The sequence below is a fragment of the Nocardioides sp. CF8 genome, from assembly GCF_000389985.1.
Lineage (GTDB): Bacteria > Actinomycetota > Actinomycetes > Propionibacteriales > Nocardioidaceae > Nocardioides > Nocardioides allogilvus.
Window position 1 is genome coordinate 59,620 of record NZ_CM001852.1, and the last position, 47,970, is coordinate 107,589.

Here is a 47,970-nt window from a genome sequence, read left to right on the forward strand (position 1 = left end):
CCGCCCCCCGCGACGCCGGCGCCCAGCCGCTGGCCCGGGCGCTCGTCGGCCTGGCCGGCGCACCGTCGCCCTCGGCCGGGCTCGCCGCGACCGGCTCGGCCTCCGAGCTGGCCGACCGGATCGACCTGCTGGGGGCCTCGCCCCGGCCGGTGCAGGCCGTGCTCGTCTCGCTCGTCGCGGTGGGTCTGGTCGTGCTGCCCACGGCGTTCGTCGTCGTCCCCTGGCTCGCGGGGCTCACCTGAGGGCGGGCTCGACCACCTTGGCCTGCGGGCCCAGGGTGCGGACGTCGATGACGCGGTCGGAGCGGGACTTGACGAAGTCGCTGTGGGTGGCGACGACGACGGCCGATCCCTGCTCGGCGAAGCTGCGGAGCGCCTGCATGACCATCGCGGCGTTGTCGTCGTCGAGGGCGCCCGTGGGCTCGTCGGCGAGGATGATCGCCGGCTGCTTGACCAGCAGCCGGGCCAGCGCGACGCGCTGCTGCTCGCCACCGCTGAGCGTGAAGACCTTGGTGGCGCTCCGGCCGGCCATGCCGACGGCCTCGAGGGCCCGCTCCTGCCGCTCGCGCACGGCGGCCCGCCTGAACCGGTCGCCGACACCGATCACGACGTCGAGGTTCTGGCGGACCGAGGCGCTCTCGATCAGCGCGTAGTTCTGGAAGAGGTAGCCGAGCGTGTCGCGGCGGAAGCGCCGCGCCCTGCCCGGGGACAGCCGGGTGATGTCCTTGCCGCCGACCATGATCCGGCCGCCGTCGAGCGGCTCCAGGAGTCCGAGGCAGTTGAGCAGGGTCGACTTGCCCGACCCGCTGGGCCCGACGAGGGCGACCATCTCGCCGCTCTCGATGGTGAGGTTGACGTCGGACCAGAGGTGACGGTCCCCGAAGGACTTGCTGGCGGCGGCGACTTCGATCATGGCGATCTCCTGGGTTCGTGGGTAGGGGGATGGCGGGGTGCGTCAGTCGGCGGCGCGGCGGCGGATCAGGTGCAGGCCGAGGACCGCGAGGGCGACCCACAGCAGGAGCGCCGACGTGCCGATCGCGGGCCAGGGGATCCAGGCCGAGGGCTCGGGGGCGACCTCGGGCTGCATCGGGTCGTAGCCCGCGCTGCGCGTCTGGGCGACCCAGCGCAGGGCCACGGCCGTCAACAGCACCGAGTCGATCGCGAGCAGCCGCCAGTGGCGACGGAGGAAGGACCAGCCGTGGATGTGCTGGGCGAAGATGGCGGAGGCGTGGCGGCGGGTGTGCACCACCGTGAAGCCGATCGCGGTGGCGACGAGCGCGGCGAGCACGGCCAGCAGGTTGAGCCGGTAGATGTTCGCCCGCAGGCCGATCTCGCGGGCCTGCAGCGCGTTGGTGACCTCGATCTCGCTGACGTCGGCGACGTAGGGCAGCAGCTCGTCGCGCTCGAGGGCGGCCTCGGTGCGGGCCTTGTCCTTGAAGATCACCTTGCCGGTGCTGAGGTAGGCGGACCACTGGGTCGGCGCGAAGACCGGCGCCGAGGCCGGCAGCACGACGACCAGCGGGTCGGTGACGAACGGGTCCTGGTCGTCGGAGACCTGGTTGAGGTAGGTGAACAGGCGCTGGCCGGGCTCGGTGCGCACCAGGCGCACGGTCGGCACCTCGGCGGTCTCGCCGTTGCTGAGCTCGCGCAGGTAGAGCTCCGACTCGACCTGGCGCCGGGCGAGGTCGACCAGGGTGTCCGTGTCGCCGGCCAGGCCTGCCGGCACCAGGAGCAGGACCTCGTTGCCGCGGGACGTCACGGCTCGCCCGGAGGCGTCGAGGACGGGACGCTCGAGGAGATAGGTGCTGTTGACGGTCAGCGCCTCGCGGGTGGGGTCGACCCCGGCGCTGCCCTCGGGGTCGAACGCCTGGATCGGCAGCCGGTCGACGAAGACGACCTCGCCCGCGCGCTCCTGCTGCTCCACCCAGCCGCCCAGGGCGGTCTCGGCGGCACGTTGCTTGCCCTCGGTGGGGTGGCTGGCGAGACCGAGCTGCACGTTGCCGCGGGTGCTGGCCCAGACGCTCTGGTCGCTGACCTTGGCCGCGACGAGTCCCTCCTCGTGCACCACCAGGGCGATGGCGCCGATCGCGATCGGGATGGCGGCCAGGCGGGCGCCGTACATCAAGAGGTGGACGAAGCGGGAGCGCATCTCGCCCTTGATCCGGCTGAGGATGTCCATCCGCCGGACCACCGCGACGGCCGCGGCGTGGAAGAAGGCGAAGCAGGCGAGGAACACCGCGGCGAACCCCAGCTGGACCAGCAGGAACGTCCCGAACCAGTGGAGCTGGTTGTACCACCCGAGGAAGCCCGCGACGGCGAGCAGGTAGACGGCGCCCAGGACGACGAGGGAGCGGCCGGCGGCGGCGAAGTCGGAGAGGATGCTCTCGCCGAAGGACCGGCCGTGCAGCTCGCGTACGGCGCTGGGCCGGGCGGCGAGGAGTGCGCCGGCGAGCGTCAGCGCGATGATCAGGAAGAACGCGAGCCGCAGCAGGCTGTCGGTGGGCGCGTCCGCTGTCGTCTCCAGCACCTTGCGCCACATCTCGACCGGCAGCGCGTCGCCCTCCATGCCGAGGTCGTCGAAGCGGCTGGCGACGTCGTACATCGCGGCGCTGTCGCCGGAGATGAAGTAGTAGCCGCGGCGGTAGTTGTCGCCGATCTCCGCCATGGGCCTGACGTCCATGTCGAGCCCCCGCGCGAAGGCGGGGTAGCTGCCGGTCTCGAGCCAGCGCTCGTGGTGGTCCAGGGCGGTGGTCTGGAAGTAGGTCCCGCCGGCAGTGGGGTTGTCGCGGTCGGGCACGTAGTGGGTCAGGGTCACGCCCTCGTCCGCAGCGATGTCGGCGACCTCGTCGGCGAACTCCTCGTCCGAGAGTGCCGGGAGCGACCCGCTCACGTGCACGACGCCGTCCCAGTCGACCCCGATGGCGAAGTCCTCGAAGCCGCGCAGGCTGATGAAGGAGGCGAGGCCGGAGGTCAGGATGACGATGATCAGGGCGAGTCGTGAGGTCTTGTTCAGCATGTGGTGTCCGCCGTCGGCTGTGAGGGTGATCAGGTGGGACGAGCGGCGCCCCGGGTGTCCGGGGCGCCGCTCGAGGCCGTCAGTCGCAGAAGTTGTAGTAGGTCTCGTCGACCCACATGGTGTCGTCGTGCGAAGCGTACGACCAGTAGCCCGGCGCCTTGCAGCCCGACGAGACGAGGGTGCCGTCGCCCCAGCCGTAGCGCACGGAGCTCTTGTGGTAGCGACCACCGTGGTAGTAGTTCGACTTCACCTTGCCGCCGCCGGTGCCGTGGTACCACGTGCCTCCGCTCACGTAGTCGGTGGTGAAGGCGGCCATGGCGGGCGCTGCGACGCCGACGGACAGCAGGGCGCCGGTGGCGACGGAGACTGCGGCCTTGCGAATGTTCATGAGCTTCTCCTTGTGGGGTGGGATCTCTGCGAGACCTGGGTGTGTCGATCTCGTGGAACGACCTTGGATCGCGCGGTCGGGGCGCGTCCATCGATTCCGGTGGCACCCCTCCGCATGCGCAAAGAGGACATCCGCACGCGACCGGGCGCACCGGTGTCGTAGGTTGAGCGCGCACACCGCCTGACGCCACTCGGAGGGGACGTCGACGTGGACCCATCAGCCGATCCCGCACGACGTCTCGGTGACGCCGGCCGGGACGTGCCCGACGCCGACCTGGCGCTGATCGCCCAGCGGGCGGTCTGGGAGGTCCAGGAGCGGACCGCCGCGCTGGAGCGCTCGGCGCGCGACCTCACCGACCTGCTCGCGGCGATGGCCCAGCCGGAGGACGACGACGCCGAGGTGCAGGTGCCGGCGGAGTCCCTGCAGTCGCGGCACGAGCTGCTCGCCTGGCAGTGCCGCGAGGAGCTGCTGGTCTTCCTCGCGAAGGACTGGCGCCCGATCGTCCTGTCGCCCGAGGCCAACCCCGCCCCCTTCAGCGCGGCGATCGTCCGCGGTGCGCGCGTGCGCGTCGTCGTGTCGCGGCTCGACCTCACGCACGAGGTGGAGCAGGCCGTCCAGGTCCTCGGCCACGGGGTCGAGTGGCGCAGCGTCGACGAGCTGCCGGTCAGCATGATGATCGCGGACCGTCACACCGCCCTGCTCTCGGAGGGCGGTGACGGTGGCGCCGTCCTGCTGCGCCACGACTCCGCCGCGGTCGCCCTGAGCGGGCTCTTCGACGCCGTCTGGCAGCAGGCCGCGACCCTGGACACACCGGGCAAGCCGCTGCGCCTGCACGAGGGGGACAGCCTGCTCGAGCACCAGCGGCTGGCCGCCCTGCTCGCCACCGGCGCGACCGACGAGGCGATCGCGCGGGCCATGGGCATCTCGGTCCGCAAGCTGGTGCGCCTGCTCGCGGCGATGCGCGGCGATCTCGGCGCCGAGACCCGATTCCAGCTCGGCGTCCGCGCCGCCCGACAGGGTCTCGTGTGAGCGCGCCGTCCGCCGGGGGCCCCGAGTTCTCGAGGCGCCTCATGGCCCTGATCGAGGACCAGCAGGGTCAGATCTTCGCGCTCGCCACCGCGGCCGAGGAGCGCGAGCTCGAGCTGGCCCGGCTGATGGAGCGCATCGTCACCGGCTCCGCGCAGGCGCCGACGGTGGAGACCCTGCACGGCGTCGAGGAGGTACGGCGCTGGCTGAGCGACCAGCAGGAGCGCACGACGACGGAGGCGCTCGCGATGTCACCCGGTGGTGGCCAGAGCGAGGCGGCCATGCGGGCCGGGCTGCCGCTCGACGAGGCAGCGCTGGCCCGCGGCGTACGCCTGCGCAACCTTTACCTCACCAGCGCGACGCGCTCGGCCGCGACGCGGCGACACGTCCGGCACCTCTCGGACCTCGGCGCGGAATACCGCACGACGCCGAGCCTGCCGTTGCGGATGCTGCTGCTGGACGGCGAGGTGGCACTGCTGCCCATCAAGGCCGACCAGACCTCGCTGGGAGCGCTCGTGGTGCGCACGCCCGCTGTCCTCACCGGGCTGCGGGCACTGTTCGACACCTACTGGCAGGGCGCGCTGCCCTTCGGACGCGTGCAGCAGACCGCCGACCTGACCGACCAGGAGCGGCTCGTCGTCACCATGCTGGCCGACGGTGCCCAGGACCAGGAGGTCGCGACGGCGCTCGGGGTGTCGCTGCGGACCGTACGCCGCATGGTGGCCGCCCTCTCGGATCGGCTGGACTCCCAGAGTCGGTTCCAGACCGGGGTCAACGCGGTCCGGAAGGGCTGGCTCGACTAGCGGCGCAGCCCTCCCGGGCGTCGCGGGTCACTCCCAGTCGAAGGCGTCCGAGCCATCGGCGCTGCCGGCGACCTGGACGAGGCCGTCCCGGGTCGCGTCGTCCGGGGCGTCGAGGGCGAGCGCCCCGGCCCCGGCGCCGACGAGCATGGCGGTGGCGAGAAGTGCGGCGAACGAGCGTGCGGAGCGAGTCATGGCTGGGTCCTCCCCCATCGGCGGGGCCGCCCGGTGGCGGCCCACACCGCAACCCTGTCGGCGCGGACCGCGAGCGAACAGGGTTTCGATCTGGCCCCATCGCGCTGGCGCAAAGGTGCCACTGCGTGGTCGCGGTCCGACGAACGACGAGGGTGTCCGTGGCGGCTGGTAGACAGGGCCCCATGACCGCGACTGCAGCAGCCACGACCTCCCGCGACGAGGTGCGCCTCGAGGCGGAGGCCCACCTGCGAGCGCTGGTCGGGCGCGACGACGCCGTGCTCCGCGACGACCAGTGGTCGGCGATCGAGGCGCTGGCCGTCGACGCCCGCCGCTCCCTCGTCGTCCAGCGCACCGGCTGGGGCAAGTCGGCGGTCTACTTCGTGGCGACCCTCCTGCTGCGCTCGCGCGGTGCCGGGCCGACCGTGATCGTCTCCCCGCTGCTCGCGCTGATGCGCAACCAGATCGCCGCCGCCGAGCGCGCCGGCATCCGGGCGGTGACGATCAACTCCACCAACATCGAGCAGTGGCAGCCGATCAACGACGCGATCAACGCCGGCGAGGTCGACGTGCTCCTCGTGTCTCCCGAGCGCCTCAACAACCCCGGCTTCCGCGACGAGGTGATGCCGCGGCTGGCGGCGACCTGCGGCCTGCTCGTCGTCGACGAGGCCCACTGCATCTCCGACTGGGGCCACGACTTCCGCCCCGACTACCGCCGGATCCGCACCCTCCTCGACACCCTGCCCGAGGGCATCCCGGTGCTGGCGACGACCGCGACCGCCAACGAGCGGGTGACCGCCGACGTCGCCGAGCAGCTCGGCCGCGACGTCCTCGTGCTCCGCGGCTCGCTCGACCGTGAGTCCCTGCGGCTCGGCGTGGTCCGGCTCAAGACCGCCGAGCAGCGGCTGGCCTGGCTGGCCGACCACCTCTCCGAGCAGCCCGGCTCCGGGATCATCTACTGCCTCACCGTCGCCGCCACCCAGGAGGTCGCGGCCTACCTGCGCGACCGGGGTCACGAGGTGGCCGCCTACTCCGGCCAGACCGACACCACCGAGCGGCAGGCGCTCGAGACCGCGCTGGTCGAGGGCCGGGTCAAGGCGCTCGTCGCGACCTCCGCGCTCGGCATGGGCTTCGACGCCGCCCTGGGGTTCGTCATCAACCTCGGTGCCCCGCAGTCGCCGGTTGCGTACTACCAGCAGGTCGGCCGCGCCGGCCGCGGCACCGACGACGCGACGGTCGTGCTGCTGCCCCAGATCGAGGACCGCGACATCTGGGCCTACTTCGCCTCGCTGGCCTTCCCGCCCGAGCAGCTCGTGCGCCAGACGCTGTCCGTGCTGGCCGATGCCCCGGGTGCCATGAGCACGGTCGCGCTGGAGACGTACGTCGAGCTCAGCCGCAACAGGCTCGAGACGCTGCTCAAGGTGCTCGACGTGGACGGCGCCGTACGCCGCGTCCAGGGCGGGTGGATCGCCACCGGCCAGGAGTGGTCCTACGACGCCGAGCGCTACGCCCGCGTCGCCGAGGCTCGGCAGCGTGAGCAGGACGCGATGCTGACCTACCTCGACACGACCGAGTGCCGGATGCGGTTCCTGCGCTCGCAGCTCGACGACCCGGAGGCCGCCGACTGCGGTCGCTGTGACAACTGCGGCGGGCTCACCCTGTCCAGCGTGGTGTCCGACGCGGCCGTCGCGGAGGCGGGCGAGGCTCTCTCGCGCCCCGGCGTCGCGATCGAGCCGCGCAAGCTGTGGCCGACGGCGCTGGCCAACCTCGGGCTCGAGCTCAAGGGCAAGATCGCCGACGGTCCCGCGGAGGGGCGGGCCATCGCCCGGCTCACCGACCTCGGCCACGGCCAGGCCCTGCGTGCGCTCTTCCGGGCGGGCGCCGAGGACGGCCCGGTGCCGCCGTCGCTCGCCGCGGCGCTGCTGACCGTGATGAAGGACTGGTCCGCCGGCTGGGCCGAGCGACCGGTGGCCATCGTCGGCATCGAGTCCGCGACCCGGCCCCAGCTCGTCGGCGACCTCGCGACCGGGTTGTCGCGGGTCATGCAGATCCCGATCGTCGGCCGGTTCGCGATCGTCGACGAGACCGTCGTCCCCGGCCAGGGTGCCGCCAACTCGGCCCAGCGGGTCGCGGCCGTGAAGCGCCGCTACGACCTGCTCGCCGACGTGCCCGCCGGTCCGGTGCTGCTCGTCGACGACCTCGTCGTCAGCGGCTGGACGTTGACGGTCGCGGGCGCCGCCCTGCGAGCAGCCGGCGCGACCGCCGTACTGCCCCTCACGCTCGGCACCCAGACCTGACCCACCGCCGCCCGGTCAGTGACCGATCATCGCGGCCGGGTCGACGGGCGCGACCTTCTTGCGGGGCAGGAACGCCGCCGGCACCAGGCAGCAGGCGACGAGGAAGGTCGCGACGATGAAGACCGTTGCGAACGACGACGCCATGTCCTCGGTGGCCCGGGCGAACAGCGCCTGCAGCGAGGCGGGGTCGATGCCGAGCGACTGCGCGGCCTGGGCGATGACGTTGGGATCGTCGCTGCCCTCGGCGGCGGCGTTGACCGCACCCGCCTGCGCGACGGCGTCGCTCTTGACCAGCTCGTTGGTGAGGATCACCGAGAAGAGCGCGGTGCCGATCGACGCGGCGACCTGCTGGGTGATGTTGAGCAGGGTCGAGCCGCGGGCCACGTTGTGCGCGGTGAGCGTCGCGAGGGCGGCGGTCATGATCGGCATCATCGTGCCGCCCATGCCCAGGCCCATGATGAACAGCGCGGCGAGCATGTAGGGGTAGGACGTGTCCGCGCCGATCTGCGTGAACATCGCCATCCCGACCGTGATGACGGTGATGCCGACGAGCACGATCTTGCCGGGGCCGATCTTGTCGGCCAGGATCCCGGCGATCGGCATGGTGATCATCGCGCCGATGCCCTGCGGGGCCAGGAGCAGGCCGGCGCCGAGGGCGTCCTCGCCACGGACCTGGATGAAGTAGAGCGGGAAGAGCAGCGAGGCGCCGAAGAATGCGATCGCGAACAGCATCATCGCGAGCACGGCCACGGTCATGTCCTTGTTCTTGAACAGGCGCAGCTCGACGAGCGGGTGCAGGTTGCGCCTGGCCAGGGCCCACGGCACGAAGGCGACGATCAGCACGATGCCGAGCACCATCGGGACCATGACCTCGCGGGCCATCGCGGTGCCGTGCTCGGGGATCGAGCTGACGCCGTACAAGAACGCGGCCAGACCCGGGGAGAGCAGCAGCATGCCGAGCCAGTCGAAGGTCTCCGACGGCTCGACGTCGTCCTTCGGCAGCACGATCCAGGCATAGACCATCGCGCCGATGCCGATCGGCAGGTTGATCAGGAAGATCCAGTGCCACGACACGGAGTCGATCAGGGCGCCGCCCATGATCGGGCCGAAGATCGGGCCGAGCAGCATCGGGATGCCGAGCACGGCCATGACGCGACCGATGCGCTCCGGGCCGGCGGCGCGGGTCAGGATCGTCATGCCGAGCGGCATCAGCATGCCGCCACCGAGGCCCTGGAGGACGCGGTAGAGCACCAGCATCTCCAGCGACGTCGCGGTTGCGCAGAGCACCGAGCCGGCGGTGAAGAGGAGGACGGCGAGGAGGTAGAGCCGCTTGGTGCCGAAGCGGTCGGCAGCCCAGCCCGTGAGCGGGATGACGCTCGCGAGGGCCAGGGTGTAGCCCGTCATCGTCCACGCGACCGCGGCCGCGGTGGCGTCGAACTCCTCCTGGAAGGTGTTCAGCGCGACGGAGACGACGGTGATGTCGAGGATGGACATGATGGCGCCGAGGACGACGACGCCCGCAACCATCAGGACGCTCTTGTCGAGCTTGTCACTGTTCTCAGCGGGGCCGGTCTGGCCGGGCTGGCTCTGGATGTCGGTAGTCACCCGGCAAGGTTATTGATTGACGTTGGCAACTATCCAATCATTATCGCGGTGCGCTTGGTCACGCCCGCGGCGCCGGCCTGATCAGCCGAGCAGCGACTCGATCCCGCCGGTGACCAGCGCGTCGTCGGGCTCGACGCCGGGGTTGAAGCGCGCCACCACGACACCGTCGGCGTCGACCAGGAACTTCTCGAAATTCCACTGCACGTCGCCGCTCTCGCCCTTCTCGTTGGGCGTCTCGACGAGCTGCGAGTAGATCTCGTGGCGGCCCTCGCCGTTGACCTCGACCTTCTCCGACATCGGGAAGCTCACGCCGTAGGTCGACGAGCAGAACTCCGCGATCTCCTCGCTGCTGCCCGGCTCCTGACCGCCGAACTGGTTGCACGGCAGGCCGACGACGGTGAAGCCGCGATCGGCGTACGTCGCCTGCAGCTGCTCGAGGGTGGAGTACTGCGGCGTCAGGCCGCACTTGCTGGCGACGTTGACCAGCAGCGCCGGCTGGCCGCCGGTGAGGTCGCGGAGGGTGCCGGGGGTGCCGTCGAGGCGGGCGAGGGGGGCGTCGAGGATGCTCATGGAGGCGAGGCTAGCCGGACGGAGGGCGCACCTGAAGTTCCACTCGAGGGAACTCGTTGTCGGTCTCGCCCGTTAGCCTCCTTCGTGCCCGCGCAAGCCCGGCGGGCGCGGTCGGTGAGGGGTGGAGGTAGTGCATGAGCTTCGTGCCCGTGACCGGACCCGCCACCTTCCGTGCGGCCGAACCGCCCCGGGACGGGCTGGTGGAGTTCTCCGACGAGCGGCGCACCGTGGCGTTGCCGATCCGGGGCGCGCTGCCGGTGCTCACCAAGGCCCACAACCGTGACGACCTGCACCCGAGCGTCGCGCTGCTGAGCGGCGCGGCCCTGCTCGGCATGCGGCTGGTCGCCGCCGGCAAGTTCGGCCCCGACCCGAGCGGGCTCTCGTGGCAGGTCGCGGCGCTCGAGCGCGCCGACGAGGACCGGATCACCCAGCTCGCGGCGGCGCGGTCCCATGACGGGCTCGACGCGGCGACGGCCGAGGGGATCGTGCGCGCGGTGCTCGACGCCGTGGCGGACGCGATGCCACGCGCGGCTCCGATCGCGACCCGCCGCCCGCCGGTCGCCGGGGGACAGGCGGGTCCGCGCGCCCCTCGGGTCGACCCCGACTTCACCCGCCGGCTGCAGGAGCGCGTCGCGCGCGCCCGCGCCCGCTCGAGCGACGACCGTCCCCAGCTCGTCTCCATCGCCCTGCGGATCGAGGCCGACGAGGACGAGCTCGTCGCCGGCTCCGTCCGCATCGTCCTCCAGGTCCACGCCTCCGACAACGCGGCCCACGTGTGCGACGCCGCCGTGCTGTGGACCGAGTCGGGTCTCGACGCGAGCCACGGCTTCGGCGACCGGGCCCGCACCCACGCCAGCATCGCGCTGCGCGCCGCCGCCGACGCGTGGCCGGTGCTGGAGCGCTTCCTCGAGCTGCGGGTGCCCGACGAGCTGACCCTCGACACCGACGAGCTCGTCAGCCTGCTCGACTCCGGCGTCACCGCCCTCAAGGAGGCCGGGGTCGACGTGCTCTGGCCGCGCCACCTCGACCGCGACGTCACCGCGAAGGTCGAGCTCACCGAGGCCCGGAAGGGGCCGCAGCGCGAGGAGGCGCTGCAGACCGGGTTGTTCGGGCCGGAGGCGCTCTTCGGCTTCCAGTGGCAGCTCGCGCTGCACGGTGACGCGCTGAGCGAGGAGGAGATGGACCAGCTCGCGGGCGCCGCGACGCCGATCATCAAGATCCGCGACAACTGGACCGTCGTCGACCCCGCGATGCTCAAGCGGGCCAAGCGCCGGATGATCCGCACCGTCCAGCCCGCCGCCGCGCTGGCCGCGACGCTGACCAACGTCGTCTCGGTCGAGGAGGTCGAGCACGAGGCGATCGTGGGCGCCTCCCTGCTCAAGGTCCGCGACCGGTTGCAGGCCGCTGGCAAGGGCGAGCCCGTCGCCGTACCCCCCGGACTCGCCGCCACCCTGCGCGACTACCAGCGCCAGGGGCTCACGTGGATGGCCGAGCTCACCGACCTCGGCCTCGGTGCCTGCCTGGCCGACGACATGGGGCTCGGGAAGACGGTCCAGGTGATCGCGCTGCACCTGCACCGCGGCAATGGGCCGACGCTCGTGGTCTGTCCCGCCTCACTCCTCGGCAACTGGGAGGCGGAGATCCGCAAGTTCGCGCCGGGCGTGCCGGTGCGCCGCTTCCACGGTTCCGCGCGATCGTTGGAAGGCCTTGGTTCCGACTCGCTCGCTTCGCTCGCTGCTCAACCAGCGGAACGCGGTTTCGTGCTCACGACGTACGGCACCATGCGCCGTGATGCCGAGGCGCTGGCCGGAGTCGGGTGGGACCTCGTGGTTGCCGACGAGGCGCAGCACGTCAAGAACGCCCAGTCCTCGACGTCGCGAGCGCTGCGCACGATCCCGAGCGCGGCCCGGGTCGCGCTGACCGGCACCCCGGTCGAGAACAACCTCACCGAGCTCTGGGCGATCCTCGACTGGGCGATCCCCGGCCTGCTCGGCAGCCGCAACGCGTTCCGCAAGGTGTGGGCCGCGCCGATCGAGGCGGGCGTCGACCCGGCGGTGACCAGGCGGTTCGCGGACCTGATCGGGCCCTTCCTGCTGCGCCGGCGCAAGTCCGACCCCGGCATCGCCCCGGAGCTGCCGCCGAAGACCGAGACCGACCACCTGCTCGGCCTGACCCGCGAACAGGTCGTGCTCTACGAGACCTACGTCCGCGACTGCATGCGCCGCATCGAGGAGGCCGACGAGGAGACCCGGCGCGGGCTGGTGCTCAAGCTGCTCACCGGCCTCAAGCAGATCTGCAACCACCCGGCCCACTTCCTCAAGCAGACCAACCCCAAGCTCGCGGGCCGCTCGGAGAAGCTCGACCTCCTCGACGAGCTGATCGGCACGGTGCTCGCCGAGGACGGCGCCGTCCTCCTCTTCACGCAGTACGTCGCCATGGCCCGCCTCCTCGAGCAGCACCTCAGCAAGGCCGGGGTCACCCACCAGTTCCTGCACGGCGGCACGCCCGTCGCCGAGCGCGAACGGATGGTCGCGCGCTTCCAGGAGGGCGAGACCCCGGTCTTCCTGCTCTCGCTCAAGGCCGGCGGCACCGGGCTCAACCTGACCCGCGCCGACCACGTCATCCACGTCGACCGGTGGTGGAACCCCGCGGTCGAGGACCAGGCCACCGACCGGGCCTACCGGATCGGCCAGACCAAGCCCGTGCAGGTGCACCGCTTCATCACCGAGGGCACCATCGAGGAGAAGATCGCCGAGCTGCTCGCCCGCAAGAGGTCGCTGGCCGACTCGGTGCTTGCGCGCGGTGAGACCGCGCTGACCGAGCTGAGCAACGACGACCTGCGCGACCTCGTCACCCTGCGACGCACGCCCGGTGCCGAAGATGACTGAGCTCGTCGGCGGAGTGACCCACCCCCGGTTCCCGCCGCGGCGCGGTGGTGCGCCCAGCACCTGGTGGAGCAAGGCGTTCCTCCGGGCGGTCGAGGAGGCGGCCTTCTCCGCCGCGGAGCTGAAGCGCGGCCGCGCCCACGCGCGGGCCGGCGACGTCGGCGCCATCACCGTCGCCGCGGGCGCGTTCGTCGCCGCGGTCGTCGACGGGGACGACGCCTACACCGTGACCGGCACCGTGCCCGTGCTGGCCGCCGACGATCAGTCGGTGCTGGTGGAGCTGATCGCCGCCGAGGCAGGGCGCATCGCGGCACTGATGGCGGGCGACCTGCCCCACCAGTTCGTGGAGTCGGTGGAGGAGGCCGGGGTCGAGCTGCTGCCGTACGGCGGCGAGCTGGGCTCTGCCTGCTCCTGCGAGACCTGGCTGGACCCCTGTCCGCACGCGCTGGCGGTGCTCACCCAGCTCGCGTGGCTGGTCCAGCGCGACCCGTTCGTGCTCTTCCAGCTGCGAGGCCTCGCCCGCGACGAGGTGCTGGCCCGGCTGCACGCGCTCAGCCAGTCGCGTCCGCGCGCTGACGGCGTCGACGACGAGATCGACGACCTGGCGATCGCGGAGGAGGCGGCCCTGCGCGCAGAGCGGGACCTCGCCCGTCTGCTCGCGGACGAGTGATCGGGTACTGCGCCGGGCTGGGTCAGCCCCGCTTGGCCTCGGTGGTCGAGGCCGGGCGGGCGCCGAGCTCCTCGTCGAGGCGCAGCAGGCCGGGACCGTCGTCGTTGATCATCGTGACGCGACCGACGATCTCCTTGACGGTCGCCTCCTCCTCCACCTGCTCCTCGATGAACCAGTTGAGGAGCGGCCGGGAGTCGAGGTCGCCCTCGGCCTCGGCGGTGCGGTAGAGGTTGCGGATCGACTCCGAGACCTTCTCCTCGTGTGCGAGCGCAGACCTGAACGCGTCGAGCACCGAGGTGACCGTGACCTTGGGAGCGGTGGTGGCGCCGATGACCGGGTGTCCGTCGCGGTCGGCGACGTGGTCGATGAACTTGTTGGCGTGGACGATCTCCTCGTCGGCCTGGTGGCGCAGCCAGGCCGCCATGCCGGGCAGGTCCATGAGCTCGAGCTCGATGGCGAGCTGGCGATAGACCAGGGAAGCCTGGAACTCCAGGGTGATCTGTGCGTTGAACGCCTCTTCGAGCTTCGCGCTGAGCTTCATGCCTCGACTCTATCGGCTCCCCAGGAGGTGCCGGTGCCGGCCGGGCCGGGTGGGCGCAGGGCGCCGAGCGCCATCTCGCGCAGCAGGTCGTGCATCTGCCGATCCGGGATCAGCCCGCTGTGGGGCGTGGAGTTGAGCAGCCCGAAGGCGGCGTGCGCCATCGCTCGGGCCCGGTCGGTGTGCAGGCCGCGGTGCGCGCGCTTGAGCTGGTCGGCCCACACATCGACGTACTCACGCTGCAGGCTGCGCACCCGCTCACGGGCGGCGTCCGGCAGCGACGACCAGTCGCGGTCCTGGACGACGATGAGCGCGCGGTGCTCGAGGGCGAACTCGATGTGCCACTCGACGAGTGCCTCGATGGCCGACACGGCGTCCGACGAGGACTGCACGCGTGCCGTGCCCTCGGCCAGGAGTCGCTCGCTGATCGTGACCAGCATCTCGGCGAGCACGGCGTCCTTGCTGGGGAAGTGCTTGTAGAGCGCCGGGCCGGAGATGCCGCAGGCGGCGCCGAGGTCGGCCACGGAGACGCCGTGGAAGCCGCGGTGGGCGAACAGGTCCGCGGCGATGTCGAGGATCTGCTGGCGCCGGCTGGGGGTGCTCGGCTCGCTCCCCGCCCGGCTCGTCATGCGTTGAGGTTAGCGCTCGCTAACCCCGAGGGATGACATGCGTGTGCGGAAATCCTCGCCCGAGCCCCGCGCACTGGACGCCGCAGGTTAACGATCGCTAACCTGCACACGTGACCGCCGATTCCAGCACACCCTCCATGCGCGACCTCGTCGACGACCTCCGGGAGCGGCTGGCGCTGGTTCGCCAGGGTGGTTCGGAGAGCGCCCGCGCCAAGCACACCGGCCGGGGCAAGCTCCTCGTCCGCGACCGGGTGGACCGGCTGCTCGACTCGGGCAGTCCGTTCCTCGAGCTGAGCCCGCTGGCCGCCACCGGGATGTACGGCGCCGACAACGCCGTCCCCGCCGCCGGCGTCGTCACCGGGATCGGCAGGGTCGAGGGCCGTGAGGTGGTGGTCGTCGCCAACGACGCCACCGTCAAGGGCGGCACCTACTACCCGATGACGGTCAAGAAGCACCTGCGCGCGCAGACGATCGCCAGCGACAACCACCTGCCCTGCATCTATCTCGTCGACTCGGGCGGCGCCTTCCTCCCGATGCAGGACGACGTCTTCCCCGACCGCGAGCACTTCGGCCGGATCTTCTTCAACCAGGCCAACCTCAGCGGCCGCGGCATCCCGCAGATCGCCAGCGTCATGGGTTCCTGCACGGCCGGCGGCGCCTACGTCCCCGCGATGAGCGACGAGTCCGTGATCGTCAAGAACCAGGGCACGATCTTCCTCGGCGGCCCGCCGCTGGTGAAGGCCGCGACCGGCGAGGTCGTCACGGCCGAGGACCTCGGCGGCGGTGACGTCCACGCCCGCAAGAGCGGCGTCGTCGACCACCTGGCCGACGACGACGCACACGCGCTGCGGATCGTGCGCAGCATCGTCGCCACCCTGCCGACGCAGACCGCCGCCGGTCGCGCACCCGGGGAGGTCGAGGAGCCCCACGAGCCGCCGGAGTCGCTCTACGACGTCGTGCCGACGGACACCCGCACGCCGTACGACGTCCGCGAGGTCATCCGCCGCATCGTCGACGGCAGCCGGATGCACGAGTTCAAGAAGCTGTACGGCGAGACGCTGGTGACCTGCTTCGCGAAGATCCACGGCTACGACGTGGGCATCATCGCCAACAACGGCATCCTGTTCAGCGAGTCCGCGCTCAAGGGCGCGCACTTCATCGAGCTGTGCAACCAGCGCGGCATCCCGCTGGTCTTCCTGCAGAACATCTCCGGCTTCATGGTCGGGCGGGAGTACGAGAACCGCGGCATCGCCCGCGACGGCGCGAAGCTCGTCACGGCGGTCGCCTGCAGCGTCGTCCCGAAGTTCACGGTCGTCATCGGCGGCTCGTTCGGCGCCGGCAACTACGGCATGTGCGGGCGGGCCTACGACCCCCGCTTCCTGTGGATGTGGCCGAACGCCCGGATCTCGGTGATGGGCGGCGAGCAGGCCGCGGGCGTGCTCGCCACCGTGCGCACCGACCTGGAGACCGACGAGCAGGTCGAGGCGTTCAAGGCACCGATCCGCGAGCAGTACGAGACGCAGGGCTCTCCTTATTACTCGACCGCGCGACTGTGGGACGACGGCGTCATCGACCCCGCCGACACCCGCCGCGTCCTCGGCATGGGACTGGCGGTCGCCGCGCGCGTCCCGGTCCCGGCTCCCTCCTACGGCATCTTCCGAATGTGAACACCCGCCGGTTGAGCAGCGAGCGCCAGCGAGCGTGTCGAAACCAAGGAGCACTATGAAGACCCTGTTGGTCGCCAACCGCGGCGAGATCGCGCTGCGCATCATGCGCACCGCCAGCGCCCTCGGCATCCGCACCGTCGCTGTCCACACCGCCAACGACCGCGACGGCCTGCACGTCCGCGCGGCCGACGAGGTGGTCGAGGTGCCGAGCTACCTCGACGTCGACGCCATCGTCGCCGCCGCGCGTGAGGTCGGCGCCGACGCGATCCACCCCGGCTACGGCTTCCTCTCCGAGCGGTCCGCCTTCGCGCGCGCCATCGAGGGGGCCGAGGGCCTGGTGCTGGTCGGCCCGAGCGCCGACGTCATGGACAAGATGGGCAAGAAGGACGCCGCCCGCGAGATCGCCATCACCGCGGGCGTCCCCGTCGTCCCGTCCTACTCCACGGACGCCGACCCATCGACGTACTCCTATCCCGTCCTCGTGAAGGCCGCAGCCGGCGGCGGCGGCAAGGGCATGCGCATCGTCCGGAGCCAGGGTGAGTACGCCGCAGCGCTGGCCGCCGCGAAGCGCGAGGCGCTCACGGCGTTCGGCGACGACACGATCCTGATCGAGAAGTACGTCGAGCACGGCCGTCACATCGAGGTGCAGGTCTTCGCCGACGCGCACGGCAACGCGGTCCACCTCTTCGAGCGCGACTGCTCGACGCAGCGCCGGCACCAGAAGGTGCTGGAGGAGGCGCCGGCCCCGACGATCACCGAGGCCCAGCGCGAGGTCATCACGACCAGCGCGGTGAACCTGGCGCGCGAGGTCGGCTACACCAACGCCGGCACCGTCGAGTTCCTCCTCGACTCCGACAGCGGGGAGGTCTACTTCCTCGAGATGAACACCCGCCTCCAGGTCGAGCACCCGGTCACCGAGGAGATCGTGCGGGTCCGCGGCGAGCGCATCGACCTCGTCGAGCTCCAGCTCCGCATCGCCGACGGCGAGGAGCTCGGCTTCGACCAGGCCGACGTCACGCTGGCGGGCCACGCCATCGAGGCGCGGGTCTATGCCGAGGACTCGTTCGGGGGCTTCCTGCCCCAGGCCGGCCGCGCCGACCTGGTCCGCTGGGCGTCCTCGGCGAGGGTCGACCACGCCCTCGAGTCCGGCCAGGTCGTCAGCACCAGCTTCGACCCGATGCTCGGCAAGGTGATCGCCTGGGGCGAGGACCGTGAGGCGGCGCGCGCCAACCTCGTCGCCGCCCTCGACGGCTCGGCCGTCCTCGGCCTGACCACCAACCTCGGCTTCGTCCGGGCCCTCGCCGCGAGCGACGAGTTCCGCGACGCGACGATCGACACCGCCTGGCTGGACACCGCGGAGGTCCCGGCGCCGTCGCCGGAGATCCCGCTCCTGCTGGCGGCCTGGGTCGACGCAGCGCTGCACAGCCCGCGCTTCGCGGACAACCCCGGCGATCCGTTCACCCCCGACGGCTGGCGCTCGGCCGGCCCGACGGCGCCGACCCTGGTGGCGCTCGAGCACGGCGGCGAGCTGCACGAGCTCCGCGTCGACGTCGCGGCCAGCGCGATCGTCGGCTCCGACGGCGTGCGGCGATCGGTGCGCGAGCGCCGGCTGGCCGACCACGTCGCCGTACTCACCATCGACGGGCTCGACGAGCTGGCCATCGTCAACGCCCAGGCCCACACGATCGAGGTGTCGCGGCACGGGCAGCGCTTCGTGTTCGAGCGGCCCGACGCGTTCGGCGACCACGGTCCCGCACTGGGCGACGGCACGCTGGTCGCGCCGATGCCCGGGACCGTCCTCGACGTCCTCGTCGCCGTCGGCCAGCAGGTTGTCGAGGGTGAGACGCTGGGAGCGATGGAGGCGATGAAGATGGAGCTCGCGCTGAAGGCGCCGTTCGCCGGCACCGTCACCGAGGTCAACGTCGCGGCCGGCCAGCAGGTCGCGCTCGGCGCCACCCTGATTGTCGTCGAGCCCGTCTCCGCTGGTTGAGCAGCGAGCGCAGCGAGCGTGTCGAAACCGAGGAGCAACGAGTGAGCACACTGCCCAGCAAGGTCACGATCTACGAGGTCGGCGCCCGCGACGGCCTGCAGAACGAGAAGGGCGTCATCTCGACCGAGGTGAAGGTCGAGTTCATCCAGCGGCTCGTGGCCGCGGGGCTGCCGATCGTCGAGGCGACCAGCTTCGTGCACCCGAAGTGGGTTCCGCAGCTCGCCGACGCGGCGGACGTGATGACCGCGCTCGGTGACGCGGGGCGGGACATGCCCGTCCTCGTCCCCAACGAGCGCGGCCTCGACCGGGCCCTCGAGCTCGGCCTCAAGCACATCGCGATCTTCGGCAGCGCGACCGAGACGTTCGCGAACAAGAACCTCAACCGCTCGCTCGACGAGCAGTTCGCGATGTTCGAGCCGACCGTCACCCGGGCGCGGGCGGCCGGGCTCGACGTGCGGGCCTATGTCTCCATGTGCTTCGGCGACCCGTGGGAGGGTGCCGTGCCGATCGAGCAGGTCGTCGGCGTCGGCAAGCGGCTCTTCGACCTCGGCGCCAGCCAGCTCAGCCTCGGCGACACGATCGGCGTCGGCACGGCCGGGCACGTCAAGGAGCTGATCGCCGGCTTCGTCGGTGCCGGGATGCACGTCGACGACCTCGCCATGCACTTCCACGACACCTACGGCCAGGCCCTCGCCAACACCTACTCCGCGTTGCAGGAGGGCATCTCGACGTACGACGCCAGCGCGGGCGGGCTCGGCGGGTGCCCCTATGCCAAGAGCGCCACGGGCAACCTCGCCACCGAGGACCTCGTGTGGATGCTCAACGGTCTCGGCATCGAGACCGGCGTGGATCTCGACGCGGTCGTGCAGACCAGCGTCTGGATGGCGCAGCACCTCGGGCGCCCCAGCCCAAGTGCCGTGGTGCGCGCGCTCGCTGCCGGTTGATCGGGCAGGATGGCCCCATGAGCCGCGTCGTCTATCTCCACATCGGCGCCCCGAAGACCGGGACGACCTACCTTCAGGACCGGCTGATGCTCAACCAGGCCTCGCTGGCCGAGCACGGCGTGACGATCCCGACCAAGAACCGGTTCGTCGACGCCGACCTGTTCCACTTCCGCGCGGCGCTCGACCTGCTCGACCAGGACTGGGGCGGCAGTCCCGGGCACGCCGACGGTTCCTGGGACACGATGGTCAAGCGCGTCCGCAAGGCCCGAGGCACCGTGGTGATCAGTCACGAGATCCTCGCGCCGGCCAAGCCCGACACGATCGCGCGGGTGATGAACGACCTCTCCGACAGCGAGGTCCACGTCGTCTACTCCGCGCGCGACCTCGGGCGCCAGCTACCGGCGGCGTGGCAGGAGAGCATCAAGCAGGGTCGCAAGTGGACCTTCCAGCGCTTCCTCAACAAGGTCGAGCGCGGGCAGACGTGGTTCCGCAGCGCGATGGACCTGCCCAGCGTGCTCGGCAACTGGGGCGCCAAGCTGCCGCCCGAGCGCGTGCACGTCGTCACCGTCCCGCACGACCGCGGTCCGACGGGCAACGAGCTGTGGTTCCGGTTCTGCAGCGCCTTCGGCATCGACCCCGCCTGGGCGCCGCTCGACTCCGAGCGCTCCAACCGGTCCCTCGGCATCGCCGAGACCCAGCTCGTACGCCGCCTCAACCGTCGCCTCGAGCTGCCGATGTGGCGCGATGCGACCTATGACGGGCTGATCCGCGAGCTGCTGGCCCAGGAGGTGCTGGTCGCCCGCGACTCCTTCCCGGTCAGGCTGCCGCCCGACCGCTTCGACTTCGCCGAGGCGCAGGCCCAGCAGTGGATCGACTGGATCAAGGACAGCGGCGTCGACGTGATCGGCGACGTCGAGGACCTCCGCCCGATCCGTCCCAACCCCGACAAGCAGTGGCGCGACCCTGACCGGGTCAGCCCCAAGCTGCAGCTGGGTGCTGCCCTCGACGCCCTGACGACGATGACCCGCGAGGCGGCCGAGCGCACCTCGCCCGACGACCTCGGGCGCAAGCTGCGCCAGCAGGCCCGTCGGCTGCGCGAGCGTTGAGCTCCGAGCCGTCGGTCCCGGGGACCGCTCGCGCCTGGGGCTGGGTCGCTCACCTGTGCGCGGGCGGGACGACTCCGTGGGACGCGTGGACCGGCGACGGCGTGCCGACGGCGCGGGTGCTGCCCGGCGCCCAGCAGCTCGAGCTGCTGCGGCGGCTCAACCTCGCGGGTCGCGCCCCCGACGGCCTCGCCGACCGTGTGCTCACGGCCGCGGCCCCGGGTCGCGGGAAGCCGGACCTGGCGCTGGTCGGGGCCGGCCGGTCGCCGTACGGGCCGCAGCCGGTCGATCCGGCCCTGCTGCCTCCCGACGAGCTGGTCCGGGTCGCCACCAGCGTCCTGGCCGAGGACGTCGTCGCTCTCGGCGTGCCGACCCCGCCGCGGCGGCTGAACCGGTTCTGGCACCGCCGTCACCGCCTGGCCGGTGACCCGATCGAGGTCGCCGGCGTGCGCGACCACCTCACCAGCCACGGTCGTTCGCCGGGCGGTCCCGGCGCGCCGGTGCTGGTGCTCGGGGGGCCGCTCGACCAGATGCTCGCCGACGTGTGGAGCCGCCGTTGCTTCGAGCGCGGCTCCTTCGGGTGGCTGGAGTGGCTGCGCTTCTGGCAGCAGCGCGACGAGCTGCCGCCCCGCATCGACCTCGCCGCGGTCGCTGATCGCCACCGCGCCCAGAGCCCCGACGTGCGCGTCGTGCTGGACCGGTCACAGCTCCCGGACCTCCTCGCCGTACGGCGCCTGCCACCGCCCGTCCGCCCGGGGGCCGACGCCGCCGAGCTGGCCAGGCGGATCGCCACGGTGGTCGGCCTGCTGGTGCCGCCCGACGAGCGTGCTGCGCTGATGACCCACACCCTGCTGCCGCGGATGCCTGCCACCACCACGCCGCCCGTCGCGCTGCCCGCCGAGCACCGCGCGTGGGTGAAGGCGGCGGCGGAGCGCATGGCGCGGCAGCTGAGCCGCGCTGGATACGCTGTCGTCGGAGATCCCCGCGCCGTGGTGCCGGCCGAGTCGGCTGCCCCCGTGGCCGCAGGGCCTCCGGGTGTGGCCTCCGGCCAGCAGGTGCTGGACCTCGCCGTACGCATGCTGGTCGACGACACGTGGAAGGGACAGGGATGAAGAAGGTCCTGCTCCACGTCGGCACCCCGAAGACCGGCACGTCCTACTTGCAGGACGTCTTGTTCCGCAACCGCGAGTCGCTGCGCGAGCAGGGGATCCTCTACCCGATCGACCGCTTCGACGGGCACTTCCTGGCCGCCCTCGACCTGATGCGGCTGACCTGGGGCGGGCTCGAGACGCAGGCCGTCGGTGCGTGGGACCGGCTCGCCGAGGAGGTCCGGGCCTGGCCGGGGACCTCGATCATCAGCCACGAGATCCTCTCGACCGCGTCCCCGACCCAGATCGACCGGGCCCTGACCTCCTTCGGTGAGGGCGTGGAGGTGCACCTGATCGTGTCGGTGCGCGACCTGGTCCGCCAGGTCCCCGCGGAGTGGCAGGAGAACGTCAAGCACCGCAGCCTGGTGTCCTTCTCGCACTTCCTCGAGATGATCCGCGACCCGGCGCGCGACACCCGGATCGGGTCGTGGTTCTGGGGTGCCCAGGAGATCCCCGACATCCTCGACCGCTGGGGCTCGACGTTGCCGCCCGAGCAGGTCCACCTCGTCACCGTGCCCAGGCCGGGTGCCGCGCCCGACGAGCTGTGGCGCCGGTTCAGCCACACGTTCGGTCTCGACGGGCTCGAGCTCGACCTCACGCCCGAGCGCGCCAACCCCTCGATGGGGGTGCCGGAGACCGCGCTGCTGCGGCTGATCAACAAGCGCGTCACCCCCGTGGTCGACCCGCCCGACTACCGCCCCCTCGTGCGCGAGCTGCTCGCCCACCAGACGCTGTCGCGGCGCACCAAGTCCGCTCGCCTCGGGCTTCCGCCCGCCACCCACGAGTGGGTCCAGGAGCTGTCGCGCACCTGGGTCGAGGAGATCCAGAAGCGGGGCTACGACGTCGTCGGCGACGTCGCCGACCTGATCGGGCAGCCGGCAGAGGCCTTCAGCGACCCCGACACGGCCACCGCGGCCGACCTGCTGCCCCCGGCCCTGGATGCGATCAAGGCCCTCCTCGTCGAGGGCTCCCGGCTGCGGGAGTCGGAGGCGACCCTGGCCCGCGACCTTGACGAGACCCGACGCGAGCTCGAGATCGCGCGCCGTACCCCCGCCGAGAAGACCGTCCAGGCGATGGAGACCAGCCGCTCCGGCCGGGTCGCCCTCGGGGCCTATCGCAGGCTCCGCCGCCGCTGACCCGCGCCGTCGGGGGTAGTTAAGTGAGAGCTTGTGCTCTCAGCGGTCGAGAACGACAAAGTTTCACTTAACTACCCCCGAGTCGGCGCCCGAGCTGTCACCCACCCCGCAGCACCCGGTATTACGTCCGCGGCCGGGCGAGGATCTCGCGGTCGGCGTACCGCCCGATCTTCCAGGTCGCAAAGCCGTCGGCGCCCATGCCGACGAGACCACCGACGACGGGCACGCGCCGCCCCAGCGTGACCGCGAACCGCTTGCCGGCGACGCGGGCCACGAGGTCGGCCCCCACCTCGGCGCTGATGATCTTGTCGAGCCCGGCGTCGTGGGCTGGTGCGGTGGCAAGCGCCATGGGCGGCGCGGGGATCTTGCGCTTCTTCACGAGCTGGGCGACCGACTCCTCACCGAGCAGGGTCGTGAGGATCGCGTTGCGCACGCGCGGATCGCTCAGGTCGTGGCCGCGCAGGTGGGCGATGCCGGCGATCATCCGGCACTGCACGAGCGTCAGCCCGGTGACATTGGCGGGGATCGTCACCGCCGCGGTCACGAGGCCGCCGACGTTGGTCAGGAAGCCCTGTGCGCCGGCGTAGCGCACGTGGTTCTCGATCACGTCGTGGATGGCCCGGTCGACGTTGCCGCCCTGCTCGGCGAGCTGCTTGTCGGCGGCGGCCGCGGCGCCCGGGAGCGGGCCGACCCCCTCGATGGCGCGGTTGAGGGCCTCCCGCACGAAGGACGTCGTCAGACCCGGCGCGGCCTGCGTGATCCTGGGTGCCAGACGCTTGCTGACGTTGCCGGCCAGGCTCATCGCTCGCTCCGCTCGCTCATGGGGCCAAGACTAGGCGGCCGGCCCCGATATCGTCCTGACGTGCCCGTCCTGCCCGACCCCTCGCCGTGGGTCTTCCCCGAGCCGGCCGACTGGGACCCCGAGGACGACCTGGTGGCGATCGGCGGCGACCTCGCGCCCGGGTCCCTGCTCGCGGCCTACGAGCAGGGGCTCTTCCCGATGCCGACGGGTGGGCGGCGCTCGCCGATGGGCTGGTTCTCGCCCGTACGGCGCGGCGTGCTGCCCCTCGACGGGCTGGCGGTCTCCCGATCACTGCGACGCTCGGCGCGCACCTTCGAGATCCGGGTCGACACGGCGTTCGAGCAGGTCATCGACGCCTGCGGCGACCGCAAGCGGCCGGACGGCTGGATCACCCGCGACGTGCGCGCGGCCTACCTCGCGCTGCACGAGCTCGGCTGGGTGCACTCCGTCGAGGCGTGGCGCGACGGGCGGCTCGCGGGTGGTCTCTACGGCGTGAGCATCGGCGGGCTGTTCGCGGGGGAGTCGATGTTCCACCACGAGCGCGACGCCTCGAAGGTCGCGCTGGTCGGGCTGGTTGACCTGCTGCGCGACGAGCACGCTGACCGGCGGGTGCTCGACGTGCAGTGGCAGACGCCCCACCTTGCCTCGCTCGGTGTCGTGGAGGTCCCGCGGTCGGCGTACCTCCAGAGCCTGCGCGCCGCGCTGGGGGTCCCGCTCCCCGCTGCCTTCGCCTGACGCGACCGGATGCGGCAGGGTGGACCCCGACCGACGGCGCGACGGACGCGCCGCGTGACCAGGGGGAACCCATGAAGAAGCCTGCGAAGACCGGACTGCTCACGGCATCACTCCTGCTCGTCGGCGCGTCCGTGGTGGGCTGCGGCGGCGGAGGTGCGCCGACGGACGCATCCGAGAAGGAGTTCTGCGACAGCCTGACCAGCGTGTTCGACGACATCGACATGTCCGAGCAGCCGTCGGAGAAGGAGGCGCTGGCCCTGATCAAGGCCTGGGCCAAGGACATGGAGGAGGTCGGGACTCCCGAGAACATCTCCGACGATGCGCGCGACGGCTTCGAGCTGATGATCGAGCAGGTCGGCGAGCTCAAGGAGGACGACAGCGCCGCGGACCTCGAGAAGCTCGACGAGTCGCTCTCCGACAGCGAGAAGAAGGCGACCGAGGCGTTCGAGAAGTACTCCACCGACACCTGCGGCTCGATGATGGACCAGGACCTCCCCGAGGTCCCGACGCCCTCCAGCTGACCTACTTCAGCAGCTTGCTCATCCGGCGGTCCGCCAGCGGCTTCCCGCCGGTCTGGCAGGTTGCGCAATATTGCAGGCTCGAGTCGGCGAAGGACACCTCGCGGACCACGTCACCGCACACCGGGCAGGTCTGGCCGGTGCGGCCGTGGACCGCGAGGTTCGTCCTCTTCTCGCTCTTGAGCTCGCTCGCGTGCAGTCCGCGGGACCGCTCGACCGCGTCGCCGATCGTGTCCTTGACGGCGTTGAACAGCGTCTCCAGGTCGCCGTCCTCGATGCTGCTCGCTGGCTTGTACGGCGACATGCGGGCCGCGTGCAGGATCTCGTCGGAATAGGCGTTGCCGATGCCGGCGATCGTGCCCTGGTGGCGCAGCACACCCTTGATCTGCTTGCGCCCCTCGGACTGCAGGATCGCGCCGAGCACCTCGATCGTGAACGCGTCGTCGAGCGGGTCGGGCCCGAGCCGGGCGATGCCGGGGACGTCCTGCGGGACGCGCACGACGTAGATGGCGAGGCTCTTCTTGGTGCCCGCCTCGGTGACATCGAGCCCCGCCTCGTCGTCGATCACGATCCGTGCCGCGAGCGGGTTCTTGCTGTTCGGCCGGGCCGGCAGCGGAGGGACCTCGTCGCGCCAGCGCACCCAGCCCGCGCGGGCCAGGTGCATGATCAGGTGGGTGCCTGACGCAGTGATGTCGAGGAACTTGCCGTGCCTCGTGACGTCCTCGACCAGCGTGCCGTGCAGGGCGTGCAGGGGCGGGTCGAAGGTCTTCAGCGCACTGAAGGCCGCCAGGTCGATGCGGGTGATCGCACGGTCCAGGAGCCGGCCCTTGAGATCGAGGGCCAGTGCTTCCACCTCGGGCAGCTCGGGCATGCTGCCGAGCATAGATGTCCGGGTCTTGACGAGCCGGGGAGAATGGAGCATGGCCCTCGCCCGACCGTTGCCGATGACGGGTTCGATCTTCTTCGACGCCCGTGGTGAGGACCGCGCGCTGCGCGTCTCGTGGCACCACGACGCCGACCTGGTCGTCGTGTCGCTGTGGCGCGACAACGTGTGCAGCGGCTCCTTCCGGCTGACCGTCGAGGAGGTCCCGGCGCTCATCGACCTGCTCAGGCGCGGGCTCGACGCGGCGTACGCCGTCGCGGCCTCCCGCGAGGACACCCGACCGCTGCACGCGGCCGGCATCCACCACGCCGGCTGAGCAAATCTAGGGAATTCACTAGATCCCCCGATACCGTCGCATCGTGGACCCGATCAGGAACCCGTATGCCCCCGGTGCCGGCCAGCGTCCGCCCGAGCTCGCCGGTCGCGACGAGCAGCTCGCCGCGTTCGACGTGGTGCTCGAGCGGGTGGTCAAGGGCAGGCCCGAGCGCTCGCTGGTGCTGACCGGCCTGCGCGGGGTCGGCAAGACGGTGCTGCTCAACGCGCTGCGTTCTGCTGCCGTACGGCGACGCTGGGGGACCGGCAAGCTCGAGGCGCGTCCCGACCAGGGACTGCGCCGGCCGCTGAGCAGTGCGCTGCACCAGGCCGTGCGCGAGCTCGGCCACACCGACGCCGACAGCGTCGACCACGTGCTCGGCGTGATCAAGGCGTTCGCCCACCGCGACGCCGGCGCCGGGGCCAAGCTGAAGGACCAGTGGAGCCCGGGCATCGACGCGGCGGTGGTGCGCGGGCGCGCCGACTCCGGCGACATCGAGATCGACCTGGTCGAGCTGTTCACCGACGTCGGCGGACTGGCCGCGGACGTCGGCAAGGGCATCGCGATCTTCATCGACGAGATGCAGGACCTCGGACCCGACGACGTCTCGGCGCTGTGCGCGGCCTGCCACGAGATCAGCCAGTCGGGCCTGCCGGTGATCGTCGTCGGCGCCGGACTTCCACACCTGCCGGCCGTGCTGTCGGCGTCGAAGTCCTACTCCGAGCGACTCTTCCGCTACCAGCGCATCGACCGGCTCGCGCGCGACGCCGCCGACCTCGCGCTGACCGCGCCCGCCCAGGACGAGGACGCGGCCTTCACCGCCGACGCCCTCGCGGCGATGTATGCCGCGACCGGTGGCTATCCCTACTTCATCCAGGCCTACGGCAAGGCCGTCTGGGACCGCGCCCCGCGCTCGCCGATCACGCTGGACGACGTGCTGGTCGCGACCCCCGAGGCGGAGTCGGAGCTCGCGGTCGGCTTCTTCGGCTCGCGCTACGAGAGGGCGACGCCGGGGGAGCGGGAGTACCTCCGCGCGATGGCCGATGTCGCGGCCGCCTCCGAGGCCACCCCGCCGGTTGAGCTCGTCGAAACCCAGGGCGTGCCCACCGCCGACGTCGCCGCCGCCCTCGACAAGAAGCCGCAGTCACTCTCCCCGGCCCGCGACGCGCTGCTCAAGAAGGGCCTCATCTACTCCGGCGAGCGCGGCCGGATCGCCTTCACCGTGCCCCACTTCGGGCGCTACCTCCGCGAGCACGTCGGCTGACGCAAACCGTTGGCGCGCGGACGCGCCGCTGTGCGAGGCTGGGACGCAGTGGCGCCGTCCAGCGCCCAGCCCACGCGTCGGCCCCAGTCCGAGCGAGGTGGCGAAGGGGAGCGGATCCTCGGGCGCACGCACTGACACTCGACGCTCACACGCACTGCGGCGGCGCACTGGGGACGCACGCGCAGTCGGAGTGAATGACAGTGACCAGGAACAGCGACTTCAAGGGCGTCGTCCGCGCGCGGATGGCCGAGACCGGCGAGACCTACACCGCAGCGCTCGCGGCGGTCGAGGCCCGCGACCATGCGGCGTACGGCGCAGCGCGCGCCGAGCAGGATCGGCTGGTCGCGCGCCTGTTCACCGACGGCCGGCTCGCCCAGATCCCGGCGAAGCGCAAGACGCGTGCCGCCGCGCTGCTCGAGGTGCTGAGCCGCTTCGAGCCGGGCCGCGACTACGCCGAGCCGGAGGTCAACGAGGTGCTCGTCGGGGTGCACGAGGACTTCGCCTACCTGCGCCGCGAGCTGGTGAACTACCGCTACCTGTCGCGCGCCGAGGGTGTCTACCGCGTCGTCGCCACCGCCCCGGAGCGGTCCCGCATCGAGGTCCAGGAGATCCCGGCGTGGGAGGGCCACTGGTTGCCGGGGTTCGTCGCCGGTCACTAGCGGACACGATCGGTCCGCATGCGACGAGAGGGTTGTTCCACCGGACAAGCGAAAACGACCTCCAGGAGCAGCCATGATCCAGCCCGCCCGTCTCGACGAAGCCGCCGCCCTCGCCACCTTCCTGCGCGAGCAGGTGGGGGCCGTGCGCAACGCCGCCCACGGCCTCACCGAGGAGGAGGCCCGCCTCGCGCCCGCCAGGAGCGACCTGAGCATCGGCGGCATCCTCAAGCACCTGACCGTCGCCTGGTCGTCGTGGCAGCGCCGGGAGGCCTGCGAGCGAGGCGATCGCGGCTGGGAGCTGACCGAGGCCGACTACGGCCAGTTCTACGGCAGCTTCGCGCTGACCGAGGAGGAGACGCTGGAGCAGGTCCTCGAGCAGTACGACGCCGCGACGACCGCCCTCGTCAGCGCGCTCGAGTCCATGGACCCGGAAGCGGAGGCGCTGGCGCCGCCCGCGCCGTGGTTCGGCCGGATGGAGCCCGTTGCGGTGACCAAGCGGTTGCTGGCCCTGCACCAGATCGAGGAGTTCGCCCGGCACGCCGGCCACGCCGACGTGATCCGCGAGCAGCTCGACGGCGCCAAGGCGGGCGAGCTGACCCTGGCCGTCAAGGACCTGCCCGGCAACGACTTCATCCAGCCCTGGCGCCGGGCGGCCGGCTGACCTGCGACCGTGTGGACCTGGAGTCACCTGCAGGCACCAGATCCACACAGTCGGCCCGGCCCGCCTGAGCGTGTCCACGCGTGCGCGTGCCCCACCGCCATACGCTGCTGGCATGAGGCCGCAGGTCGTCGCCCACCGCGGCGCGAGCCACGAGAATGCCGAGCACACCTTGCGTGCCTACAAGCGCGCGATCGAGGTCGGGGCAGAGGCGCTCGAGTGCGACGTGCGGCTGACGGCCGACGGGCACCTCGTGTGCGTGCACGACCGCAACCTGCGGCGGACCGCCACGACCCGCGGCGTCATCTCCACGATGAACCTCGAGGAGCTCGACGAGCTCGACTTCGCGTCCTGGAAGAACCCGTGGGCGGAGATGGACGACGAGGCGCCCGACCTCGACCCGGAGGAGCACAAGGTCCTCACGCTGCGCAAGCTGCTCGAGACGGTCGCCGACTCCGGACGTCGCGTCGAGCTCGCGATCGAGACCAAGCACCCGACGCGCTACGGCGGCCTCGTCGAGCGCCGCCTCGTGGAGCTGTTGGCCGACTTCGGCTGGACCGGCGCGGACTCGCCGGCGCGCGTGATGAGCTTCAGCCTCACCGCGCTGCAGCGGGTCCAGCGGATGGCGCCGCAGATCCCGAAGGTGATGCTGATCGAGAAGGCGCACCACTGGCCCGTGCTGCGGCGCACGGTCGGCAAGGACTGGATCATGGGTCCCGGCATCGGTGAGCTGCGCGACCACCCCGGCCTGGGCAAGCACCTGCGGCTGGCCGACCGCGAGATCCACGTGTGGACGGTCAACACCGCCGAGGACCTCCAGATCTGCCTCGACCTCGGGGTGACCGCGGTGATCAGCGACAAGCCGGCCTACATGCTCGAGCTGCTGGGCGTATAGCGTCTGCGCCATGGCCAAGAAGTCCCGCACCAAAGCCCGTGACACTGCTCCCGTCGAGGGAGAGGTCGGCCCACGCCAGCCCTGCCCCTGCGGATCGGGCAAGCGCTACAAGGCGTGCCACGGTGCCGCCGGCGGCGCCGCCCAGGCGTTCGTCAGCCGCCCCTTCGAGGGGATGCCCGGCGAGTGCGACGTGATCGCCCTGCGCGAGCTCGTCCCGGCCGCCACCGTCCCGCTCACGGTGCCGAGCACCGACCGCGAGGTCCGGCTGTGCACGCTGCTGCCGATGGCGGCCCCGGCGATGGTCCGCGACAGTGGCGCGATCTGGCTCGGGCTGCAGGTCGCGCATGCGTACGGCGACCCCGCGCGCGATCTCGGTGCCGTGCTCGAGGCCGCGATCGCGACCGAGGAGTCCGGCATCGTCGGCCTCACCTCGGCGCCCGGCGAGGGCCCGCGCCTGCAGGACCTCATCACCAACGACTCGCTCGACATCACCGTCCACGACGGCTTCGGCTACTGGATCGACGACATCGCCGACCAGGACGACTCCATGCTCGCCGCGCTCGAGCAGGCCAACGGATCGGCCAACCCGACCACGAGGCTCGAGAGCGTCGAGGCGGCGTACTGGACCAACGTCGGGACCAAGGAACACCTCCGCTGGGTGATGCCCCACCAGGAGGACGAGCTCCTCACCGCGCTGGCGCGCCTGCACGCCGCCGGGCAGGACTCGGTGGCCGACGGCTCGCGCTTCGTCGGCATGTTCCGTGCGCACGGTCTGCTCGCCCCGGTGTGGGACCTGCCGGTCGGCACGGGGGCCGAGGTGCTCGAGGGGCCGGCCGCGAAGTTCGCAGTCGCCCTCGCCGACGCGCTGGCCCAGAGCGACGACCTGAGCGCCGCCGAACGCTCCGCCCGCGCGGGCCTGGCCAACCGCCAGGTCACCATTCGGTGAAGTTCATCGCCTGACGTCTTGTATGTGAGGTGACTGAGGGGTAGTTTTCTCCTGCCCGGCCGTTGTTGTATCCCCCGTCAACATCGGCCGGGCTTTCACTTTTCTGCACACCCCCTGCTCCGGGCGCTTGGTCGCCCGTCGAGCTGAGCCGGGTGTCCGCAGTCCGGAAGCGCTGACAGCGCGGCCGCCGGCGGTCTACCGTGTGAGCCCCCTGGCGTGACGCCGGTCACGCAGGGCGACAAGGAGCTCTCGTGTTCATCACTTCTGTTCGGACCTTGGTTGCCACGGCGATTGCCGTCGCCCTCGCGATCGCCGGCATGGCCGTGCTCGTCGGCTCGAGTGGCAGCGCCACCGCGTCGGCCAGCTCGATGTCGAGCGCCTGCGCCGCTGAGGCCAAGGAGCTGACGGACTCGGCCAACGCCGCCCAGGAGGCGGGGCTGAAGGTCCGCAAGGCCAAGAAGCGCCTGAAGCGGGCCAAGCGCTCCGGCGACGCGGCCAAGATCAAGGCGGCGAAGCGCAGGCTGCGCAAGGCCAGGAAGGACCTGGCGCTGCAGGTCGAGTGGTACACCATCTCGCGCGCCGCCTACGACAAGTGCATGAAGGCCAACCCGAGCACCACGGCCACCCCGAGCCCGACGTCCACGTCGACCGCGACGACCTCGCCCACCAGCACCGCATCGCCGACGAGCTCGCCGACCACGACGTCCCCGACGGCCACGCCCTCGCTGCCGTTGCCGTTGCCGACGTGCCTGCCGACCATTCCGGGCGTCCCGCTGCCGCCGCTGTGCCTGCCCTGATACCGGGTCCCCGACAGGCCTGAGGGCGTCGGCTCAGTCGCCCTTGGGCCGCTGGAGCCGCCAGGCCTCCAGGCGGGCATAGCCCTTGACCGACACCCGGCGCAGCCGCCGGAAGCGGTAGTCGTTCTCCGGGCTGTCCTCGCTGTCCGAGTCGTCTGCGCTGTCCACGGCATCGGCGCTGTCCGCGGCGTCGTCGTCCTCGGTCGGTTCCTCGGACTCCTCGGCCTCGGTCTCGGTCTCGGTCTCCTCGGCCGAGGCGCCCGTGAGCTCGTCGTGGACGCCGCGGTCGACCACGACGGTGCCCGGCTTGGCCACGGAGGTCAGTCGCGCGGCGATGTTCACCGTCGATCCGAAGACGTCGCCGAGTCGGCTGACGACCAGTCCGTAGGCGATCCCGGCGCGCACGGAGGGGAAGGGGTCCTCGTCGTCCATGCCCCGCTCGGTGAGGGTCAGCGCGATCTCGACGGCGGCGGCCGGCTCGTCGGTGGTGAACAGGATCTCGTCGCCGATCGTCTTGATCACCCGGCCGCCGTGGTCGATGACCGTGCCCGTGGCGACCTGCTCGAAGCCCTCGATCCACTCGACCAGGGCGTCCTCCTCGAGTGCCTTGCTGCGTGTGGTGTAGCCGACGATGTCGACGAAGCAGACCGCCATCTCGCGCTCCGGGTTGCTCGGGGTCCCGGTCGTGAGCAGGCGGTTGCTGGCGCTGCTGAGGTGGCGCCGCCAGACGTAGGACTGCAACGCCTCGACGCGGGGCAGCACGCCGGCGGCCAGCTCGGCGAGCCGGACCTCCGGGTTGGGGCCGTCGACGGCGATCCCGGCGAGCAGGGAGATCTGCCACTCCGCCAGTCGCGCATAGCTGCGACCCCAGGTGCGCACCAGCGCCGCCTGCGACTCCGGCGGGAGGATCCCCATGCGCATCAGGTCGATGGTGAGCTGCAGCGCCTCGACGTCGCTCTCGGTGAACGCCACCGTCTCGTCGGTGACGTGGGCGAAGCCGAGCTGTCGCCACAGCTCCTGCGCGAGCTCCAGGGGCACGCCGGCCTGCTCGGCGACCTCGAGGCGCGTCAGTGTGGGCGGGCCGCCGAGCAGGAATGCCTCGATCGACTCGATGATCTCGCCGAAGTCGGAGTCGCTCACCCTCGCTCCGGCCCGGCTCAGGCTTCGCCGTGGCGTTCGGCCGCGGCCCGCGACAGTGCCTCGGCGAACGCCGGGATCTCGGCCACCAGCTGCTCGAGCTGCTCGCTGGTGTAGTGGATGGCCTCGATGGGCGTCAGTGCCACGATCGTCGCCGAGCGCAGCGTGTGGTTGACGATCGCGGACTCGCCGATGATCTGGCCCGCGCCGAGCTGGGCGATCTCGGTCCCGTGCTTGCGTACGGACACCTCACCGGAGGTGAGGATGTAGGCCTTGTCGGCGGGGGTGCGCTCGCCGATCGGGGACCAGCCCGCGGGCAGCGTCACCGGCGTGCCGGTGGACCTGACCCGCTCGGCCTCGGCGGCGGAGAGAGCATCGAAGATGGAAGTCGTCATGACTGGTGCCTATCGCTAGGGGGCTGTGTCCTCACCAACGTGGATCCGGGCCCGAGGATATGGGTTGTCGACCGCGTCAGTCGACGGTGAGTGGTTGGCGCTCGACCGGGCAGGACATGCAGCGCGGGCCGCCACGTCCCGAACCGAGCTCCGAGCCCGCGATCCGGATGACCTCGATACCGGCCTCCTCGAGGCGGTCGTTGGTCTCGTCGTTGCGCTCGTAGGCGACGGCGACCCGCGGCGCGAGGGCCAAGGTGTTGTTGCCGTCGTCCCACTGCTCGCGCTCCGCGGTCACCGGGTCGAGGCCGGTGTCGATCTGGTGGAGGGTGTCGATCTGCATCGCCTTCGCGGCCGCCACGAGGAAGTGCTCGGCCGGCGCGACCTCGAGGACCAGGTCGGTGTCGGCGTCGCCGCGCTCGCGCACGGTGACGGCGTGCGCCATCAGCTCGTGGGCGACGTTGGGATACATCACGACCTTGTCGACGTCGACCATCGTGCACACGGTGTCGAGGTGCATCGTGGCGCGCTCCTGCGCGATCGGCACCGCGAGGACGGTGTGCGCCAGGTCGGCGTGGAACACCTGCCGCGCCAGTCGCTCCACGCCGGCAGGCGTGGTGCGCTCGCCGACACCGACCGCGATCACGCCGGGCGCCAGCAGCAGCACGTCGCCGCCCTCGACGTGCTCGTTGTGCCAGCCGTGGATCTTCTGGGTGCGTACGGCGAAGCGCGGGTGTGCGGTGTAGATCAGCTCGGTCAGCTGCGTCTCGCGCTTGCGGGCCGGCATCGCCAGGCTGGTGATGGCGACGCGGTCGCGCACCCACACGCTGGAGTCGCGGGTGAACAACAGGTTGGGCAGCGGGTCGATCAGGAAGTCGTAGGGGCTCAGCAGGCTCGTCACCAGCCCGTGGCCGCCGCGCACCTCGTCGTTGCGGATGCCGGCCGTCAGCAGGCCGGTGAGCTCCTCGGGAGACGCGTCGGCGAGCGCCACGGCGAGGTAGTCGCGCAGCGTGTCTCCCAGGTGCAGCCCGCTCAGCGCCGAGCTGATCGCGTCGGCGCGGGCCTCCTCGCTGGCGAGCGTCTCGGTGAGCAGCTCGGTGAGGTAGAGGACCTCGACCCCACGCCCGCGCAGGGTGTCGGCGAACGCGTCGTGCTCCTCCTGCGCCCGACTCACCCACGGGATGCCGTCGAAGAGCAGCTTGTCGTTGTTGCGGGGCGTCAGTCGCTTCAGCTCGTTGCCCGGGCGGTGCAGCATGACGGTGGTGAGGGTGCCGACTTCGCTGTCGGCGCCGTGCGTGTGAGCCATGCCACGAGACTAGCCGCGTCCGGCCCGCACGGTCCTCGTCGCCGTACGCCTGTAGGGGTTGTGGCCCCCACCTGAGGCGATCAGGGGCCATGAGCCCTACACATGTACGCCGCGGCGTGTCGGATCTCAGATCGCGCCGGCGTGGCCCGGGAAGTGCGCTCGCCACTCGTCGTCCAGCTGTGCCGGCACTGCGTCGTGGCCGCGCGCCCGCAGCAACCGGCACACGCGCAGCAGGGTCCGCTCCGGTGACTTGTAGATCCCGGACGCGACCACCACCAGGATCCGCCAGCCGTCGTCGTCGATGGCCTCGCGGCGCTCGAGGTCGGCCTCCCACGTCTCGACCCGCTCGATGTGCTGGCGTCCGTCGTACTCCACGATCACCCGCGCCTCGGGAAAGCTGAGGTCGTAGCGGCGCATCACCTCCCCGTCGGCCGCCCTGATCCTCACGTTGATCGCCGGCTCGGGGAGCCCGGCCAGGACGAGCAGCATGCGCAGCCGCGTCTCCATCGGGGAGTCGACGTCTGCGCGCACGTAGCCGGCCGCTCTGCGCGCCGCCCGCGCGGCTCGGTGGGTGCTGGTGGCGCAGTAGGCGACGAGGTCGACGCACGTGATCCAGCCCTTGCGCACGAGGTGGTCGCCCACCACCACGAGGTCGACGAGTCCGATGAGCTCGGCCAGCTCGACGAACATCCGCGCGTGGTCGCTGAGCAGGACCCCGTCGACCTTGCGGACGTCCATGGTGTCGAAGACGTGGGTGCGGATGCCGCGATGATGGCGGCGCATCCTCTGGTGGAAGACGGTGACGTGCTCGTCGGGCAGGGTCGGGATCGGCACGTCCAGCAGGCGTGCGGCGCTGGCGTGGCTGGCGAACGCACTCGGGTCGAAGAGGCGGAGAGCTGCCTCGGCACGGACCTTCGGGGTGACCTTGACGCAGGCAGCGATCTGGACGCCGCGGAAGATCGTGCGGAACCGCGGGCCACGCAGCGTCTTGGCGCTGATTCCGCCCGTGAGGGCGTCCGCCCGCCGGAACGGTCGGCTGCTGTCCAGCCTCTTCTTCTCGGTCATCCGGCGAGCGTGCTCGGATGGTCGCGACCGTGCGCTCCGCCATCCCCAGGCGCGGTCCGCGTCTCTACTCCTGTGTGCCTGTGTATGAGTTGTGGCCCCGTTCCAGGGAGGTCAGGGGCCAGAAGCCCTACACCTGTACGTCACTCCGCTTCGCCTCCCACTCCTCGCGCAGGATCGCGTACTCGTAGGAGTCGGTCCACCGCCCCTTCGACCAGAAGTCCGCCAGCTTGTGTGCCTCGCGGCGCATCCCGAGTCGCTCGCACATCGCCGCGGAGCGCTCGTTGGCGGCGTCGAGGTTGGCCACCACGCGGCGTACGCCGTAGTGCTCGAAGGCCAGCGCCATGGCGACGCGTGCGGCCTCCGTGGCGAACCCCCGGCCCGCCGCCCAGGGGAAGAGCGTCCAGCCGATCTCCAGGCACGTCCGGTCCGCGCCGTCGTAGAACAGCACGACGTTGCCGATCGGCGTCCCCTCGTGCACCATCATCAGCCCGAGCCCGGTGTGCGGTTCGTCGGGAGCGTCGGGCCCGGAACGGCGGAAGGTGTCGAAGGTGACCTCGGCCAGGTTCTGCTCGGGCAGCAGCAGGTACTCGACGAAACCCGGGTCGGCCCAGGCCTTCGCCCGGACGGCGGCGTCCTCGGGGAGGGTACGGCGGAGCGTGAGCCGCTCGGTCCGGATCGGCAGCTGCGGCGGTTGCGGGCGGTGGAACTCCGCGCGCACTGCGTCGACCCAGAGGTCGCGGATCGAGGGGCCGCCGAACCGCAGCCGGTCGTAGGCCGTCGTCGGCAGCACCAGCCCGTCCAGCCCGGTCACTCCGACACCGCCGTCGACCGCCTCGCCCAGGGAGCCCTGCGCGAGCTCGTCGCGCGGGTCGTCCCGGAGTACGGCGACGGCAGCGCGCGCCTGCTCGACCATCCTCGTCACCTGGCGGATCGAGACGGGGTCGACCGTGCGCAGGCAGACGTGGTGACCGGCCATGAAGGTGTCCCACTCGGCCTCGACAGTCGTGGGGTCGTCGGGCCAGAACTCGACGAACCAGTCGTGCAGGTGCTCCACGCCGCCGGCAGCGCCGATGACGTCGCCGAGGTCGGCGACCATCGGGGTGCCGTCAGCGAGGAGGTAGCTCGGCAGCGGCAGGCGGCCGGCCGCGATGTCGGGCAGCTGTTCGGGTGGGAGGGGAGTGAAGTGCTCGCGGACGTGGGCCTCGTCGGCCGCCGTCATCGGGTGCTCGCCGTTGACCTCCCGGAAGCGCGTGCGGACGGTCTCGAGCGCGGTCAGCGCGTCATCTCCCACACCGTCAAACATGCCATGAGAAGGCACACGCCCGCACCCAGATAGTGCAGCAGGCTGAGCCTGATCCGGGCGAGCAGCACGCGTCCGACGATGACCGCCAGGCCGCTCACGGCGAGCAGTGCGCCCCAGGCGCCGAGGAAGACGCTGAGCGGGTCGTCGTACTTCGCGACCAGCGAGAGGGTGAGCAGCTGCGACAGGTCGCCCCACTCGGCGGCGAAGAGCACCAGGAAGCTGGTCAGGATCACCTTGAAGCCCTGTGCCTCGCCGGCCTTCGCGGCGAAGTCCTCCTCCTCCGCGCCCTCGGACGCCTCGTGGGCCCGGGCCTCGCGGAGCAGGATGATCGCACCGACCAGGAACATCAGTGCGGCGGCGACGTGCACGACGGTGTCGGGCAGGAACGACGCGGCCTTGCCCAGGGCGACCGCGATGGCCGTCTGCGCCATGAAGGCGAGCCCGACCCCGATCCACACGAACAGCGGCCGGAACTTCGTCGACAGGACGAGGGTGGCGATGAAGGTCTTGTCGGGCAGCTCGACGACGAAGATGGCGGCGAAGGTGAGCGCGATGACGACGACGTCGAGCACGGGTGCCTCTCGGATCAGTGGGAAGGGGTTCGGAGCAGGGCGCGCGTCTCGGCGATCGCCTCCGCCAGCACGTCGTTGACCGGCCGCCCGAGGGCGAGGGCGGCGCGCGCGACGTCGTCCCACTCGGGCTGGGCGTTGACGACCTCGCCGTCGTGGCTGGCGAGCTTGACGTCGATGGTGTGCCCGTCGACGTCGACCTGGACCATCTCGCGGTCGAGCGCGTGCTTGGCCAGCGGGATCTCGCGGACCCCGATCGTGGAGGTATGGCGCCAGATGGCCGCTCGCACGGCATCGGCGGCCGCGCTGCTGGTCAGCACCGAGAGGGTGTGGGCCGGGCGTCCCTTCTTCATCAGGATCGGCGTCAGCCAGGCATCGCTGGCGCCGGCCTCGAGGAGCGCGGCGATGACCGACGGCCAGACCCGCGGGTCGAGGTCGTCGATGTTGGACTCGATGAGCAGGGGCCGCTCGTCGCGGCCCGGGCCGCGGCCGACGAAGAGGCGCAGCACGTTGGCGTGGGTCTGGGGGTCGCGACCGCCGGCCCCGATGCCGATCGAGTCGACGGCCATGGCCGGCTGCGGTCCCCACTCGTCCGCGAGCGTGGTGAGCAGGGCGGCCCCGGTCGGGGTGCAGGACTCGGCCGTGCCGGGACCGGCCAGGGAGGGGACGCCGAGCAGCAGCTCGGCGACCGCGGGCGGCGGCACCGGCATCCGCCCGTGCGCACCCTCGATCGCGCCGGAACCGACCGCGACGGGGGAGACGGTGACCCGGTGCCCGCCGGGGTCGCCGGGGTCGTCGTCCGCCCGCGCCAGCCACACGAAGCCGGCGCACACGCCCACCACGTCGGCGATCGCATCGAGCGCACCGACCTCGTGGAAGGAGACGTCGAGGGGGTCCGAGCCGTGCACGCGCGCCTCGGCCACGGCCAGCCGCTCGAAGGTGCGGACGGCCAGGTCGCGGACGTCCGCGTCCAGGTCGGCCGACTCGAGCAGCGCGCGGATGTCGCGCCAGCTGCGGTGGTGCTCGGAGTCGGCGATCTCGACGTGGCAGCGGGTGGCCGCGAAGCCGTTGCGGTCGACCGGCTCCGGGCGCAGCGTGACCGGCTCGGGGGTCACGGCGTCGATGCTCTCGCCCAGCACGGCCAGCGGCACGCCGGCGCCGATCAGCGCGCCCAGCAGCATGTCGCCGCTCGCCCCCGCGGAGGCGTCGATCCAGACGCTCATGACGTCGCCCCGTCGGTGGTCTCGTGACGGCGCTGGCGCGCCTCCTCAACCGCCGAGCGGTGGCCGATCCGGCAGATGCGGGCCGCGGCCACGCCTGCGCCGTAGCCGTTGTCGATGTTCACCACGGTGACGCCCGGCGCACACGAGTTGAGCATGCCGAGCAGGGCGGCCAAGCCACCGAAGGAGGCGCCGTAGCCGACGCTGGTCGGCACCGCGATGACGGGCGTGCCGACCAGGCCGCCCACGACGGAGGGCAGCGCGCCCTCCATCCCGGCAACCACGATCAGGACATCGACCTCGTCGAGCCGGTCACGCACGGCGAGCAGGCGGTGCAGGCCGGCGACGCCCACGTCGCGGATCTCCACCGGCTCCGCGCCGTGCACGGCGACGGTCAGGGCTGCCTCGGCGGCGACCGGGGCATCGGAGGTGCCGGCCGAGAGGATGCCCACGCGTCCGCGCGGGGTGGGGAACGGGCCCAGGGTGACTGCACGAGCCACAGCGTGCACCTCGGCACCGACACCGGCCGCGGCGTCCATCGCCTCGAGGCTGAGCCGCGTCGCGAGCACCGCGCGGTCGGGGTGGCGCTGGTGGAGGGTGGAGAGGATCGCGGCGACCTGCTCGGGGGTCTTGCCCGCGCCGTACACGACCTCGGGATCGCCGGTGCGGGCTGCGCGGTCGAGATCGATCCTGGCGAAGCCCAGGTCGGCGGTTCGGTCGTCGGTCACCCACCGAACCTATCGCCCGGCGGTCTGTTCACCCGGGCGTGGTTGTCACTGTCGGTGGTCGGGTGTTGAGTCGCAGTTGCGGGTCGAGCAATCCAACACACATCGATGAAGGAGCCAGTGATGGCCACGTTCGAGTCCTACCAGCAGGGCACTCCCAGCTGGATCGAGTACAGCAGCGCAGACCAGCCGGCCTCGAAGGAGTTCTACAGCCAGCTGTTCGGCTGGGACTACGACGACCAGCCGATGAACGACGACCAGGGGCAGTCCCTCGGGACCTACTCGCTGGCCAAGGTCCAGGGCGACAGCGTCGCCGGCCTCGGCCCGGCCATGGCGCCCGGTCAGCCGGCGAGCTGGGGCGTCTACCTCGCCACCGACGACGTCGACGCGTCCGTGGAGAAGGCCCGCCAGGCGGGCGGCCAGGTCCACGTCGAGCCGATGGACGTCCCCGACCAGGGCCGGATGGCCTGGATCCAGGACCCGGGCGGCGCGAGCGTCGGGCTCTGGCAGGAGAAGGGCTTCGCCGGCTCGGTGCGGGCCAACGAGCCGGGCACCAACATCTGGAACGAGCTGACCGTGGCCGACCCGGCCGGGACCGGCCAGTTCTACTCCGACGTGCTCGGGCTGCAGACCCAGCAGCACGACATGGGCCCCGACAACCCGCCGTACACGACGTTCAACGTCGGCGACAAGACCGTCGCGGGCACCATGGCGCTCGACGGTGACATGCAGCCGCACTGGAACGTCTACTTCAACGTCGACGACGTCGACGCCGCCGTGGCCAAGGCCGAGCAGCTCGGTGCTTCCGTGGTCGCGCCGGCCATGGACGTGCCCGGCCAGGGCCGCTTCGGCTACCTCCGCGACCCGCAGGGGGCGACGTTCAACCTGATGCAGAACGCGCCCCAGCAGGGCTAGCTGTCGCGGAAGGCGTCCGCGGGATAGACGCCGAGCACCTTGACCTCGGTGGTGAAGAACGCCAGCTCCTCCAGTGCGTTCTTCACCCCGGGGTCGTCGGGGTGGCCGTCGACCTCGGCGAGGAACTGCGTCGCGGTGAAGTGGCCGTCGACCATGTAGCTCTCGAGCTTGGTCATGTTCACCCCGTTGGTGGCGAACCCACCTAGGGCCTTGTAGAGCGCGGCCGGGAGGTTGCGCACGTTGAAGATGAACGTGGTGACGACCGGGCCGGCGTCGCGTGGCGCCTGCTCGAAGTCGCGCGAGAGCACGATGAAGCGCGTCGTGTTGTGGTCCTCGTCCTCGATGTCGTTGCGCAGGATCTCCAGGCCGTAGATCTCGGCGGCCAGTGGCGGCGCGATCGCGGCCTGGGTCGGGTCCTGGGCCTCGGCGATCTCACGCGCGGCGCCCGCGGTGTCGCCGGCCACGAGGGGCTTGAGCCCCAGCTCACGGATCACGCCGCGGCACTGGCCGAGCGCGTGCACGTGGCTGTGCACCGTCTCCAGCGTCGAGACGTCGGTGCCGGGGATGACCATCAGCGCGAACTGGATGCGCAGGAACTTCTCGCCCACGATGTGCAGGTCGCTGGTGGGCAGGAAGTGGTGGATGTCGGCGACCCGGCCCGCGATCGAGTTGTCGATCGGGATCATCGCCAGGTCGGCGTCACCGCTCTCGACCGCCGCGAAAGCGTCCTCGAAGGACGCGCAGGCCACCGACTCCCAGTCCGGGTAGTGCTGCTGGCACACGAGGTGGGAGTTGGCTCCGGGCTCGCCCTGGTAGGCGATGCGGCGGCGCGGCGAGGACGGGGAAGCGGTCACGCTGGCGATCTTTCCACGCGCGGCCGTGTCGCGGCCCCTGCGTCTCAGGCGTCAACCTAGGCTCGGCGCCGTGCTCATCGTTGCTGTCCTCGCCCTCATCACCGCGTCGGCGGCCCTCGTCCTGGCCGTGATCGGACTGCGCCGTACGGCGTCGACCAAGCGACCCACCACGGTCGACGCGCTCCCCGAGGACGTCCACGGCCTGCGCCAGGAGGTCGCCGCGCTCAAGGCCGAGGCGGTCGACTCGCTGCGCCACCTCTCGGTGGTGCGCTACGACGCCTTCGGTGACGTGGGCGGACACCTGAGCTGGAGCGTCGCCCTCCTCGACGACGCCGGGCACGGGGTCGTGCTCACCTCGATCCACGGCCGCAGCGAGGCGCGGACCTATGCCAAGTCGATCACGGGCTGGACCTGCGAGCAGCAGCTCTCGCCCGAGGAGGACGAGGCGATCGCGCACGCGCGTCCGTGACACGGGCGAGCTGGAACACAGGCAGTTCAGCGCGGGTTGAGCTCGAAGACCGGGATCTCGCGCTCGGTCCGGGCGGCGTACTTCGCGTAGTTCGGCCAGACGCGCAGCATCTCCGCCCACGCGCTCGCGCGCTCCGTGCCCTCGAGGAGCCGCGCGGTGACCGCGGTGTCGTGGCCCTTGAACTCGACGGTCGCGACGCCGGCCGCGACGAGGTTGCCCACCCACAGTGGTGGGCGGGGTCCGCCCCAGTTGGAGCCAGCGACCAGCCATGACCCACCGCGTGGGACGCACAGCAGCGGCGTCGTGCGCGGGAGCCCGGACCGGCGACCGGAGACGGTCAGGAACAGCTCCGGCAGCCCGGCGAAGCCCAGCAGGGTCACGCGCCCGGCGCTGAGCCGGCGCAGCAGCAGGTCGAGGCGCACGATGGCGGGGGCGAAGCGGGGCAACCAGGGTTGCCCGCCCACGCGCACGGCCAGCCAGCGAGTCGGGTGCATGTCAGCGGGGCACGCGGACGAGGAGGCGCCCGTGGACGCACTCCATGCTCAGCTCGCGACCGAGACCGATCGAGTCGCCGTCGAGCTGACGGGGAGCGTCGCTGAAGGCTCGGACGACCACCTTCGCGCCGCGGCGCCGGTCGATCAGCTCGTCGGTCGAGGAGCTCTTGGCCAGCACGCGCACCGCCAGCGGGATCCAGGACAAGAAGCGCTTGGGGTGCAGGATCACGACGTCGAGCAGGCCGTCGTCGATCGAGGCGTCGGGCAGCAGCGGCATGCCGGCCTGGAGGTAGCCGACGTTGCCGACGACGACGGTGCGGGCGCGGTGGATCGTGGGCTCCCCGTCGTCGACGGTGATCTCGACCTTGATGGCGGGGAACATCAGCGACTTGAGGCCGGAGATGACGTAGGCGATCCAGCCGATCTTCTTCTTGATGTCGTCGTTGACGCCGTCCATGATCGCGGCGTCGAAGCCCATGCCGGCCATCACCATGAAGTGCGTGGCCTCGATGCCGTCGCCGCTGACGTCGACGAGGTCGATCGCGCGGTCCTGGCCGTTGAGGGCGACGTCGATCGCGGAGCGGAGGTAGAGCGGGATGTCGAGGTTGCGGGCCAGCAGGTTGCCCGTGCCCGCGGGGATGATGCCGACGGGGATGCCGGTGCCGGCCAGCTCGGCGCACACCTCGCGCACGGTGCCGTCGCCGCCACACACGAGCACGAGGTCGGCGCCGTCGACCGACGCCTTCTCGGCCATCCCGCTGCCGGGGTCCTCAATGGTCGTGTAGTGCCAGGTCGGTTCGGACCAGCCGGACTCGACCGCCATCGAGTTCACGATCGAGCGGAACTGGCCGACGTCCTCCACCTTGATCGGGTTGAGGACGACCGCCAGCCGGCGCTCGGAGGAGTAGACCTCCGGCAGCGGCTCGCTCTTCTCGGCGTGCGAGCGCGGCAGCGGGCTGTAGAGCGCCAGCCAGGCGATCGCGACCGCGGCGCCGATGAGGGTGCCGCCGAGCGTGTCGGTCGGGTAGTGGCGCCCGAGCAGGATCCGGTCGAGGCTGACCGCCACGACCAGCAGCGCGATGGCGGTGTAGGCGATGCGGCGGAAGTTCTGGCGCCGTACGAGCATCGCGACCAGGACCACCAGGATCATGGCGACCGCTGCGATCGACGAGGAGTGGCCCGAGGGGAACGACTTGGTGGAGAGCAGGTGGGTCGGGTCCTGCCAGTCGGGCCGGTCGCGACCGAGCCAGATCTTCAGGCCGGTGGTGAGAATGGAGACGCTGATCATCACCAGCACGGTGTAGATCGCGGCCCGGCGCTGCTTGCTCAGCAGCAGCCCGACCGCCAGCACGAGGGTGATGACCGTCATCGCGATGGTGCCGAAGCCGTGCTCGATCACGCGCAGCACCTGCAGGAGCGCGGGCTGGTCGTCGGCCCAGTCCTCGGCGTCGCGGCCCCAGACGTCGACTCCGTCGAGGGGCGTGCGGTCGAGCTGGGTCACCGCGAAGGCGAGCCCGGAGAACAGGGCAGCGAGGACGGCCGCCCAGGCAAGGACGACGGAGCGGGGTCGGTCGAGCACCGGGTCAGTATGCCGGGTGCGGGTCCCACCCCCGCACGACTAGCCTTCCAGTGTGATTGACGCTCGCCTGCTCAGAGAAGCCCCTGACCGCATCCGCGCCGCCCAGGTGAAGCGGGGCCTGTCTCCCGACGTGGTCGACCGCGCACTCGCCGCCGACGAGTCCCGTCGCAGCGCGATCGCGACCTACGAGGCCAAGCGGGCGGAGCAGAAGTCGCTCGGCAAGCTGGTCGCGCAGGCCCAGGGTGACGAGAAGGCCGAGCTGCTCGCCCGCACCAAGGCGCTGTCCGGTGAGGTCAAGGAGCTCGAGGCCACCCAGGCCGCCGCCGAGACGGAGTGGGACGAGGCGCTCAGGTCGATCCCCAACCCGGCCGCCAACGAGGCGCCCGCCGGTGGCGAGGACGACTTCGTCGTGCTGGAGCATGTCGGCACGCCCCGCGAGTTCGACTTCGAGCCGCGCGACCACATCGAGCTCGGCCGGATGCTCGGCGCGATCGACCTCGAGCGTGGCGCCAAGGTGTCGGGCTCGCGCTTCTACTTCCTCACCGGCATCGGCGCGCAGCTCGAGCTGGCGCTGGTCAACATGGCGATGGACCAGGCGCGCAACGCCGGCTTCACCCAGGTCATCGCGCCGTCGCTGGTCAAGCCGCGTGCCATGGAGGGCACCGGCTTCCTCGGCCAGGCGGCCGACGACGTCTACCGCATCGAGGGCGAGGACCTCTACCTCGTCGGCACCTCCGAGGTGCCGATGGCGGCCTACCACTCCGACGAGATCCTCGACGCCGAGAAGCTTCCCCTGCGCTACGCCGCCTTCAGCCCCTGCTTCCGCAAGGAGGCCGGGTCGCACGGCAAGGACACCAAGGGCATCATCCGGGTCCACTGGTTCGACAAGGTCGAGATGTTCGTCCTCACGACGCTGGAGGAGTCCTACGCCGAGCACCAGCGGCTGCTCGACTGGGAGAAGGAGTTCCTCGACAAGCTCGAGCTCGCCTACCGCGTCATCGACGTCGCGGCCGGCGACCTGGGGCTCAGCGCCCAGCGCAAGTTCGACTGCGAGGTGTGGATCCCGACGCAGGGCAAGTTCCGCGAGCTGACGTCGACCTCCAACTGCACCGACTTCCAGAGCCGCCGCCTCGACATCCGCCAGCGCGGAGCCTCCGGCAACACCCCGGTCGCGACCCTCAACGGCACGCTGACCGCGATCACCCGGACCATCGTGGCGATCCTGGAGACCCACCAGCAGGCCGACGGATCGGTGCGGGTGCCCGAGGCGCTGCGCCCCTATCTCGGGGGCCTCGAGGTCCTGACCCCGGTCAGCTCCGCTGGTTGAGCAGCGAGGAACGAGCGTGTCGAAACCAAGGGGGCTGTGGCATGGGTGACTGGCGTCCTGAGCTCGTCGCGCTCGACATCGACGGCACGCTGCTGGCGTGGGTCGAGGGCTCGGGCCAGACCCACGAGGTCATCCGTCCTGCGGTGTACGCCGCTGTGCACCGCGCCATCGCCGCCGGCGCGCACGTGGTGCTCTCCAGCGGGCGGTCGCCGCACGGCATGGACAAGATCGCCGACCTGCTCGACCTCCCGCAGGTTGTCGACGACCGGATCTGGGTGGTCGCCTCCAACGGTGCCGTGATCTTCCGCTACCCGCCGCTCGAGGTCGTGCACGAGGAGACCTTCGACGCCCGCGCCGCCGTCGCGGCGGTGCTGGAGCAGCACCCGCACGCGCTGGTCGCCGTCGAGGAGCGTGGGATCGGCTACCGCGTCAACCGGCACTTCCCGCCGGGCGAGCTGTCCGGCGACATGATCATCACCGAGGTCGACGACATCGTCGCCGGCCCGGTCAGCCGCGTGATCATCCGCGACCCCGAGGCCTCCGCCGAGGACTTCGTCGAGCTGGCGGCCAACCTCGGGCTGCACGGCACCGACTACGTCGTCGGCTGGACCGCCTGGCTCGACCTGTCGCCGGTCGGGGTGTCGAAGGCGAGCGGCCTGCAGATCGTCTGCGACAAGCTGGGGGTCGCCGCGGCCGACGTGCTGGCGATCGGCGACGGGCGCAACGACCTCGAGATGCTCCGCTGGGCCGGCCGCGGTGTCGCGATGGGCCAGGCCATCGAGGACGTCCACGCGGCCGCCGACCACGTGACCGGCAGCGTCTACGAGGACGGGGTCGCGCAGGAGCTCGCCCTGTGGTTCCCCGAGGGACCCTCCGCGACCCGAGGGCGGGCCGGGTGAGCCTGCCGTCGTCCGTCGCGACCGAGCGACTCACCCTCGACCTGTTCACGGCCGACGAGGCCGCGCTGATGCTGGCCGGTGGCCGCGACCCGCGGTGGCACCCCGACTACCCGCGCCAGGACGACCGGGACGCGGCGTCGATGGTGCGCGTGGTCAACCCCTGGGGACCCCGGCACGTCACCCGCACCTTCGACGGGCTCGTCTTCGGCTCGATCGGCTTCTTCGGTCCGCCGACCCCGGCCGCCGACGACGTCCCCGAGGCGGAGATCGGCTACGGGCTCGTCGCCGACGCCCGCGGTCGTGGCGTCGCCACGGAGGCCGTGCGTGCCCTGCTGGTACTGACCGACGCCGCCGGCGTACGGGTACGAGCCTCCGTCGAGCCCGCCAACGCGGCCAGCGTCCGGGTACTCGCCAAGTGCGGCTTCACCGAGCTGCGCGGCGCCAACGAGGACGGCGAGCTGGTCATGGCACGCCCGCTGCGGGCGGTCCCGTGACCTCGCCGGGACGACCGCGCCTGGTCGCGACCGACCTCGACGGCACCCTGCTGCACACCGACGGCACCGTGACCGAGCGGACCCGCGCCGTACTCACCGCACTCGACGACCTCGGCGTGCCCGTCGTCTTCACCACCGGCCGCCCGATCCGTTGGATGGAGTCGTTGTGGGCCGACGTCGGAGGCCACGGACTGGCGATCTGCAGCAACGGCGGCATCGTCTACGACGTGGCCAAGCGCGAGGTGCGCACCTTCTGGCCGGTGCCGCGCGACATCGGGCTGGAGATCGCCGGGCTGCTGCGCGAGGCGATCCCCGGGACCATGCTCGCGCTCGAGCACACCGAGGGCTGGGTGAGCGAGCCGACGTTCCCGCACCACCCCGACGACAAGTCCGAGCGTCCGACGGGCGAGCTGGTCGACGTCTACCGCGACGACGTCGTCAAGGTCCTGGCCGTGCACCGGGAGCTGGCGCCCGAGGAGTTCTGGCGCCGCGTCGAGGAGCTCGTCGGCCACCTCGCCACGACGACCTGGAGCTCGAGCTTCGCGCTCGTCGAGATCAGCGCCGCGGGTGTCACCAAGGCCTCGACGCTCGCGACCCTCGCCGCCGAGCTCGGCATCGGGCCCGACGAGGTCGTCGCCTTCGGCGACATGCCCAACGACCTGCCGCTCCTGGAGTGGGCCGGGACGTCCTACGCCATGGCCAACGCCCACCCCGACGTGCTCGCCCTCGCGGAGCACGTCGCGCCGCCCAACGACGAGGACGGCGTGGCCGCGGTGCTCACCGGGCTGTTCGACCTCTCGCTAGGCTGAGCGCATGATCTCAAGGCTGGTGCGTGTGCTGATCGCTGCGATGTTGGCGATGTCCGGGCTCGTCCTCGCGACCGCCGCCCCCGCCTTCGCGTGCAAGTGCCAGGTCGCCGACATCGACCAGCAGACCAAGCGCGCCGACGCCGTGTTCGTCGCACAGGTCGACGGCGTGACGGAGGTCGGCCGGAAGTTCGAGTACGCCCTCACCGCCACCCGCGCCTACAAGGGCACCGTCGAGCGGGAGACCGCGATCCTCACCAACCAGGCCACGACCGCCTGCGGCCTGGGTGAGCTCAAGGTCGGCAGCGACTACCTCTTCCTCGTCTCCGGGGATGCCCCGCCGTACGCCGCCTCGAGCTGTGGCGGATCGGGGCCGGCCAACACCGGCCGGGTCGCGGAGGTCGAAGGCGTCCTCGGGGTCGGCACGGCCATCCTCCCGCCGGAGCCGCCCGCACCCACCATGACGAAGGTCGAGGAGTCGGCCCCCGCGTCGGTCTCCAGGCTCGCCGCCCCCGGCGGGGCCCTCGTGCTCATCGGGTTCCTGGGCCTGCTCGTCGTGGGACGACTGGCGCGTCGGTGACCTACGACGAGTTCTCGGCCGGCCGCGCGATCCTCGGCGTCCTCGGCCTGACCGCCATGGGCTACGGCCTGTTCCGTGCCTGGCGGGCGCGGCGGCGTACTCGCTGAGCTAGAGGTACATGCCTCCGGCGCCGCCCGACTCGGGGGCTTCCTGGCCCGGCTGCGCACCCATGCCCTGGGGCTGACCGTCCGGTCCCTGCTGGGGCGTCATGCCGGGCAGCGCCTTGCGCATCTGCTCCAACTGACCGCGCGCGGCCATCTGCTGGGCGTAGATCGCGGTCTGGATGCCGTGGAAGAGCCCCTCGAGCCAGCCGACGAGCTGGGCCTGGGCGATGCGGAGCTCGCCCTCGGAGGGGATGCCCTCCTCGGTGAAGGGCAGCGAGAGCCGTTCGAGCTCGTCGACCAGCTCGGGCGCGAGCCCGGCCTCGAGCTCCTTGATGGAGGCCTGGTGGATCTCCTTGAGCCGGTTGCGGCTGGCCTCGTCGAGCGGAGCCGCCTTCACCTCTTCGAGTAGCTGGCGGATCATCGAGCCGATCCGCATCACCTTCGCGGGCTGCTCGACGAGCTCGGTGACGTGGCGCTCGCGGTCGCCGTCGGCCTCGTCGCCGCCACCGACGATGCCCGCCGGCAGGGCACTCGCCGGGATCGTTCCGACAGGTTGGCCGTCGGGGCCCACGACCACGATCTGTTCCTCGCCGGAAGGCTGGCCTGGCTGCTGCTGCTCAGTCATGGGCCCCACCCTAGGTGTTCTGTCCACGGAGGTT

The 47,970-nt window shown here is 71.5% G+C and carries 49 protein-coding genes and 1 pseudogene; 28 read left to right on the forward strand and 22 right to left on the reverse strand.

What is annotated here, in order from left to right; genetic code table 11:
• Positions 1-242 (forward strand): annotated as a pseudogene (locus CF8_RS22845) (M56 family metallopeptidase); the annotation flags it as partial.
• Here CF8_RS22845 and CF8_RS00290 read toward each other — a convergent pair.
• The 3 genes from CF8_RS00290 to CF8_RS00300 form a co-directional block, all read right to left on the reverse strand.
• Positions 235-912: an ATP-binding cassette domain-containing protein gene (locus CF8_RS00290; protein ID WP_010831144.1), complete on the reverse strand. Its 678-nt coding sequence runs from the start codon at positions 910-912 to the stop codon at positions 235-237. The pseudogene CF8_RS22845 and the gene CF8_RS00290 overlap by 8 nt on opposite strands.
• 42 nt (positions 913-954) lie before the next feature.
• Entirely contained in the window at positions 955-3,015 is a 2,061-nt protein-coding gene (locus tag CF8_RS00295; RefSeq protein ID WP_010831145.1) for a hypothetical protein, read from the reverse strand.
• 79 nt (positions 3,016-3,094) lie between these two features.
• Positions 3,095-3,403 carry a lactococcin 972 family bacteriocin gene (locus CF8_RS00300; RefSeq protein ID WP_010831146.1) on the reverse strand — a complete coding sequence of 103 codons (309 nt, stop codon included), beginning with the start codon at positions 3,401-3,403 and terminating at the stop codon, positions 3,095-3,097.
• Between the two features lie 207 nt (positions 3,404-3,610).
• Here CF8_RS00300 and CF8_RS00305 point away from each other — a divergent pair, with 207 nt between their 5' ends.
• Both CF8_RS00305 and CF8_RS00310 read left to right on the forward strand, forming a co-directional pair.
• Complete coding sequence (locus CF8_RS00305; protein WP_010831147.1) at positions 3,611-4,432, forward strand: response regulator transcription factor; 822 nt, start codon at positions 3,611-3,613, stop codon at positions 4,430-4,432.
• 41 nt (positions 4,433-4,473) lie between these two features.
• A complete protein-coding gene (locus CF8_RS00310; RefSeq protein ID WP_010831148.1) occupies positions 4,474-5,232 on the forward strand; it encodes a helix-turn-helix domain-containing protein in 759 nt (252 codons plus the stop codon).
• A gap of 27 nt (positions 5,233-5,259) precedes the next feature.
• On the opposite strand, the gene CF8_RS21785 is transcribed toward CF8_RS00310, so the two are convergent.
• Entirely contained in the window at positions 5,260-5,424 is a 165-nt protein-coding gene (locus CF8_RS21785; RefSeq protein WP_156887112.1) for a hypothetical protein, read from the reverse strand.
• A 182-nt stretch (positions 5,425-5,606) separates the two neighbouring features.
• Here CF8_RS21785 and CF8_RS00315 point away from each other — a divergent pair, with 182 nt between their 5' ends.
• Positions 5,607-7,718 (forward strand): RecQ family ATP-dependent DNA helicase, encoded by a 2,112-nt coding sequence (locus tag CF8_RS00315; protein WP_010831149.1) that lies wholly within the window; start codon positions 5,607-5,609, stop codon positions 7,716-7,718.
• 15 nt (positions 7,719-7,733) lie between these two features.
• Here the strand turns inward: CF8_RS00315 and CF8_RS00320 are convergent, their stop codons facing one another.
• On the reverse strand, positions 7,734-9,323 hold the full coding sequence (locus tag CF8_RS00320; RefSeq protein WP_010831150.1) for a DHA2 family efflux MFS transporter permease subunit: 1,590 nt from the start codon (positions 9,321-9,323) through the stop codon (positions 7,734-7,736).
• Positions 9,324-9,404: 81 nt separating this feature from the next.
• The gene (locus CF8_RS00325) at positions 9,405-9,893 is read right to left on the reverse strand and encodes a glutathione peroxidase (protein WP_010831151.1); all 489 of its coding nucleotides are present in this window, start codon (positions 9,891-9,893) and stop codon (positions 9,405-9,407) included.
• 134 nt (positions 9,894-10,027) lie between these two features.
• Here CF8_RS00325 and CF8_RS00330 point away from each other — a divergent pair, with 134 nt between their 5' ends.
• Together CF8_RS00330 and CF8_RS00335 are read left to right on the forward strand one after the other, a co-directional pair.
• Positions 10,028-12,781 (forward strand): DEAD/DEAH box helicase, encoded by a 2,754-nt coding sequence (locus tag CF8_RS00330; protein ID WP_010831152.1) that lies wholly within the window; start codon positions 10,028-10,030, stop codon positions 12,779-12,781.
• On the forward strand, positions 12,774-13,448 hold the full coding sequence (locus CF8_RS00335) for an SWIM zinc finger family protein (RefSeq protein ID WP_036491761.1): 675 nt from the start codon (positions 12,774-12,776) through the stop codon (positions 13,446-13,448). Before CF8_RS00330 ends, CF8_RS00335 begins: the two co-directional genes overlap by 8 nt.
• 22 nt (positions 13,449-13,470) lie before the next feature.
• Here CF8_RS00335 and CF8_RS00340 read toward each other — a convergent pair whose 3' ends face one another.
• Together CF8_RS00340 and CF8_RS00345 are read right to left on the reverse strand one after the other, a co-directional pair.
• Positions 13,471-13,989 (reverse strand): ferritin, encoded by a 519-nt coding sequence (locus CF8_RS00340; protein ID WP_010831154.1) that lies wholly within the window; start codon positions 13,987-13,989, stop codon positions 13,471-13,473.
• Positions 13,986-14,615, reverse strand: coding sequence for an SACE_7040 family transcriptional regulator (locus CF8_RS00345; protein WP_010831155.1), 630 nt, complete (start codon positions 14,613-14,615; stop codon positions 13,986-13,988). Before CF8_RS00345 ends, CF8_RS00340 begins: the two co-directional genes overlap by 4 nt.
• Before the next feature lie 110 nt (positions 14,616-14,725).
• Between CF8_RS00345 and CF8_RS00350 the strand changes: the two genes are divergently transcribed.
• Genes CF8_RS00350 through CF8_RS00375 form a run of 6 tightly spaced genes read left to right on the forward strand, consistent with a single transcriptional unit; the run spans position 14,726 to position 22,603 of the window.
• Positions 14,726-16,282 (forward strand): carboxyl transferase domain-containing protein, encoded by a 1,557-nt coding sequence (locus CF8_RS00350; RefSeq protein ID WP_010831156.1) that lies wholly within the window; start codon positions 14,726-14,728, stop codon positions 16,280-16,282.
• 55 nt (positions 16,283-16,337) lie between these two features.
• Positions 16,338-18,272: an ATP-binding protein gene (locus CF8_RS00355; protein ID WP_010831157.1), complete on the forward strand. Its 1,935-nt coding sequence runs from the start codon at positions 16,338-16,340 to the stop codon at positions 18,270-18,272.
• A gap of 41 nt (positions 18,273-18,313) precedes the next feature.
• Positions 18,314-19,216: a hydroxymethylglutaryl-CoA lyase gene (locus CF8_RS00360; protein ID WP_107705040.1), complete on the forward strand. Its 903-nt coding sequence runs from the start codon at positions 18,314-18,316 to the stop codon at positions 19,214-19,216.
• 17 nt (positions 19,217-19,233) lie between these two features.
• Positions 19,234-20,322, forward strand: a complete 1,089-nt coding sequence (locus CF8_RS00365; protein ID WP_010831159.1) for a hypothetical protein — start codon at positions 19,234-19,236, stop codon at positions 20,320-20,322.
• Positions 20,319-21,431: a hypothetical protein gene (locus CF8_RS00370; RefSeq protein ID WP_156887113.1), complete on the forward strand. Its 1,113-nt coding sequence runs from the start codon at positions 20,319-20,321 to the stop codon at positions 21,429-21,431. The genes CF8_RS00365 and CF8_RS00370 overlap by 4 nt, the downstream gene beginning before the upstream one ends.
• Positions 21,428-22,603 carry a hypothetical protein gene (locus CF8_RS00375; protein WP_010831161.1) on the forward strand — a complete coding sequence of 392 codons (1,176 nt, stop codon included), beginning with the start codon at positions 21,428-21,430 and terminating at the stop codon, positions 22,601-22,603. The genes CF8_RS00370 and CF8_RS00375 overlap by 4 nt, the downstream gene beginning before the upstream one ends.
• A 121-nt stretch (positions 22,604-22,724) precedes the next feature.
• Here CF8_RS00375 and CF8_RS00380 read toward each other — a convergent pair whose 3' ends face one another.
• The gene (locus CF8_RS00380) at positions 22,725-23,405 is read right to left on the reverse strand and encodes an EcsC family protein (protein ID WP_010831162.1); all 681 of its coding nucleotides are present in this window, start codon (positions 23,403-23,405) and stop codon (positions 22,725-22,727) included.
• Positions 23,406-23,465: 60 nt separating this feature from the next.
• Between CF8_RS00380 and aat the strand changes: the two genes are divergently transcribed.
• Both aat and CF8_RS00390 read left to right on the forward strand, forming a co-directional pair.
• Positions 23,466-24,140 (forward strand): leucyl/phenylalanyl-tRNA--protein transferase, encoded by a 675-nt coding sequence (gene aat / locus CF8_RS00385; RefSeq protein WP_010831163.1) that lies wholly within the window; start codon positions 23,466-23,468, stop codon positions 24,138-24,140.
• A gap of 71 nt (positions 24,141-24,211) precedes the next feature.
• Positions 24,212-24,661 carry a hypothetical protein gene (locus CF8_RS00390; protein ID WP_010831164.1) on the forward strand — a complete coding sequence of 150 codons (450 nt, stop codon included), beginning with the start codon at positions 24,212-24,214 and terminating at the stop codon, positions 24,659-24,661.
• 1 nt (position 24,662) lies between these two features.
• Here CF8_RS00390 and CF8_RS00395 read toward each other — a convergent pair whose 3' ends face one another.
• Positions 24,663-25,529, reverse strand: a complete 867-nt coding sequence (locus CF8_RS00395; RefSeq protein WP_036491769.1) for a DNA-formamidopyrimidine glycosylase family protein — start codon at positions 25,527-25,529, stop codon at positions 24,663-24,665.
• Between the two features lie 49 nt (positions 25,530-25,578).
• On the opposite strand from CF8_RS00395, the gene CF8_RS00400 reads away from it, so the two are divergent.
• From CF8_RS00400 to CF8_RS00430, 7 genes are all read left to right on the forward strand, one after another.
• Positions 25,579-25,857: a hypothetical protein gene (locus CF8_RS00400; protein WP_051204078.1), complete on the forward strand. Its 279-nt coding sequence runs from the start codon at positions 25,579-25,581 to the stop codon at positions 25,855-25,857.
• A gap of 43 nt (positions 25,858-25,900) precedes the next feature.
• Entirely contained in the window at positions 25,901-27,118 is a 1,218-nt protein-coding gene (locus CF8_RS00405) for an ATP-binding protein (protein WP_010831166.1), read from the forward strand.
• Between the two features lie 194 nt (positions 27,119-27,312).
• A complete protein-coding gene (locus CF8_RS00410; RefSeq protein WP_198016918.1) occupies positions 27,313-27,777 on the forward strand; it encodes a DUF2087 domain-containing protein in 465 nt (154 codons plus the stop codon).
• Positions 27,778-27,850: 73 nt separating this feature from the next.
• The gene (locus CF8_RS00415; RefSeq protein WP_010831168.1) at positions 27,851-28,438 is read left to right on the forward strand and encodes a mycothiol transferase; all 588 of its coding nucleotides are present in this window, start codon (positions 27,851-27,853) and stop codon (positions 28,436-28,438) included.
• Between the two features lie 112 nt (positions 28,439-28,550).
• The gene (locus tag CF8_RS00420; protein ID WP_010831169.1) at positions 28,551-29,330 is read left to right on the forward strand and encodes a glycerophosphodiester phosphodiesterase; all 780 of its coding nucleotides are present in this window, start codon (positions 28,551-28,553) and stop codon (positions 29,328-29,330) included.
• Positions 29,331-29,340: 10 nt separating this feature from the next.
• Positions 29,341-30,276: a DUF5926 family protein gene (locus CF8_RS00425; RefSeq protein ID WP_010831170.1), complete on the forward strand. Its 936-nt coding sequence runs from the start codon at positions 29,341-29,343 to the stop codon at positions 30,274-30,276.
• A gap of 251 nt (positions 30,277-30,527) precedes the next feature.
• Positions 30,528-31,073 (forward strand): hypothetical protein, encoded by a 546-nt coding sequence (locus CF8_RS00430; RefSeq protein ID WP_010831171.1) that lies wholly within the window; start codon positions 30,528-30,530, stop codon positions 31,071-31,073.
• Positions 31,074-31,106: 33 nt separating this feature from the next.
• Here the strand turns inward: CF8_RS00430 and CF8_RS00435 are convergent, their stop codons facing one another.
• The 8 genes from CF8_RS00435 to larB form a co-directional block, all read right to left on the reverse strand.
• Positions 31,107-32,213, reverse strand: a complete 1,107-nt coding sequence (locus CF8_RS00435) for an adenylate/guanylate cyclase domain-containing protein (RefSeq protein ID WP_010831172.1) — start codon at positions 32,211-32,213, stop codon at positions 31,107-31,109.
• A 17-nt stretch (positions 32,214-32,230) separates the two neighbouring features.
• Positions 32,231-32,605, reverse strand: coding sequence for a Crp/Fnr family transcriptional regulator (locus CF8_RS00440; protein WP_010831173.1), 375 nt, complete (start codon positions 32,603-32,605; stop codon positions 32,231-32,233).
• 76 nt (positions 32,606-32,681) lie between these two features.
• Entirely contained in the window at positions 32,682-33,908 is a 1,227-nt protein-coding gene (locus CF8_RS00445; RefSeq protein WP_010831174.1) for an arginine deiminase, read from the reverse strand.
• Between the two features lie 126 nt (positions 33,909-34,034).
• The gene (locus CF8_RS00450; protein ID WP_010831175.1) at positions 34,035-34,973 is read right to left on the reverse strand and encodes a DUF559 domain-containing protein; all 939 of its coding nucleotides are present in this window, start codon (positions 34,971-34,973) and stop codon (positions 34,035-34,037) included.
• Positions 34,974-35,100: 127 nt separating this feature from the next.
• A complete protein-coding gene (locus CF8_RS20565) occupies positions 35,101-36,264 on the reverse strand; it encodes a GNAT family N-acetyltransferase (protein ID WP_010831176.1) in 1,164 nt (387 codons plus the stop codon).
• Positions 36,246-36,848: a TMEM165/GDT1 family protein gene (locus CF8_RS00465; RefSeq protein ID WP_010831177.1), complete on the reverse strand. Its 603-nt coding sequence runs from the start codon at positions 36,846-36,848 to the stop codon at positions 36,246-36,248. Before CF8_RS00465 ends, CF8_RS20565 begins: the two co-directional genes overlap by 19 nt.
• 14 nt (positions 36,849-36,862) lie before the next feature.
• Positions 36,863-38,068 carry a nickel pincer cofactor biosynthesis protein LarC gene (gene larC / locus CF8_RS00470; RefSeq protein WP_010831178.1) on the reverse strand — a complete coding sequence of 402 codons (1,206 nt, stop codon included), beginning with the start codon at positions 38,066-38,068 and terminating at the stop codon, positions 36,863-36,865.
• The gene (gene larB / locus CF8_RS00475; protein WP_010831179.1) at positions 38,065-38,793 is read right to left on the reverse strand and encodes a nickel pincer cofactor biosynthesis protein LarB; all 729 of its coding nucleotides are present in this window, start codon (positions 38,791-38,793) and stop codon (positions 38,065-38,067) included. Before larB ends, larC begins: the two co-directional genes overlap by 4 nt.
• 120 nt (positions 38,794-38,913) lie before the next feature.
• On the opposite strand from larB, the gene CF8_RS00480 reads away from it, so the two are divergent.
• Positions 38,914-39,705, forward strand: coding sequence for a VOC family protein (locus CF8_RS00480; protein ID WP_036489905.1), 792 nt, complete (start codon positions 38,914-38,916; stop codon positions 39,703-39,705).
• Here CF8_RS00480 and CF8_RS00485 read toward each other — a convergent pair.
• Positions 39,702-40,559, reverse strand: a complete 858-nt coding sequence (locus CF8_RS00485; RefSeq protein ID WP_010831181.1) for a prephenate dehydratase — start codon at positions 40,557-40,559, stop codon at positions 39,702-39,704. The two genes, CF8_RS00480 and CF8_RS00485, sit on opposite strands and share 4 nt — an antisense overlap.
• A 70-nt stretch (positions 40,560-40,629) precedes the next feature.
• Here CF8_RS00485 and CF8_RS00490 point away from each other — a divergent pair, with 70 nt between their 5' ends.
• Positions 40,630-41,028 (forward strand): DUF4446 family protein, encoded by a 399-nt coding sequence (locus tag CF8_RS00490; RefSeq protein ID WP_010831182.1) that lies wholly within the window; start codon positions 40,630-40,632, stop codon positions 41,026-41,028.
• 26 nt (positions 41,029-41,054) lie between these two features.
• Here CF8_RS00490 and CF8_RS00495 read toward each other — a convergent pair whose 3' ends face one another.
• Positions 41,055-41,522, reverse strand: coding sequence for a nitroreductase family deazaflavin-dependent oxidoreductase (locus CF8_RS00495; RefSeq protein WP_036489906.1), 468 nt, complete (start codon positions 41,520-41,522; stop codon positions 41,055-41,057).
• Position 41,523: 1 nt separating this feature from the next.
• Complete coding sequence (locus tag CF8_RS00500; RefSeq protein WP_010831184.1) at positions 41,524-43,101, reverse strand: diacylglycerol kinase family protein; 1,578 nt, start codon at positions 43,099-43,101, stop codon at positions 41,524-41,526.
• A gap of 52 nt (positions 43,102-43,153) precedes the next feature.
• Between CF8_RS00500 and serS the strand changes: the two genes are divergently transcribed.
• The 5 genes from serS to CF8_RS00525 are packed head-to-tail and all read left to right on the forward strand — an operon-like array spanning position 43,154 to position 47,207.
• Complete coding sequence (serS, locus tag CF8_RS00505) at positions 43,154-44,428, forward strand: serine--tRNA ligase (RefSeq protein ID WP_010831185.1); 1,275 nt, start codon at positions 43,154-43,156, stop codon at positions 44,426-44,428.
• 41 nt (positions 44,429-44,469) lie between these two features.
• Positions 44,470-45,327 carry an HAD family hydrolase gene (locus CF8_RS00510; protein WP_010831186.1) on the forward strand — a complete coding sequence of 286 codons (858 nt, stop codon included), beginning with the start codon at positions 44,470-44,472 and terminating at the stop codon, positions 45,325-45,327.
• Complete coding sequence (locus CF8_RS00515) at positions 45,324-45,821, forward strand: GNAT family N-acetyltransferase (RefSeq protein ID WP_036489907.1); 498 nt, start codon at positions 45,324-45,326, stop codon at positions 45,819-45,821. The genes CF8_RS00510 and CF8_RS00515 overlap by 4 nt, the downstream gene beginning before the upstream one ends.
• The gene (locus CF8_RS00520; RefSeq protein WP_010831188.1) at positions 45,818-46,630 is read left to right on the forward strand and encodes an HAD family hydrolase; all 813 of its coding nucleotides are present in this window, start codon (positions 45,818-45,820) and stop codon (positions 46,628-46,630) included. The genes CF8_RS00515 and CF8_RS00520 overlap by 4 nt, the downstream gene beginning before the upstream one ends.
• Before the next feature lie 4 nt (positions 46,631-46,634).
• Entirely contained in the window at positions 46,635-47,207 is a 573-nt protein-coding gene (locus CF8_RS00525) for a hypothetical protein (protein WP_156887114.1), read from the forward strand.
• 108 nt (positions 47,208-47,315) lie between these two features.
• Here CF8_RS00525 and CF8_RS00530 read toward each other — a convergent pair whose 3' ends face one another.
• Positions 47,316-47,936 (reverse strand): bacterial proteasome activator family protein, encoded by a 621-nt coding sequence (locus CF8_RS00530; protein ID WP_010831190.1) that lies wholly within the window; start codon positions 47,934-47,936, stop codon positions 47,316-47,318.
• Positions 47,937-47,970 lie beyond the last annotated feature (34 nt).

Coding starts and splice junctions, on each gene's coding strand:
- CF8_RS00365 (WP_010831159.1), top strand. CDS start 19,234: ATGAGCCGCGTCGTCTATCTCCACATCGGCGCCCCGAAGACCGGGACG.
- CF8_RS00325 (WP_010831151.1), bottom strand. CDS start 9,893: ATGAGCATCCTCGACGCCCCCCTCGCCCGCCTCGACGGCACCCCCGGC.
- CF8_RS00450 (WP_010831175.1), bottom strand. CDS start 34,973: ATGACCGAGAAGAAGAGGCTGGACAGCAGCCGACCGTTCCGGCGGGCG.
- CF8_RS00425 (WP_010831170.1), top strand. CDS start 29,341: ATGGCCAAGAAGTCCCGCACCAAAGCCCGTGACACTGCTCCCGTCGAG.
- CF8_RS00420 (WP_010831169.1), top strand. CDS start 28,551: ATGAGGCCGCAGGTCGTCGCCCACCGCGGCGCGAGCCACGAGAATGCC.
- CF8_RS00355 (WP_010831157.1), top strand. CDS start 16,338: ATGAAGACCCTGTTGGTCGCCAACCGCGGCGAGATCGCGCTGCGCATC.
- CF8_RS00345 (WP_010831155.1), bottom strand. CDS start 14,615: ATGACGAGCCGGGCGGGGAGCGAGCCGAGCACCCCCAGCCGGCGCCAG.
- CF8_RS00445 (WP_010831174.1), bottom strand. CDS start 33,908: ATGGCTCACACGCACGGCGCCGACAGCGAAGTCGGCACCCTCACCACC.
- CF8_RS00410 (WP_198016918.1), top strand. CDS start 27,313: ATGACAGTGACCAGGAACAGCGACTTCAAGGGCGTCGTCCGCGCGCGG.
- CF8_RS00310 (WP_010831148.1), top strand. CDS start 4,474: ATGGCCCTGATCGAGGACCAGCAGGGTCAGATCTTCGCGCTCGCCACC.
- CF8_RS00375 (WP_010831161.1), top strand. CDS start 21,428: ATGAAGAAGGTCCTGCTCCACGTCGGCACCCCGAAGACCGGCACGTCC.
- CF8_RS00415 (WP_010831168.1), top strand. CDS start 27,851: ATGATCCAGCCCGCCCGTCTCGACGAAGCCGCCGCCCTCGCCACCTTC.
- CF8_RS00295 (WP_010831145.1), bottom strand. CDS start 3,015: ATGCTGAACAAGACCTCACGACTCGCCCTGATCATCGTCATCCTGACC.
- larC (WP_010831178.1), bottom strand. CDS start 38,068: ATGAGCGTCTGGATCGACGCCTCCGCGGGGGCGAGCGGCGACATGCTG.
- CF8_RS00440 (WP_010831173.1), bottom strand. CDS start 32,605: ATGACGACTTCCATCTTCGATGCTCTCTCCGCCGCCGAGGCCGAGCGG.
- CF8_RS00525 (WP_156887114.1), top strand. CDS start 46,635: ATGATCTCAAGGCTGGTGCGTGTGCTGATCGCTGCGATGTTGGCGATG.
- CF8_RS00480 (WP_036489905.1), top strand. CDS start 38,914: ATGGCCACGTTCGAGTCCTACCAGCAGGGCACTCCCAGCTGGATCGAG.
- CF8_RS00395 (WP_036491769.1), bottom strand. CDS start 25,529: ATGCCCGAGCTGCCCGAGGTGGAAGCACTGGCCCTCGATCTCAAGGGC.
- CF8_RS00290 (WP_010831144.1), bottom strand. CDS start 912: ATGATCGAAGTCGCCGCCGCCAGCAAGTCCTTCGGGGACCGTCACCTC.
- CF8_RS00380 (WP_010831162.1), bottom strand. CDS start 23,405: ATGAGCCTGGCCGGCAACGTCAGCAAGCGTCTGGCACCCAGGATCACG.
- CF8_RS00530 (WP_010831190.1), bottom strand. CDS start 47,936: ATGACTGAGCAGCAGCAGCCAGGCCAGCCTTCCGGCGAGGAACAGATC.
- CF8_RS00335 (WP_036491761.1), top strand. CDS start 12,774: ATGACTGAGCTCGTCGGCGGAGTGACCCACCCCCGGTTCCCGCCGCGG.
- CF8_RS21785 (WP_156887112.1), bottom strand. CDS start 5,424: ATGACTCGCTCCGCACGCTCGTTCGCCGCACTTCTCGCCACCGCCATG.
- CF8_RS00315 (WP_010831149.1), top strand. CDS start 5,607: ATGACCGCGACTGCAGCAGCCACGACCTCCCGCGACGAGGTGCGCCTC.
- CF8_RS00495 (WP_036489906.1), bottom strand. CDS start 41,522: ATGCACCCGACTCGCTGGCTGGCCGTGCGCGTGGGCGGGCAACCCTGG.
- CF8_RS00300 (WP_010831146.1), bottom strand. CDS start 3,403: ATGAACATTCGCAAGGCCGCAGTCTCCGTCGCCACCGGCGCCCTGCTG.
- CF8_RS00340 (WP_010831154.1), bottom strand. CDS start 13,989: ATGAAGCTCAGCGCGAAGCTCGAAGAGGCGTTCAACGCACAGATCACC.
- CF8_RS00330 (WP_010831152.1), top strand. CDS start 10,028: ATGAGCTTCGTGCCCGTGACCGGACCCGCCACCTTCCGTGCGGCCGAA.
- CF8_RS00510 (WP_010831186.1), top strand. CDS start 44,470: ATGGGTGACTGGCGTCCTGAGCTCGTCGCGCTCGACATCGACGGCACG.
- CF8_RS00390 (WP_010831164.1), top strand. CDS start 24,212: ATGAAGAAGCCTGCGAAGACCGGACTGCTCACGGCATCACTCCTGCTC.
- CF8_RS00400 (WP_051204078.1), top strand. CDS start 25,579: ATGGCCCTCGCCCGACCGTTGCCGATGACGGGTTCGATCTTCTTCGAC.